At 33.8% G+C, this 57,671-nt stretch carries 56 protein-coding genes, 1 tRNA gene and 1 other RNA gene (2 of these 58 only partly in view); 6 read left to right on the top strand and 52 right to left on the bottom strand.

Features of this window, described 5'->3' with window-relative positions; translation table 11 throughout:
* On the top strand, positions 1-275 hold the 3' portion of the coding sequence (locus tag COI44_RS14260; RefSeq protein ID WP_098428555.1) for a helix-turn-helix domain-containing protein. Its footprint begins 946 nt before the window's first position; the window shows 275 of its 1,221 coding nt (coding positions 947-1,221); its start codon lies beyond the left edge, outside the window; its stop codon occupies positions 273-275.
* Between the two features lie 276 nt (positions 276-551).
* On the opposite strand, the gene COI44_RS14255 is transcribed toward COI44_RS14260, so the two are convergent.
* Positions 552-2,159: an InlB B-repeat-containing protein gene (locus COI44_RS14255; protein WP_098428554.1), complete on the bottom strand. Its 1,608-nt coding sequence runs from the start codon at positions 2,157-2,159 to the stop codon at positions 552-554.
* Positions 2,160-2,180: 21 nt separating this feature from the next.
* Between COI44_RS14255 and COI44_RS14250 the strand changes: the two genes are divergently transcribed.
* On the top strand, positions 2,181-2,843 hold the full coding sequence (locus tag COI44_RS14250) for a hypothetical protein (RefSeq protein ID WP_098428553.1): 663 nt from the start codon (positions 2,181-2,183) through the stop codon (positions 2,841-2,843).
* A 479-nt stretch (positions 2,844-3,322) separates the two neighbouring features.
* Here COI44_RS14250 and ssrA read toward each other — a convergent pair.
* From ssrA to COI44_RS14225, 4 genes are all read right to left on the bottom strand, one after another.
* Positions 3,323-3,680, bottom strand: a transfer-messenger RNA (tmRNA) gene (gene ssrA, locus COI44_RS14240).
* A gap of 213 nt (positions 3,681-3,893) precedes the next feature.
* Positions 3,894-4,361 (bottom strand): SsrA-binding protein SmpB, encoded by a 468-nt coding sequence (gene smpB / locus COI44_RS14235; RefSeq protein WP_098428551.1) that lies wholly within the window; start codon positions 4,359-4,361, stop codon positions 3,894-3,896.
* A gap of 109 nt (positions 4,362-4,470) precedes the next feature.
* Complete coding sequence (gene rnr / locus COI44_RS14230) at positions 4,471-6,930, bottom strand: ribonuclease R (RefSeq protein WP_098428550.1); 2,460 nt, start codon at positions 6,928-6,930, stop codon at positions 4,471-4,473.
* A gap of 66 nt (positions 6,931-6,996) precedes the next feature.
* On the bottom strand, positions 6,997-7,737 hold the full coding sequence (locus COI44_RS14225; RefSeq protein ID WP_098428549.1) for an alpha/beta hydrolase: 741 nt from the start codon (positions 7,735-7,737) through the stop codon (positions 6,997-6,999).
* Between the two features lie 276 nt (positions 7,738-8,013).
* Here COI44_RS14225 and COI44_RS14220 point away from each other — a divergent pair, with 276 nt between their 5' ends.
* Positions 8,014-8,505 carry a DinB family protein gene (locus COI44_RS14220; protein WP_098428548.1) on the top strand — a complete coding sequence of 164 codons (492 nt, stop codon included), beginning with the start codon at positions 8,014-8,016 and terminating at the stop codon, positions 8,503-8,505.
* Between the two features lie 138 nt (positions 8,506-8,643).
* Here COI44_RS14220 and secG read toward each other — a convergent pair whose 3' ends face one another.
* The 3 genes from secG to COI44_RS14205 form a co-directional block, all read right to left on the bottom strand.
* Complete coding sequence (secG, locus tag COI44_RS14215) at positions 8,644-8,877, bottom strand: preprotein translocase subunit SecG (protein WP_025569105.1); 234 nt, start codon at positions 8,875-8,877, stop codon at positions 8,644-8,646.
* Between the two features lie 84 nt (positions 8,878-8,961).
* Positions 8,962-9,891: an alpha/beta fold hydrolase gene (locus COI44_RS14210; RefSeq protein WP_098428547.1), complete on the bottom strand. Its 930-nt coding sequence runs from the start codon at positions 9,889-9,891 to the stop codon at positions 8,962-8,964.
* Positions 9,884-10,105, bottom strand: coding sequence for a hypothetical protein (locus COI44_RS14205; protein ID WP_098428546.1), 222 nt, complete (start codon positions 10,103-10,105; stop codon positions 9,884-9,886). Before COI44_RS14205 ends, COI44_RS14210 begins: the two co-directional genes overlap by 8 nt.
* 217 nt (positions 10,106-10,322) lie before the next feature.
* Between COI44_RS14205 and COI44_RS14200 the strand changes: the two genes are divergently transcribed.
* A complete protein-coding gene (locus COI44_RS14200; RefSeq protein WP_098428545.1) occupies positions 10,323-10,889 on the top strand; it encodes a DUF2238 domain-containing protein in 567 nt (188 codons plus the stop codon).
* 87 nt (positions 10,890-10,976) lie between these two features.
* On the opposite strand, the gene COI44_RS14195 is transcribed toward COI44_RS14200, so the two are convergent.
* The 9 genes from COI44_RS14195 to rpoN all read right to left on the bottom strand — a co-directional run bounded on the left by COI44_RS14195 (position 10,977) and on the right by rpoN (position 21,433).
* Positions 10,977-12,227, bottom strand: coding sequence for an MFS transporter (locus COI44_RS14195; RefSeq protein WP_098428544.1), 1,251 nt, complete (start codon positions 12,225-12,227; stop codon positions 10,977-10,979).
* 230 nt (positions 12,228-12,457) lie between these two features.
* Positions 12,458-13,753, bottom strand: coding sequence for a phosphopyruvate hydratase (eno, locus tag COI44_RS14190; RefSeq protein WP_098428543.1), 1,296 nt, complete (start codon positions 13,751-13,753; stop codon positions 12,458-12,460).
* A 64-nt stretch (positions 13,754-13,817) separates the two neighbouring features.
* Entirely contained in the window at positions 13,818-15,350 is a 1,533-nt protein-coding gene (gene gpmI, locus COI44_RS14185) for a 2,3-bisphosphoglycerate-independent phosphoglycerate mutase (protein WP_098428542.1), read from the bottom strand.
* On the bottom strand, positions 15,350-16,105 hold the full coding sequence (gene tpiA / locus COI44_RS14180) for a triose-phosphate isomerase (protein WP_098428541.1): 756 nt from the start codon (positions 16,103-16,105) through the stop codon (positions 15,350-15,352). Before tpiA ends, gpmI begins: the two co-directional genes overlap by 1 nt.
* A gap of 79 nt (positions 16,106-16,184) precedes the next feature.
* On the bottom strand, positions 16,185-17,366 hold the full coding sequence (locus COI44_RS14175) for a phosphoglycerate kinase (protein ID WP_098428540.1): 1,182 nt from the start codon (positions 17,364-17,366) through the stop codon (positions 16,185-16,187).
* A gap of 242 nt (positions 17,367-17,608) precedes the next feature.
* The gene (gene gap / locus COI44_RS14170; RefSeq protein ID WP_098428539.1) at positions 17,609-18,616 is read right to left on the bottom strand and encodes a type I glyceraldehyde-3-phosphate dehydrogenase; all 1,008 of its coding nucleotides are present in this window, start codon (positions 18,614-18,616) and stop codon (positions 17,609-17,611) included.
* A 41-nt stretch (positions 18,617-18,657) separates the two neighbouring features.
* The gene (locus COI44_RS14165) at positions 18,658-19,686 is read right to left on the bottom strand and encodes a sugar-binding transcriptional regulator (RefSeq protein ID WP_098428538.1); all 1,029 of its coding nucleotides are present in this window, start codon (positions 19,684-19,686) and stop codon (positions 18,658-18,660) included.
* Positions 19,687-19,878: 192 nt separating this feature from the next.
* Positions 19,879-20,118 carry a glutaredoxin family protein gene (locus COI44_RS14160; RefSeq protein ID WP_483295486.1) on the bottom strand — a complete coding sequence of 80 codons (240 nt, stop codon included), beginning with the start codon at positions 20,116-20,118 and terminating at the stop codon, positions 19,879-19,881.
* A gap of 13 nt (positions 20,119-20,131) precedes the next feature.
* On the bottom strand, positions 20,132-21,433 hold the full coding sequence (gene rpoN, locus COI44_RS14155) for an RNA polymerase factor sigma-54 (protein ID WP_098428537.1): 1,302 nt from the start codon (positions 21,431-21,433) through the stop codon (positions 20,132-20,134).
* A gap of 148 nt (positions 21,434-21,581) precedes the next feature.
* Here rpoN and COI44_RS14150 point away from each other — a divergent pair, with 148 nt between their 5' ends.
* On the top strand, positions 21,582-24,302 hold the full coding sequence (locus COI44_RS14150; protein WP_098428536.1) for a sigma-54-dependent transcriptional regulator: 2,721 nt from the start codon (positions 21,582-21,584) through the stop codon (positions 24,300-24,302).
* A 46-nt stretch (positions 24,303-24,348) separates the two neighbouring features.
* Here the strand turns inward: COI44_RS14150 and chbG are convergent, their stop codons facing one another.
* The 11 genes from chbG to COI44_RS14100 all read right to left on the bottom strand — a co-directional run bounded on the left by chbG (position 24,349) and on the right by COI44_RS14100 (position 32,418).
* On the bottom strand, positions 24,349-25,065 hold the full coding sequence (gene chbG, locus COI44_RS14145) for a chitin disaccharide deacetylase (protein WP_098428535.1): 717 nt from the start codon (positions 25,063-25,065) through the stop codon (positions 24,349-24,351).
* Positions 25,066-25,144: 79 nt separating this feature from the next.
* The gene (locus tag COI44_RS14140) at positions 25,145-26,482 is read right to left on the bottom strand and encodes a 6-phospho-beta-glucosidase (protein WP_098428534.1); all 1,338 of its coding nucleotides are present in this window, start codon (positions 26,480-26,482) and stop codon (positions 25,145-25,147) included.
* A gap of 72 nt (positions 26,483-26,554) precedes the next feature.
* On the bottom strand, positions 26,555-26,875 hold the full coding sequence (locus tag COI44_RS14135) for a PTS lactose/cellobiose transporter subunit IIA (RefSeq protein WP_098428533.1): 321 nt from the start codon (positions 26,873-26,875) through the stop codon (positions 26,555-26,557).
* A 22-nt stretch (positions 26,876-26,897) separates the two neighbouring features.
* The gene (locus COI44_RS14130; protein ID WP_098428532.1) at positions 26,898-28,253 is read right to left on the bottom strand and encodes a PTS sugar transporter subunit IIC; all 1,356 of its coding nucleotides are present in this window, start codon (positions 28,251-28,253) and stop codon (positions 26,898-26,900) included.
* A 44-nt stretch (positions 28,254-28,297) separates the two neighbouring features.
* On the bottom strand, positions 28,298-28,600 hold the full coding sequence (locus COI44_RS14125; protein ID WP_097973524.1) for a PTS sugar transporter subunit IIB: 303 nt from the start codon (positions 28,598-28,600) through the stop codon (positions 28,298-28,300).
* A 440-nt stretch (positions 28,601-29,040) separates the two neighbouring features.
* Positions 29,041-29,361: a PTS lactose/cellobiose transporter subunit IIA gene (locus COI44_RS14120; protein ID WP_098428531.1), complete on the bottom strand. Its 321-nt coding sequence runs from the start codon at positions 29,359-29,361 to the stop codon at positions 29,041-29,043.
* Positions 29,362-29,386: 25 nt separating this feature from the next.
* Complete coding sequence (locus tag COI44_RS14115; protein WP_098428530.1) at positions 29,387-30,745, bottom strand: PTS sugar transporter subunit IIC; 1,359 nt, start codon at positions 30,743-30,745, stop codon at positions 29,387-29,389.
* 43 nt (positions 30,746-30,788) lie between these two features.
* Positions 30,789-31,091: a PTS sugar transporter subunit IIB gene (locus COI44_RS14110; protein WP_098428529.1), complete on the bottom strand. Its 303-nt coding sequence runs from the start codon at positions 31,089-31,091 to the stop codon at positions 30,789-30,791.
* Between the two features lie 334 nt (positions 31,092-31,425).
* Positions 31,426-31,719, bottom strand: a complete 294-nt coding sequence (locus COI44_RS14105; protein ID WP_098428528.1) for a DUF6509 family protein — start codon at positions 31,717-31,719, stop codon at positions 31,426-31,428.
* Positions 31,720-31,989: 270 nt separating this feature from the next.
* A complete protein-coding gene (locus COI44_RS24215; RefSeq protein ID WP_179887128.1) occupies positions 31,990-32,145 on the bottom strand; it encodes a hypothetical protein in 156 nt (51 codons plus the stop codon).
* Between the two features lie 200 nt (positions 32,146-32,345).
* Positions 32,346-32,418 (bottom strand) — tRNA-Arg (locus tag COI44_RS14100).
* Between the two features lie 1,255 nt (positions 32,419-33,673).
* Here COI44_RS14100 and clpP point away from each other — a divergent pair.
* On the top strand, positions 33,674-34,267 hold the full coding sequence (gene clpP, locus COI44_RS14095; RefSeq protein ID WP_025568718.1) for an ATP-dependent Clp endopeptidase proteolytic subunit ClpP: 594 nt from the start codon (positions 33,674-33,676) through the stop codon (positions 34,265-34,267).
* Positions 34,268-34,350: 83 nt separating this feature from the next.
* Here the strand turns inward: clpP and COI44_RS14090 are convergent, their stop codons facing one another.
* From COI44_RS14090 to COI44_RS13970, 24 genes are all read right to left on the bottom strand, one after another.
* Entirely contained in the window at positions 34,351-34,608 is a 258-nt protein-coding gene (locus tag COI44_RS14090) for an HPr family phosphocarrier protein (protein WP_025568719.1), read from the bottom strand.
* 20 nt (positions 34,609-34,628) lie between these two features.
* Positions 34,629-35,579 carry a DNA-binding protein WhiA gene (gene whiA / locus COI44_RS14085; protein ID WP_098428527.1) on the bottom strand — a complete coding sequence of 317 codons (951 nt, stop codon included), beginning with the start codon at positions 35,577-35,579 and terminating at the stop codon, positions 34,629-34,631.
* Between the two features lie 39 nt (positions 35,580-35,618).
* On the bottom strand, positions 35,619-36,587 hold the full coding sequence (locus COI44_RS14080) for a gluconeogenesis factor YvcK family protein (protein WP_098428526.1): 969 nt from the start codon (positions 36,585-36,587) through the stop codon (positions 35,619-35,621).
* Positions 36,587-37,471, bottom strand: a complete 885-nt coding sequence (gene rapZ / locus COI44_RS14075; protein WP_098231993.1) for an RNase adapter RapZ — start codon at positions 37,469-37,471, stop codon at positions 36,587-36,589. Before rapZ ends, COI44_RS14080 begins: the two co-directional genes overlap by 1 nt.
* 27 nt (positions 37,472-37,498) lie before the next feature.
* Complete coding sequence (locus COI44_RS14070; RefSeq protein ID WP_056469826.1) at positions 37,499-37,957, bottom strand: NUDIX hydrolase; 459 nt, start codon at positions 37,955-37,957, stop codon at positions 37,499-37,501.
* Positions 37,958-38,445: 488 nt separating this feature from the next.
* Positions 38,446-39,393 (bottom strand): thioredoxin-disulfide reductase, encoded by a 948-nt coding sequence (gene trxB / locus COI44_RS14065; protein WP_098428525.1) that lies wholly within the window; start codon positions 39,391-39,393, stop codon positions 38,446-38,448.
* 268 nt (positions 39,394-39,661) lie between these two features.
* A complete protein-coding gene (locus COI44_RS14060) occupies positions 39,662-41,161 on the bottom strand; it encodes a tetratricopeptide repeat protein (RefSeq protein ID WP_098428524.1) in 1,500 nt (499 codons plus the stop codon).
* 174 nt (positions 41,162-41,335) lie between these two features.
* On the bottom strand, positions 41,336-41,836 hold the full coding sequence (locus COI44_RS14055; protein WP_098428523.1) for an acyltransferase: 501 nt from the start codon (positions 41,834-41,836) through the stop codon (positions 41,336-41,338).
* Complete coding sequence (gene ppaX / locus COI44_RS14050; protein ID WP_098428522.1) at positions 41,833-42,480, bottom strand: pyrophosphatase PpaX; 648 nt, start codon at positions 42,478-42,480, stop codon at positions 41,833-41,835. Before ppaX ends, COI44_RS14055 begins: the two co-directional genes overlap by 4 nt.
* Positions 42,481-42,493: 13 nt before the next feature.
* Positions 42,494-43,435 carry a nucleoside recognition domain-containing protein gene (locus tag COI44_RS14045; protein ID WP_098428521.1) on the bottom strand — a complete coding sequence of 314 codons (942 nt, stop codon included), beginning with the start codon at positions 43,433-43,435 and terminating at the stop codon, positions 42,494-42,496.
* A 27-nt stretch (positions 43,436-43,462) separates the two neighbouring features.
* A complete protein-coding gene (gene lgt / locus COI44_RS14040; protein ID WP_098428520.1) occupies positions 43,463-44,275 on the bottom strand; it encodes a prolipoprotein diacylglyceryl transferase in 813 nt (270 codons plus the stop codon).
* A gap of 21 nt (positions 44,276-44,296) precedes the next feature.
* On the bottom strand, positions 44,297-45,238 hold the full coding sequence (hprK, locus tag COI44_RS14035; protein ID WP_098232001.1) for an HPr(Ser) kinase/phosphatase: 942 nt from the start codon (positions 45,236-45,238) through the stop codon (positions 44,297-44,299).
* Positions 45,239-45,522: 284 nt separating this feature from the next.
* Positions 45,523-45,897 carry a phage holin family protein gene (locus tag COI44_RS14030; RefSeq protein WP_098428519.1) on the bottom strand — a complete coding sequence of 125 codons (375 nt, stop codon included), beginning with the start codon at positions 45,895-45,897 and terminating at the stop codon, positions 45,523-45,525.
* Entirely contained in the window at positions 45,898-46,092 is a 195-nt protein-coding gene (locus COI44_RS14025; protein ID WP_025568734.1) for a PspC domain-containing protein, read from the bottom strand. It abuts the gene before it with no gap.
* A 414-nt stretch (positions 46,093-46,506) separates the two neighbouring features.
* Positions 46,507-49,365 (bottom strand): excinuclease ABC subunit UvrA, encoded by a 2,859-nt coding sequence (gene uvrA, locus COI44_RS14020; protein WP_098428666.1) that lies wholly within the window; start codon positions 49,363-49,365, stop codon positions 46,507-46,509.
* Between the two features lie 14 nt (positions 49,366-49,379).
* Positions 49,380-51,365 carry an excinuclease ABC subunit UvrB gene (uvrB, locus tag COI44_RS14015; protein ID WP_098428518.1) on the bottom strand — a complete coding sequence of 662 codons (1,986 nt, stop codon included), beginning with the start codon at positions 51,363-51,365 and terminating at the stop codon, positions 49,380-49,382.
* Between the two features lie 586 nt (positions 51,366-51,951).
* The gene (locus COI44_RS14010) at positions 51,952-53,220 is read right to left on the bottom strand and encodes a hypothetical protein (RefSeq protein ID WP_098428517.1); all 1,269 of its coding nucleotides are present in this window, start codon (positions 53,218-53,220) and stop codon (positions 51,952-51,954) included.
* 13 nt (positions 53,221-53,233) lie between these two features.
* A complete protein-coding gene (locus tag COI44_RS14005; protein ID WP_098428516.1) occupies positions 53,234-54,076 on the bottom strand; it encodes a hypothetical protein in 843 nt (280 codons plus the stop codon).
* Positions 54,073-54,762 carry an ATP-binding cassette domain-containing protein gene (locus tag COI44_RS14000; RefSeq protein ID WP_098428515.1) on the bottom strand — a complete coding sequence of 230 codons (690 nt, stop codon included), beginning with the start codon at positions 54,760-54,762 and terminating at the stop codon, positions 54,073-54,075. Before COI44_RS14000 ends, COI44_RS14005 begins: the two co-directional genes overlap by 4 nt.
* Entirely contained in the window at positions 54,763-55,155 is a 393-nt protein-coding gene (locus COI44_RS13995; protein ID WP_098428514.1) for a GntR family transcriptional regulator, read from the bottom strand.
* Between the two features lie 420 nt (positions 55,156-55,575).
* Complete coding sequence (locus COI44_RS13985) at positions 55,576-55,872, bottom strand: DUF5345 family protein (protein ID WP_098428512.1); 297 nt, start codon at positions 55,870-55,872, stop codon at positions 55,576-55,578.
* On the bottom strand, positions 55,865-56,404 hold the full coding sequence (sigY, locus tag COI44_RS13980) for an RNA polymerase sigma factor SigY (protein ID WP_098428511.1): 540 nt from the start codon (positions 56,402-56,404) through the stop codon (positions 55,865-55,867). Before sigY ends, COI44_RS13985 begins: the two co-directional genes overlap by 8 nt.
* 152 nt (positions 56,405-56,556) lie before the next feature.
* On the bottom strand, positions 56,557-57,162 hold the full coding sequence (locus COI44_RS13975) for a flavin reductase family protein (RefSeq protein WP_098428665.1): 606 nt from the start codon (positions 57,160-57,162) through the stop codon (positions 56,557-56,559).
* Positions 57,163-57,178: 16 nt separating this feature from the next.
* On the bottom strand, positions 57,179-57,671 hold the 3' portion of the coding sequence (locus tag COI44_RS13970) for an alpha/beta hydrolase (protein ID WP_098428510.1). It continues 113 nt past the right edge of the window; only the last 493 of its 606 coding nucleotides appear in the window; its start codon lies beyond the right edge, outside the window — the gene reads right to left on this strand; the stop codon is at positions 57,179-57,181.

Raw genomic sequence — 57,671 nt, 5'->3', positions numbered from 1 at the left:
ATGAACTTGTGCATGGTGCTGAAGAAGGCCTTTTCATAGCGAAAAAGAATAATTACAGTTTATATATCCATTTATTTAAACTACTACTTTATTTATTAAAATCAAAAGAGAAAGAATATCATCATTATTTAAATAGTAAAGCTTTACCTATGTTTGAAAAAAGTGGTTTTACTTTTTTAGTAGAACGCTCTAAAAAAGAATTATTTAATTATTATAAAAAGATGAATTTAAATGAGCAGGCAATGGAGATTGCACAGTTAATTGTAAATGCTTAAGAACTTATATATTTCATAGATGTTACTATTTTCGATAGAATGCTGGTTCTCATCTTTGAGTACCAGTTTTTGATTTTTTCAGGACTAAAAAAAAGAGACAAGAATACGAAGTTTGTATTCTTGTCTTTTATTTTTTTTAGGGAAAGTTTTTAATTTGAAAAAGCTAATCTTATCGTTTACTTTCAAAAAGGGTGTTTAATCATCTTCTAAATTTCATAAGCACCCTTTTTGACTTAATTACTTAAGAATAATCTGTACTGCTTGTTATTTCATTTCTTATAGCTTGATCGACATTACGCTTGTCCACTCGCCATAGTTTTTTTTTGATCCAACCATTTTGTAAGAACGGATTTTGTAGAAGTATGTTTTACCTTTACTTAATCCTTTGTTCGTGTAATTAGTTGTTGTCACGCTAGTTAGGTGTTTATATGATCCTGTTTTTGAAGTTGCTTTAACAATTTCATATCCTGTTGTACCTAATACTTTTGACCAAGTTAATTTAACAGCATCTTTACCAGCTTTTGCTGTTGTTGCATTAGATGGTTTACCTGGAACATTTTCCCACTTTGCGTAAATAATCGTATTTGTAGTAACTCGATCTGTTGCAAAGTTCCATGCCACTTTTCCTGCACCATCTTTGTACCATCCAATGAATACAAAGCCTTTTTTAGTTGGTGCTGCTGGTTGGCTAATTGTTGCATTGTAAATTGCTGTTTTTGAAGCAACTGTACTTCCACTAGATGTGTTAAATGTTACAGTATACGTGTTAATGTTCCATTTTGCATAAAGTGTAATGTTGCTAGTTAATGTTAAAATGTTTCCTACTGGCGTATTTAACGTAGCATCTTTATACCATCCAGCGAACGTATAACCCGTTTTTGTTGGTGTTGGTAAGTTTAAGATACTATTGTAATCCGCAGTTTGAGCAGAAACTGTCGAAATTCCATTGCTCACATAGTTCACTGTATACGAATTGATTTGCCATTTCGCATATAATGTAGTGTCGCTTGTTACTTTATCCGTTGCAAAGTTCCAAGGTATTGTATTTAAAGCATCTTTGTACCAACCAACGAATGTGTAACCTGTTTTTGTTGGTGTTGGTGCAGTAATTCCTGTGTTGTAATCTGCAACTTTGTCAGCAACTTGACTACCACCATTGCTATTGAAGTGAACAGTGTAAGAATTAATACTCCACTTCGCATAAAGGATCATGTTATCAGCTACTTTGTCTGTCGCAAAGTTCCATGGTGTTTTACCTTCTGCATCTTTGTACCATCCAACAAATGTGTAACCAGTTCTTGTTGGTTTTGTTTCATCTAGTAATGAATTGTATTCAGCTTTTACTGAAACTACAAGTCCAGCATCTTGTGTGTCATAGATAACAGTATATTTTGCTGGTTTCCATTTTCCGTAAATTGTTTTTGAAGAGTAGATTGAATTTGTGAAATCCCAAGGGATTGTACAATCTTGATCTGCAAACCATGTTAATTCGTATCCGTGTATTGATGGCTCTGTTATACGACGTGTTACAATTTGGTCATTTACTTCGAATGGAGCTTTTTCACCTGTTACGATAAAGTGAATGTTATAACCATTTAAGATTTTTTGAGTAACTGATACCTCCGCATACTCTTTTGCACTAATAATGATATTGAAATCGCCTACTTTTTTGAAGACGTTTTTATCAATTGTCAGAGTGCCATTTGTTGCATCAATTTTGTACGCTGATGGATCAATGATTGATCCGCCAACTTTGATGCCTGTAATTGCATTTGCCCAAGCTTTGTCACTAAATTCTAGTGTAATATCGTTACCTAAAGCGTTATCAGTTGTATCTGTCGTTACTAATGATGTTGCTAATGCATATTTCGCATATAGCGTCATCGGCTTTGTGACAACACAATTATGAAATCTAAATTCGGAATAATTGCACTTTCTGGAACAATATTAACCTCAACAATCTCACCAACTCTTTCTCACGCAGAAGTAATACCAACACCTACTGAAGAAAACTCAACTTTTGAAAAGGCCAAAAACGAACTAGATCAAATTCAACAAGATATTACTGCAAGTATTGATGAAGGAGTAGTTGAAAGTACATTCCAAACAACAGAACCTATTGATTTAGGCGATGGAGTGAGTTTAGTATCTTCAGAACAAGTAAACTATGACGAAAACGGGAATGTGATAGGTAAGTATTCGGTAGAAGTAAAACCTAGTATTCCTAATAAAAGAGCAGTTATTAACGAGGGAGGTTATAGTTGGAAATTCTTTTCTACCAAATATTCAGATACTGTAGTCGAACACGAAGGATATGTAATTGTTAGCAGATTGCTTCCATCAGCTATACCTTTTATGCCGACTAGGTTACAACAAGCAGCTGCGGCTACATTGCTAACGTATATTCAATATTATCCTAGACCAAAATTATATTATTTTACGAATCATACCTATACAGATTCAGATAATGTTAATAATTATATAAAAACCGATACGTACACTTATTCAGATAAAGCAAGGACAAAACTTGTATCTAAAAAATCAACAATTGTTAAAAGTAAAAAATAAAAGTTGAAAAAAGAAAGTTTCAAAACTGTGAAACTTTCTTTTTTTTATATCTTTTATCAATTAATCTAAGGAAGTAATTTGCAACCATTAAGAAATTTAATAACACAGATAAATATAGGACATATCTGTGTTTTGAAACAAATACTAAAATATAATCCAAGTTAAAGGAAAGTCCCCCCATAAATAATAGAATCAGGAAATACATAAAATATCTTAGAAGATTCTCCTTAAACATACAATTATCCCTCCTTCCTAATCATTAGAATAAAACAGTTTTTCATAAACCTAATTAAAGACAATTATATATTAGTTTCTATTATTAATTGCTTTATCTTGTTTCAACTTTTTGTCTGTATAATTATTTGAATAACTATAATTATTCCTAAAATAAAAAAACCTCCTAAAACATCATAATTCAATGTTTTAAGAGGTTTACATTTTCATTTTTAGACATAAAAAAACCACCAAACAGTATGTATTGGTGGAGACGGTGGGAGTCGAACCCACGTCCAAGAATATCGGCACTTAAGCTTCTACGAGCGTAGTCACTGTATTAGAGTTTCGCATACCATTCAGCCCAATGACAGGCTTCCTGATAGCTAGTCTGGTTAATCTCTTCCTTTCCCCTCAGACGGTGAGGTCCGGCGTAGCCCACTAATGAGTGAACCCCTCTAAGCTATGCACATGGGCGATACATAGGAGGAGCCTTTAGTGCAATTAAGCAGCTAAAGAGAAATTGTTGTTTTTGCCAGTTATTGGCTTTTGCGTTTTAACGAGGCCGACCCCTCGACTCGCAACTTAAGCTCGAACTACCCCTGTCGAATCCGTAACGTCCCCATATAAAATGCTCACAAAACTTATTCAGTTCTGTTCGCTATGAGTGACTTACGAAGCATAAAGCAAAGGCTTCATAATTTATAAAAACTGCACATCGTGCAATTTATGTTGCTGATTAACTTACAAACTTATTATAGCATATCCATCACAAGTTGCAATTAACAATTGTTTCTAAAAGAATAACAGAATTCCAGCGCTTCAACATTTATCCAGTTAGGTTCTTTGTCGATCTCGGAATGCACGTTCCACTTCACGTTTTGCTTCTTTTTTCTTTAAATCATCACGTTTATCATATTGTTTCTTACCTTTACCTAATCCAAGTAATAGCTTAGCATAGCCATTTTTTAAATAGATTTTTAAAGGTACTAACGTATAACCTGTTTCCTTTGTATAACCGATTAACTTCACGATTTCTTTATTATGTAGTAATAATTTTCTAGTACGTAATGGTTCGTGATTATAACGGTTACCTTGTTCATATGGACTTATATGCATATTATGAAGCCATACTTCTCCGCCTTGAACACGTGCAAAGGAATCCTTTAAATTAGCTTTTCCAGCACGTAATGATTTTATTTCAGTACCTTGTAAAACGATACCAGTTTCATACGTTTCTTCGATAAAGTAATCATGATACGCTTTTTTATTTTGAGCAATTACTTTCCCTTCACCTCTTGGCATAAATAACACCTCTCTATCTTTACTTATTTTACCATATATTTGGACGATATAAAAATAGACAATAAAGCAAAGCAGTGAACAAGTGATTTGTCCACTGCATGTTTTTTACCTATCGTTTCTTATTACCTTTTGCTACTTTTTCGTAAAAAGGTTTGTTCTTTTTGCTCTTGCTTTTGCTTTTCGTTGGATTAAAACGATCATCGCGTTTATTTCTCGATGATTTACCTCCACGTGCGCTATCTCTCTCGTCATTTCTAGGTGAACTATCTCCTTGGGAACTATCTCCACGTCTTCCACGAGAACGGCTACTGCGAGAGCTATCTCCATTTCGATCTGAAGCTGAAGAACCTCTTCCGCGTCCACCTCGTCCTCTACCACTACCAGAGCCACCGCCAAGATTAACCGGTCCTCTACCGCCGCTTCTACGAGGTTTGTTTGATTTCATGCCAACAATTTCAAAATCAATTGCTCGTTCTTCTTTATTAACATTAACTACTCGAACTGATACTTCATCACCGATTCTGAAGATTTTCCCTGTTCTTTCACCAATCATTGCGTACGTACGCTCGTCATAGTTATAGAAGTCATCTGATAAATCGGCAACTCGAACTAATCCTTCAATTGTATTTGGCAGTTCAATAAACATACCAAAATTTGTTACAGAGCTGATAATACCTTCATACTCTTCACCAATTTTATCAAGCATGTACTCTGCTTTTTTCAAATCATCAGTTTCTCTTTCTGCTTCAACAGAGCGACGCTCCATATTGGATGCATGTTCAGCGATTGCAGGTAATTTATCATCCCATTCACGTTTTGTCTCATTATCCATTTTTCCTTCGATTAAATATTTACGAATTAATCGATGAACAATTAAATCTGGATATCGACGAATCGGTGATGTGAAATGAGTATAATACTCCGCTGCTAATCCGAAATGGCCAAGATTATCTGCCTCGTATTTCGCTTGTTTCATTGAACGAAGCATAACTGTTGAAATAACAGTCTCCTCTGGTTGCCCATGAACCATATCTAGAACCTGTTGCAAAGCTCTCGGGTGAATTTCATTTCCAGCACCTTTTACTGTATAACCAAATGATGCAATAAAATCAAAGAATCGTTGTAACTTTTCTTCTTTTGGATCCTCGTGTACACGATACATAAATGGTACATTTAGCCAATGGAAATGCTCAGCAACTGTTTCATTCGCTACTAGCATAAATTCTTCAATTAGTTTTTCTGCAGTTGAGCGCTCACGAATAACGACATCAGTTGGATGACCATCTTCGTCAACTAATACTTTTGATTCTTTAAAATCAAAATCGATTGCTCCACGAGTCATGCGTCTATTACGTAAAATTTTCGCTAACTTAGCCATTTCCTCAAACATTGGGACTAATGGTTCGTAACGTTCACGTAATTCAGCATCTTGCTCATCTAATAGTTTATTTACATCACTATATGTCATTCGTTCAGTTGTTTTAATGATACTTTCAAAAATTTCATGCTTAACAACTTCACCTTTTTGGTCAATCTCCATTTCACATGAAAGTGTAAATCGATTTACTTTTGGATTTAATGAACAAATTCCATTAGACAAACGATGCGGAATCATCGGTATAACTCGGTCAACTAAGTAAATACTTGTTCCACGATCATGTGCTTCTTGGTCAATCGGTGAGCTATCCGTCACATAGTATGAAACGTCTGCAATATGTACCCCTAACTTATAATGACCATTTTCAAGCGCTGTTACTGTAACGGCATCATCTAAGTCCTTTGCATCTGCCCCATCTATCGTTACAATTTGTTCATCACGAAGATCGCGACGAGTGCCAATAGCTGATTCATCAATCTCATCTGGTACAGCATTCGCTTGATCCATTACTTCCTTAGGAAATTCTTGAGGTAAATCAAACTTATGAATAACCGAGAGAATATCAACACCAGGATCATTTTTATGTCCTAGTACTTGGACTACAATACCCTCAGCACTTTTGCCATTCTCAGGAAACTGAGTAAGTTCTACAACAACTTTATGACCTTCTACAGCTCCTTGAGAATTGCTCTTTGTAATAAAAATATCGCTTCCGAATCGCTTATCATCAGGAACAACGAAACCGAAACTTTTCTGAGCCTGGTATGTACCTACCATTTTCGTTTGACCACGTTCAACAATTTTTACGATTGTACCTTCTCTACGTGCATCACTTTTTTCTTTTGTAATACGAGCTAAAACGATGTCTCCATGTAAAGCACCATTTAAATCTGACGGTGAAATAAATACATCTTCTGCCCCTGCTTCTTCTGGAATGACAAACGCAAAGCCTTTAGCATGGCCAGTTAATTTACCTCTTACTAAATTAGATTGATCAGGTAAACTGTATTTATTGTTTCGAGAACGTACAATATAACCCTCATCTTCTAAAATAACGAGCGTTTTTACTACTTCTCGAAAGTCACTTGCATCAGTCAACTCCATAGCCTCTTCAATCCCTTGGATATTTAAAGGCTTATAATCTTCACTTTTCATCAATTCCAATAATTTTTCTTTCCATTGTTTATTCATACTTTTCCCTCCTTTTTCTAACTGTTAAAGGGTATTTAATTTAAGTTTGTCCAGAAAGGTTTCATTCTACCATTCCAATTCATTAAGAAATGCTAGAACATCTTCATGTAACATGTCTTTTTCCTGTCCAAGCGTAATAACATGTGTTGAATTTTCGTACCACTTTAATTTTTTCTGATCAGATTGCACTTCATTATAAATAATATTTGCGCTGTCTGTATTAATCATCTCGTCTACAGTAGATTGTACGACAAACGTTGGTGCATATACTGTATCAACATTTTCACGCACTTCTTTAATTAAACCTTGAAGAGCTTTTAATGTATTCATCGGAGTTTTTTTAAACTCTTCCATTTCTACTTCAATTTGTTCAGGAGATTTCCCTTCACGTTTCTTAAACTCTCTTGTATAAGCTAAGACACCTTCATACATAATTTCTTCACTTTTTATGTACATTGGCGAACACATTGTGACAATACCATTCAATGGAACAGTATAACCTAGCTTTAGTGCAAATACTCCTCCTAAAGATAGACCTACCGCTGCAATTTTTTGATGTCCTTTATCCTTTAGAAGTTGATAAGCTTCCTTTACATCCATCCACCAGTCCTCAGGTCCAGTATGAACAAGCTCATCTGGTGGTACACCATGTCCTTTATAGTGCGGTGCATGACAAGTATAACCTTGTTTTTCTAAAAAACGGCCAAGCATTCGAACATCCGCAGAATGTCCTGTAAATCCATGTAATAATAAAACTGCTCGATCTCCACCTTCAAACGTAAATGGCTTCGGCATTGTTACTCTCATATATACTCACTCCAAAACTTTTCTATCCATTTTTCTTTCGTTACTCTTATATTATCTATAAATGATTTTGTTTATTTAAATTAATAATCGATATCTTCAATATAAATAATTAATAATAATATTTAACTAATTTTACGTAAAGAAATTGTTCTTTTATTTTACCTTTCAATTGAAGAATTTACCAATAAACAGTTTTTTTAATTAACTAGTTATGATTTAATGAAAGGTGTGGTAATAATAATGTTGGTCATTTAACCAACAAAAGGAGGATACGTTATGTTTAATAATGTTGAAGAATTTATTACTGAATGGAAAGTGGAAGAAGCAAGCACAATCAAATTACTAAATGCTATGACAGATGAATCACTAGATCAATCAATTGGTGAAGATTTTAGCTCTTTGGGAGAATTAGCTTGGCATATAACTACAGCAATTAAAGCGATCATTTCACAATCAGGATTGCAATTCGAAGCATCTATGAGCAAGGAAGAGATGCCTGCAACTGCAAAGGAAATTACTGAAAAATACGCAGAAGCTAGTAAAGCTATGATTGAAGCAGCACAAAAAGAATGGAAAGAAAAAGATTTAAATCAAATCATTAACGCTTTTGGATTCCTTGAAATGCCTATCCATGCATTACTTCGCATGGCCATTTCACATCAAACGCATCACCGTGGCCAAATGACTGTATTAATGCGTCAAGCTGGACTAGCTATTCCAGGAATGTACGGTCCAAGTAAAGAAGAATGGGCTGCAATGAAAGGTTAATATTTAAGATATTGTCTACATACTAAAATACAGCCAAAAAACTGGCTGTATTTTTTTTAATCATTAAGAAAAATATCTTCCTATCCAAGAGAAATGTTTTAGCAAAATAAAAAGCCACCCTTTTAGGTAGCTTGTTTATTACAGTTTAAAATATGTTACAGCAATCGTTAGAATGAAGAATAAAACTGCTACAACAACTGTTATTCTTTGTAAAACTAGTTCAAAACCACGAGCTTTTTGCTTGCCAAACAGTTGCTCAGCACCACCAGATATCGCTCCTGATAGGCCGTTACTTTTACTAGATTGAAGTAAAACTAAAACAATCATAAGTACTGAAACAATAATTAAAAGTACAGATAAAAACGTATGCATTTCTTCACCTCCACAGTAAAGTACTGTTACTTCCTATTCTACTATGAAGAATACTATACTTCAATATGAGAGTACAACACTTATTTAATGAATTAAGATTGTTTCTTCTATCCAAGTTTTTACATCTTGATGAACTTCATCTTTATTTGTTTCATGAAGCATCTCATGACGACCTTCTTCATATAATTTCAACTTTACATTTGTACAACCAATGTTTTTATACAGCTCATAAACCTTCTTTACACCTTCACCATTTTGACCAACTGGATCTTTATCTCCAGAAAAAATATAAATTGGCAATGAAGTTGGTGTTTTCTTTATTTCCTCTTTACGATGTATAACTCCAATCCCTTTCAACAGTTCGCGATAATAACTTGAAGAACAAATAAATCCACAAAATGGATCTTTTATATAACGATCAATTTCAGCTTCATCTCTTGTTAACCAATCATATTTTGTTTTAGGAAACTTAAAATGATTATTGAAGTTTCCAAAAGTTAAAAAGTCTAAAATTTTACTTCTCTTATTGGCACCAATCAAAAATGCCTCTGCACTTGAAATAAAGACGCCTAATTTTCTAAGTATTCCTGGATCGTATCCGGTTCCAGAAATAATTAGCCCATCGTATAGTCCTCCATTTAATTGAACTACTCGTCTGCTCAAATAAGATCCCATACTATGTCCAAATAGAATTAAAGGAATATCTTTTATTTCTTTTCTAATCATCTTACTTATAAAAATGATATCTTTAGCAACTTCATCCCAGCCAATTTCTTCACCAAAAAAACCTAAATCATCTTCAAGCGCAGCTGTTTTCCCGTGTCCTCTTTGATCATGAATAAAGACTGCAAACTGATTATGAACTAAATATTCAATAAACTTATCATAAGCTCCACCATGCTCTGCCATTCCATGTACAATTTGAATCACAGCAATTGGTTCAGCAGGAATATATTTTCGCAAATAGATTTTTGTTCGATCCTTCGCCGAAATTAATCCTTCCCAATTATTCATTTTTATGCCCCTTCATCTCATATGTTGTAAAAGATACTAATAAGAAAAAACAAGTGAAATAGATTATTTCTAATCGTATGTATTTAAATGTAAATTCATCACCTAATAATCTCCAAAAAACAATTACTATTGAAACAATTACAATAATAAATGGAAGTAAATATGTTTTTATAGTATACCAAATATAATCTTTTAAGTATGCGAAAAAGTTCATAATTATCCTCCCAACTAATTGCAACTCATATCCATAATTCAATACTAATCCAAATTTCCTAATTCTATAGGTTAATTTTTAACAATTTTTCATCAATTTGATGAATATTTTGTGTCAAATTTAAGCTCATTTTTAGGATTTTAGACTAAGCATGTTTTGAAGTTTTGTATTGATGTATGAATTGAGATAAAAAAACAGAATGAATGGGGGATTCGAAATGAAAAGAAGCATACAAACAATTTTAAGTATTGTCTTTGCAATTGTAATGCTTGTGTTGTTCGTCATTTTCTTCATGAAAGACGATTCTTATCGGTATCCAATCGCACTAGGTGGCTTTGTTTGTGCACTCGTGCCACTCATATTAGATAAGTTTTTTAAAATTCGATTTGCATTTCCTTTTATTCTCTCTTATTTTACTTTTTTAATAGGGTCCCTATGTCTTGGTTCAATGCTTAGATTTTATAGCTTAGGCTGGTGGGATACATTTTTACATTTTCTAAGTGGTACGCTAGTCGCGTTTTTAGCAGTTGATTTAATGGGGAAACTGACAACCAAACAGTCTCGAAGTGAAATGTCCGCTGGATTCATTTTTCTATTTGTATTTTCATTTGGAGTATTTTGTGGGGCCTTATGGGAAATTTGGGAATTCAGTAGCGACCAATTTTTCGGAACTAATACTCAAGGCGGCGGTAATTTTGATACTATGACAGATCTAATCGCAGACTCAATTGGAGCACTCATTATCGCAATTGGGTTTGCTAGAAGATCGAAAAAAAATAATTAAAAGTATATTAATAGATAATAAGAAACTAAAGTATAAAAAACCTGATTACTCTATATGAATAATCAGGTTTCATATTTTAAATAAAATTTATGACTTCACTTCTACTACGACATTCTTCATAATCTTGAACATTGGTAGCATAATGATGATTCCAATAATGAATAATAATGCTGAAACTTGATAAATAGAGACTAAAGAAAAATGCTCCTTTAAAATCCCTGCCAAGCTCATTGTAATGACCATAGCTCCCATAAATAATGGTGTTAATATACCGTTTACCCTGCCTACAAACTTTTCATCAGTATTTTTTAAAATGATTGTATTAATACCAATGTGCAATGCAGGCATAAATAGTCCGATAAAGAATTCAGCAACAAGCGTTAGCCAGAACATCTCAGACCAACCAATTACAAATATTCCAATCGCATTGACCGCCATGCCGATTAATAATAATACATGCGGTGCCAACTTATTCGATATGACCATTATTAGGCCACCACCTATAATCATAGCCGCTCCATTTGCAGCGAATATCCATTGTAAATATTCCTTATCTAATCCTAGTCGTTCAGTTACTAAAAAAATAGCTAGAGGATGAATAAGACCTATACCTAATCCTGCCGCTGCAAACACTCCACCTAAATAGACGAGAATTTTTCGAGACCAAACGTATTGGAATCCTAACTTCATCTCTTCCAATAACGATGTTGTATGATCTGCCTTTGCTTCTTCTTCATCTTTAGGTAATCTTGTTAATACTAAAGCTGACATAAGAAAAGCAATACCTACAATTCCCATCGAAACATGCATACCAGCTTGTTGAAATACGAATGTACCTAGTACTGGACCTAAAATCATAAACACTGCCATCATCGTTTGAAAGATAGACATACCTGCTTGCATTTGCTCACCTGGTACATGAACTTTAAATAATTTCATATTGGAAGGCTGAGAAAACTGAGACAAGATTGCTGAAACTAATGTAGCAAAAAACACAAACTTCCAAGTTCCATATAATAGTGCTAACAAAATAACAAATATCGATACAGCACTTAAAAGATCGCACCATATCATTGTACGCTTTGGTTTCCAACGATCGGCAAACGTTCCACCGATAAAAGAAAAAATAAAAATCGGCGCAAATTCAGCAACTGAAATCAGTGATACGGCTGTTGCATCACCATTCGTCTTTTCCACAACAAATAATAAGATTGCAAAATTACGAATCCAAATACCAACTTGAATAAACAAACCCGCTGAAAGAATTGTCCGGATAAAAGGATTTTTTAACAAAGAAGCCATTGAAGGATTTGAAGCTGTTGGAGTAGATGTAGACATTTTTTCCCCTCTCTTATTTTTAATTCATTCCAAATTCATCTCAATTAAACAAAAGAACTAATGTTCGTGTATTCTTATTTTAACATTAGGATTCTTTAATAATCAATCCCAATTATTACTAAACGAAAACATTTTAAGCAATAAAAAAAAGAGAAGGTGACGATCCTTCTCTTTTTAACGTGTCTATAATGGATTATGTTTTTTTGTTAATGCACTTAGTTTTGATTAAATTATTTTCTTAAGTTGTAGAAAGATTTTAATCCTTGGTATACTGCGCTTTCGCCTAACTCGTCTTGAATACGTAATAATTGGTTGTATTTAGCGATACGGTCTGTACGAGAAGCAGAACCTGTTTTAATTTGACCAGCATTTGTAGCAACTGCGATATCAGCGATTGTGCTATCTTCAGTTTCACCAGAACGGTGAGAAACTACTGCAGTGTAACCTGCACGTTTAGCCATTTCGATTGCATCGAAAGTTTCAGTTAATGTACCGATTTGGTTAACTTTGATAAGGATTGAGTTTGCGATACCTTTTTCAATGCCTTCAGCTAATTTTTTAGTGTTTGTAACGAATAAATCGTCACCTACTAATTGTACTCGGCTACCTAAACGTTCTGTTAATAATTTGTGACCATCCCAGTCATTTTCATCTAAACCATCTTCAATTGAAAGGATTGGGAAATCATTGCAAAGTTGCTCGTAGAAATCAACCATTTCAGCTGAAGATACACCAGTGCGTCCTTCACCCGCAAGATCGTATTTACCAGTTTCTTTGTTAAAGAATTCAGAAGAAGCAACGTCCATTCCTAAGAATACTTGCTCTCCAGCTTTATAACCAGCTTTATCAATTGCTTCCATGATTACTTCTAAAGCTTCACGGTTTGAACCAAGGTTTGGAGCGAATCCACCTTCGTCACCTACAGCTGTGTTTAAACCTTTGTCATGTAATACAGCTTTAAGGTTGTGGAAAATTTCAGTACCCATACGAATTGCTTCTTTAAAGCTTTCAGCACCTACAGGTAAGATCATGAATTCTTGGAAGTCTACGTTATTATCAGCATGAGAACCACCGTTGATGATGTTCATCATTGGAACTGGTAATTGTTTCGCATTAAATCCACCAAGGTATTGGTATAATGGTAAACCTAATTCATCAGCTGCTGCACGAGCTACTGCCATAGATACACCTAGGATTGCGTTAGCACCTAATTTACCTTTGTTTTCAGTACCATCTAGCTCAATCATACGACGGTCGATTGAAACTTGATCAGTTACTTCGAATCCAACGATTTCTTCAGCTAAAATATCATTAACGTTAGCTACAGCTTTCTCAACACCTTTACCAAGGTAACGAGATTTGTCTCCATCACGTAATTCAACAGCTTCATATTCACCAGTAGAAGCACCACTTGGTACTAGTGCACGGCCAAAGCCACCATCTTCTGTATAAACTTCTACTTCAACAGTAGGGTTACCACGAGAATCTAATACTTCGCGAGCATAAACATCAATAATCATTGACATAATAAAATCTCTCCTTTTGTTGCGTTATACGCATAATTAAAAACTTTTTATATTAACTGTTCACTTATTTAATAAGTGATTTACCAGTCATTTCTTTTGGTTGTTCTACTTTTAATAAATCAAGAACAGTTGGAGCTAAATCACCTAAAATACCATCTTCACGTAACGTAATACCTTCTTCAGTAACAATAACTGGTACAGGATTAGTCGTGTGAGCTGTCATAGGTTCACCCTCAGGTGTAATTTCCTCATCAGCATTTCCATGGTCAGCAGTAATGATTGCTTTTCCGCCTTTAGCAAGAATTGCATCAACTACTTCTCCTAAACATTCGTCAACTGCTTCAATTGCTTTAATTGTCGGCTCAAGTTTTCCTGAATGTCCTACCATATCTGGATTTGCAAAGTTTAAGATGATTACATCATGCTTGTCTGCAGCAATCTCTTTAAGTAATGCATCTTTTACTTCATAAGCACTCATTTCAGGTTGCAGATCGTATGTTGCAACTTTTGGCGAGTTAATCAAAATACGTTCTTCACCTGGGAACTCTGCTTCACGGCCTCCACTAAAGAAAAATGTAACGTGTGGATACTTTTCCGTTTCAGCAATTCTTAATTGATTTAAATTATTTTGAGCAAGAACTTCACCTAAAGTGTTATCTAGGTTTGTTGGTTTAAATGCAACATAACCTTGTACTGTTTCACTAAAATGTGTTAAACAAACGAAATGAACATTTTTCGGGAACTTACTTCCACGATCAAAGTCACGGAAATCATCGTTTGTAAATACATTTGAAATTTGAATTGCACGGTCAGGTCTGAAGTTATAGAAGATAATTGAATCATCATCACTTATTGTTGCAACTGGTGTTCCATTTTCTTTTACCATTACAGAAGGTAAAACGAATTCATCATGGATACCGTTCGCATATGAATCTTCAATTAATTCATACGGACTTGTATAAGTTGGTCCTTCTCCATAAACCATTGCACAATAGCATTTTTCTACTCGATCCCAACGTTTGTCACGGTCCATGGAATAATAACGGCCAGAAATTGTTGCAAATTCTCCGACACCATATTCTTTAAACTTTGCTTCAGTTTGATCGATATATTTTTTAGCTGTAGTTGGACCAACATCTCGTCCATCAAGGAAAGCATGTAAATATACTTTTTTCAAACCTTCTTCAGCAGCTAATTTTAATAAAGCAAACATGTGATTAATATGGCTGTGAATACCACCATCAGACAGTAGACCGAAAATATGTAATGCTTTATCTTTTTCTTTTGCACTTTTAATTGCATCGATGAATGTATCATTTTTTTCGAATTCGCCTTCACGAATTGCCTTATTTACACGCGTTAAGCTTTGATAAACAATTCGTCCCGCTCCGATATTCAAATGACCAACTTCAGAATTACCCATTTGTCCTTCAGGTAAACCTACTGCTTCACCGCTAGCAGTTAATTGTGCGTGAGGATATTTATTCCAATATCTATCATAATTTGGTTTCTTCGCTTGTGCAACAGCATTTCCAAATGTTTCATCGCGCAAACCAAATCCATCTAGGATAATTAACGCTACTGGTTGTTTACTCATTACTTAACAGCCTCCAATAATGCAAGGAAAGAAGCTGGTTCTAAACTTGCTCCACCTACTAACGCACCGTCAATATCAGGTTGAGCCATATATTCTTTAATGTTTTCAGGTTTTACACTGCCACCATATTGAACACGTACAGATTCTGCAACAGTTTCATCATAAAGACTTGCTACAACATCACGAACAAATTTACATGAATCTTGTGCATCTTTTTCTGTAGCAGATTTACCTGTTCCAATTGCCCAAATTGGTTCATATGCAATTACTAAATTCTTTACTTGCTCATCTGTAAGACCTGCAAGATCAGCAGTTAATTGAGTACGAATAACTTCCTCAAATTTACCGCCTTCACGTTCTTCAAGCGTTTCGCCACAGCAAAGAATTGGAGTAAGACCATGCTCGAAAGCTTTTTTTGTTTTACTATTAATAAACTCATCTGTTTCGCCATAATATTCACGACGCTCAGAATGTCCGATAATCGCATAAGTTACGCCTAAATCTTTAAGTGCTACTGGGCTAATTTCTCCAGTATAAGCTCCACTATCTTGATTACTTACATTTTGAGAACCAATTTTTAATTCAGTTCCTTTTACACCGTATAACATAGGTGCAATAAATAATGCAGGCGCACAAACTGCTGAATCTACTGTATCAGATGATGGAATGCTATTTTTTACTTCCTCAACGAATGTCATTGCTTCGTTAAGCGTCTTATTCATTTTCCAGTTACCTGCGATAATTGGTTTACGCATGAGAAACACCTTCCTAACAATTGGTAAGACATAAAATCTTACTCTATTTCTATTACTAAATATTGTAAAGCTATTAGACTTATTTATCGTTTAATAATGCAACTCCAGGAAGTTCTTTACCTTCCATAAATTCTAATGAAGCACCGCCACCAGTAGAAATATGGCTCATTTTATCTGCTAGGCCGAATTTTTCAGCAGCAGCAGCTGAGTCTCCTCCACCGATAATTGAATAAGCATCTGAATCTGCTAATGCTTGCGCTACTCCTTTAGTACCTTGTGCAAATTTATCGATTTCAAATACACCCATAGGTCCATTCCAAATGACTAATTTAGAGCTTTTAATGACATCTGCATAAAGAGCAGTTGTTTTTGGTCCAATATCAAGAGCTTGCCAATCTGAAGGAATGCTATCAATATCAACTTCCTGAGTATTAGCATCTTCACCGAATTTGTCAGCTATAATTGCATCAATTGGCATATAGAATTTAACGCCTTTCGCTTCGGCTTTTTGGATAAATTCATTTGCTAAATCAATTTTATCCTCTTCTAAAAGAGATTGACCGATTTCATAGCCTTTAGCTTTTAAGAATGTATAAGCTAGTCCGCCACCAATAATTAAGTTATCTACTTTTTCTAATAAGTTTTCAATTACGCCAATTTTATCTCGAACTTTCGCTCCACCGATAATAGCTGTAAATGGGCGCTCTGGATTAGAAAGTGCTTTACCTAAAACATTAATTTCTTTTTCCATTAAGAAACCTGCTACAGCTGGGATATGTTTAGCAATACCAGCAGTTGTAGCATGTGCACGGTGTGCAGCACCAAAAGCATCGTTTACATATACATCAGCTAATGAAGCAAATTCTTTTGCTAGAGCTTCATCATTTTTCTCTTCGCCTGGGTAGAAACGAACGTTTTCTAATAATAAAACATCGCCTTCGTTCATTTTGCTGATTTCTTCTTGAACTTTAGGTCCATATGCTTCATCAGCTTTAATAACGTTTTTACCTAATTTTTCACTTAAACGTGTAGCAACAGCATTTAAACGCATGTCTTCATTTACTTGTCCTTTTGGACGTCCTAAGTGAGATGCTAAAATAACTTTTGCTCCGTTTTCTATTAAATACTGAATCGTAGGAAGAGCAGCACGAATACGGGTATCATCTGTTACTTCACCATTTGCCATTGGTACGTTAAAATCTACACGGCAAAATACGCGTTTTCCTTTTACATCAATGTCATGTAATGACTTTTTGTTCATAGTAGGTGCCTCCAGTACTGTTTTTATTCATCCATATTCAATTCCACTGGTCGATCCGTCTCATACAAAGTCGTATCTATTCTGTGATATTGTCACCGCAATTTTAACAGATTATGTACACCAATTGGAATTTATTTCTAGAGTATTTTTTAATATTGTGTTGGATTAGTGACAAAAGAGGATTTTTTCAAACAAAAGAGGGGAGGAAAATCCCCTCGCCCTCATATTAATTTATATTAAAATTATAGACCTTTTGAAGCGATGTGAGCTACTAAGTCAACTACACGAGTTGAGTAACCAGTTTCATTATCGTACCAAGAAAGGATTTTAACCATATTACCTTCCATAGTCATTGTAGATAATGCATCGATTGTAGATGAGTTTGTGCAACCGTTATAGTCGATTGATACTAATGGCTCTTCAGAGTATCCTAAGATACCTTTTAATTCGCCTTCAGAAGCAGCTTTAAATGCAGCATTTACTTCTTCAGCAGTAACTTCAGCATTTAATTCTACTACTAAGTCAACTAAAGATACGTTAGCAGTTGGTACACGTACAGCACCACCGTTTAATTTACCTTTTAATTGAGGTAATACTAATGAAACTGCTTTAGCAGCACCAGTAGTTGTTGGAATCATGCTCATTGCAGCAGCACGTGCACGACGTAAATCTTTGTGTGGTAAATCTAAAATTTGTTGGTCATTTGTGTAAGAGTGAACAGTTGTCATCATACCACGTTTGATACCGAATTTTTCGTCTAATACTTTAGCAAATGGAGCTAAACAGTTAGTTGTACAAGAAGCATTAGAAATTACATTGTGGCTAGCTGCATCGTATTTGTCATCATTTACACCCATTACGATCGTGATATCTTCATTAGAAGCTGGTGCAGAGATAATTACTTTTTTAACTGATCCACCTAAGTGTTTTTCAGCATCTTTTTTATCTGTGAAACGACCAGTAGATTCTACTACAACTTCTACTCCGTAATCGCTCCAAGGTAAAACTGCTGGGTCACGCTCAGCAATTACTTTAATTTCGCTTCCGTTAACAACGATTGAATCGCCATTAACTGTTACTTCAGCGTTTACTGAACCGTGAACTGAATCATATTTTAATAAGTGAGCTAAAGTTTTAGCGTCTGTTAAGTCATTGATTGCTACAACCTCTACGTTTGGGTTGTTTAAAGCTGCGCGGAAAACCATACGTCCGATACGTCCAAATCCATTAATACCAATTTTAGTTGCCATTTTTAATTTCCTCCTTTTAATAGGTAGAAGCTTATTTTATTTTAAAGGGTACATCCTTTAATTAACTCTTTTGCTGCTCCTTCGTCAGTGACGAGGATGTTTACATGACCTTTCTTTAAGAAAGAAGCCATTGCTTTTGCTTTAGAAGATCCTCCAGCTACTCCCAGTACATAAGGTATATTCTCCAATTCATTCAGTTGTAAACCAATAGTTCTTACCCTGTATACAACTTCACCATTTTCATTAAAGTAATAGCCAAATGCCTCTCCTACAGCTTCAGATTCAGTTAAGATTTCTAACTGTTCTGATGAAGATTGTCTTCGTTTTGCCATCGTAAATGCATCTCCAATGCCGTGTACGACAATTGAAGAAGATCGAATTAAATTTAGAACCTCTTTTACTCTTGGTTCTTCCATCATAGTTACATAGGCCTCTTCACTAAGTTCATCTGGCAAGTGAAGTAATCGATAATTACCTTTTGCCATTTCAGCCATTTTTGCACAAATCGTATTTGCTTGATTTCTTACTTCTTCACCTAAACCGCCTCGCGCTGGTACAAATAAGGTATTTAGATCTTTAGAGTCATCATTCATCATTTCAGCTACAGCAGCTAAAGTGGAACCACCAGTAACAGCAACAATATTATTTGTTTCTAGCCTTTGGTTTATACAGCCAACAGCTGCTCGACCCATCTCTTTTTTTACCCAGTCCAGCTCATCACTATCGCCTGAAACAACGATTACTTCTTTAAGATTAAATGTTTCCTTAAGCAAGTCTTCGATATTTTTCAAACCGAATAGTTCACGCATTGGTTCTTCTAGGTCTAGAAGTAAACTTAGTCCTTCATCCGTTAATGTCATGCCAGAAGATGCGACATTAATCAGTCTTTGCTCTTTTAATAAAGCAACTTCTGATCTAAGTACTCTTTCTGTTAATCCTACGCTAGTAGACAAATTCCTTCGACCAATCGGCTGCATAATTCGTATATATTGTAGGATTTGAAATCTCTTTTGGATAACCGGTATTAGATCAGGTAATAATTTTTGTTGTAGCTTTAAAATATGGTTCATTTTCATCTCCTCTTTCACAGAGTATTCACTCGGGTCTAATTATGTCCCACTATGACATATTATGTCCCACTTGTTTTAAAAAAATTACAGCGTTTTGCAACGTTGTTTTTTTGAACAAGATTTACTCCAGAAGTGAAATAACCCTGCTACATTTATATTGTAACAGGGTCATTCATTTCTTTCAACTGATAACTACCCATTTATGGCATTTAATATGTCAATCTTATGAATTTTTCCGTATGCAACAGTTTCCCCATTAATTTGAATAACAGGAATCATTAGTTGATATTCCTCTAATAATGCATCATCAGAATAAATATCAATTTCATTTACTTGGATTTCATATTCAGATTGGACCAAACGAATTGCATCTTTTGCTTCTTCGCATAATCCACAATTCTCTTTTGTAAGTAAAGTTAACTTAATCGACATTCCATTCTCCTTTTTAACTAAAGCGCTTTCGTTTTGATGAACCAGGAATTCTAAGGATATCTCTATATTTAGCTACAGTTCTTCTAGAGATTTCCACTCCATGTTTTTCAGCTAATAATTCAACTAGCTTTTGATCTGATAATGGTTTTTCTTTGTTTTCTTCATCTACTAGCTGCTTTATGAATACCTGTACACTCGTTGATGCAAGCTCCTCGCCGTCCACACTTACACCTTGATGGAAGAATTTCTTCATTTCATATAAACCAAACGGTGTCTGTACATATTTGTTTTTACAAGTACGACTAATTGTCGATTCATGTAATGAAAGTTCTTCCGCTATCTCTTTTAAAGTAAGAGTTTTTAAATTTGCAGGACCTTTTTCAAAAAAAGCAATTTGCTTTCGAAGAATACAATTCATTACTGCCAACATCGTTGATTTTCGTTCTTCCAAGCTTTTCATTAACCAGTTAACTTGTGTATTTTTATCCTTTAAATAAGTTGAAACTTCCTTCTCATGTTGACCATTTAATATTGAAGAATATTCATTAAGTATTTTTAAACGCGGCATAATTTTATCATTAATTAGAACAACAAATTCCCCGCCTATTTTTTCAACTGTTAAATCAGGAGCTACATAATTTACTTGGTCTTGGAAATAATTTAAACCTGGCCTTGGTTGCAAGGTTAAAATTAAGTCAATTTCTCTTTGTAAATCAGGTAAGCTAATCTTAAGTTTCTTCGCTATTTCTTTCCAGTTTTTATTAACAAATAGATCAAAATAATCTTTAATGACCTGTTTTGCAATTGTTGTATCAGCTTCAAGGCCATTTAGTTGAATCAATAAGCACTCTTTAACCGATCTTGCTCCAACTCCTGAGGGTTCAAAACGTTGAAGTGTATCAATGCAGATTTGTAATTGGACGAAAGAAATATTTAATTCATGTATAAGCTCTTCATCTGATTCCATCAAAAATCCATTTTTATCTAAGTTATAAATTAAATATTTTATAATTTTATATTCCTCATTATCAATTTTCAACTCATTTAACTGACTAACAAGTTCTTCTTGTAATGTTTCTGTTCTTAGAGTATATAACTCCATTCCTTGTCCGCTGGAAGTAGTTTGTTGTTTGATTTTTGAAGAAGTGTAATCGTTATAAGGAGTTTCGACTTCAATTAAGGGATTTTCTAATGATTGCTCAAATAAAAAATCAGTAAGTTCTTGGGCATTAAATTGAAGCATTGTAATGGCTTGTCGTAGTTCCTGAGTCATTGCAAGTTTCAATGATTGTTTTTGCATTAAATTCATTTCCATACTACTTCACTCCCTTATTACTATTTTACTCGATATTTAACTTTTTCATAGTACTTGACGAATTGTTATACTAATTTAAATATAGTGAAAACGTTTACTTTTTCCTGTATAGTTAAAGTATACAACTCTTTATGATGGGTGGGCCATTATGAACAGAAAAAACCAGATTTATGAAGTTTTTCTTCAAAGTAAGGAGCAAGGTTTTTCCGCTATTGAGATTGCTCAAAAGCTCGGTTTAGATAGAGCAAACGTTAGCAGTGATTTAAATAAATTAGTCAAAGAAAATTTATTAATTAAAACAAATTCTAGACCGGTTGTATTTAAACTTCAGTCTGATAGTATACAACAACTGAATAAATCTCAAAACAATCCAGCAAGTTCAAACTATCAATATGAATATTTTTATGAAGAGAATATTAGTCTAAGACCTGCCATCGAAAAAGCAAGATCAGCTATTCTCTATCCACCAAATGGTATGCATACGTTAATACTCGGTGAGACAGGTGTTGGTAAATCTGCTTTTGCTAAAAGAATGCATGATTACGCAATTCGTTCGAATGTTTTAGAAAAGGATTCTCCATTCATTATTTTTAATTGCGCGGACTATGCAAATAATCCACAACTATTATTAGGTCAGCTATTCGGTGTAAGAAAAGGTGCTTATACAGGTGCAACAGAACAAAAAGGCTTACTTGAAAAAGCAAATAATGGAATATTATTTTTAGACGAGGTTCATCGTCTTACTCCAGAAGGTCAAGAAATGTTATTTACGTTCATTGATTATAAGTTGTATAGAAGACTAGGAGAGACAGAAAACGAACGAACATCGAATGTTTTAATCATTTCAGCAACAACAGAGGATCCCGGGTCCACTTTATTATCTACATTTACTCGCCGGATCCCTATGGTCATTACATTGCCGGCTCTTCGTGATCGAACATATGAAGAGAGATTGACTCTGATTAAACGATTTTTCACGGAAGAAAGTGTTCGTCTAGGAAAAGAAATCGTTGTCAGTGCAAATACAATTCGCTCTTTTCTATTTTATCCGTGTAAAAACAATATCGGACAACTTAAAGCTGATATTCAATTAGCTTGCGCAAAGGCTTACGCAGATTTTATTACTCATAAACATGACAAAATACGAATTTATAGCACAGATTTGAACTGGTATGTGAAGGAAGGCTTATTCATTGAAAAAAAGGTGAAACATGCAGTCACACTTTTAAACGAGCATTTTGAATTTTCACCAACAAAGGGTATAACAAGTAACCAACAATTGGATCATTCTGCAGATACAATTTATGACCGAATTGATACGAAATATGAAGAACTAAAACAACGTGGTGTTGCTCAGGACGAGTTATCTTTACTAATGGAGAACGATATCGAAAGTTATTTTACGCATTATTTAACTTCTATTAATCGCAAACTATCTAGTAAAGAAAATATCCAAAAAATAATCAAGCCTGAAATCGTTACACTAAGTGAAAAGGTACTAAAACTAGCAGAAGAAAAATTAAGTAAGAGATTTAATGAAAAAATACTTGTTGCACTTAGCTTACATATACAAACCCTATTACAACGTATTCAGTCAAACAAGAAAATTTATCATCCAAATATAACGCAAATCCGAGATCAATATAAGAAAGAGTTTTCCGTTTCAATTGAATGTGTAAAAATGATTGAAGATTTTTCAAACGTTTCAATCCCATTTGATGAAGTAGCATTTATAACGATGTTTTTTGTATATGGAAACGAAGATTTTAAAGTGACTAGTTCTAATGTAAAAGTAATTGTATTAGCTCACGGTAATGGTATTGCTAGAGAAATGGCAAATGTAACAAATGAACTGTTAGAAAACGAAGAAGTTATTGGAATCGATATGCCATTAAGTGAACCACCACAAGATTTTTTAATTGGAGTAAAAGATTATATTAAATCTTTAGGTAAATTAAATGGAATTCTACTTTGTATCGATATGGGGTCACTATCTTATATCGGCGACATAATTGAAGCCGAATTTTCAATTCCAGTACGCGTGATTCAAATGGTAAGTACTGCACATGTAATCGAAGCCTCAAGAAAAGCGACACTCGGTTATAATTTAGACGAGCTTTATCAGGATGTACGAAACTTAACTACTTTCTTCATCAATTCTCATTCGAATAAAACGAAACAACCTGAATTTAATCGTTCTGTCATTTTAACTGCATGTTTGACTGGTCAGGGAAGTGCAATAGCCATTAAAAATATACTAGCGAATAACTTGGTCTATGATAAAGAGATGCTAGAAATCGTGCCAATTAGCCTTTTAAATAAAGACGAATTACAAAAAATGTTAAATGATATATCAAAAGAACGAAGTATCGTTTGTATTGTTTCGAATTTTGATATAAATGTTCCATTTAATACGTTTCATTTACAGGATGTATTAAATATGAAGGCTACAAAGACAATACAAGAATTGATCACTTATGAAGAAACGTATTTAAAAATGGCTGAAACATTACAAGAGACTATTTCTTTAAAGGATGCTAAAAAAGTAATTAGTGTGATTAGACGTGCCTTGAACGATATACAAGTCCAAACAGACAAATTTTTCAAAAATGAGGATTTAATGGGAATTGTTATTCATATGAGTTGCATGATCGACCGAATTCAAAACTCACAGCCTCTAATCCCATTTAAAAATAAAGAAGATAAAATAAATAGTGACTATATGCTATATTTAAAAATCAAAAAAATAATGCAACAAATTGAGGATGCTTGTGACATTATCATACCTGATGATGAAATATGTTACTTAATGGAATTTTATTCTAGAAATGATATTAGCAGATTAGATGAAGAATTTTATATAAAATAAGAAAAAGCCAGTTACTTCGATGAAGAAACTGGTTTTTTTCACTATATTAATACTTTACTAGCTCTACTCCCTCAGGAAGTTTTGAGTTCGTTAAGATATCTAGTTCTGTTAATCTCTCAAAGCAATATGATGTACCATTTTTTAAATGATTATCTACTAATGCAGGATGTACCATAACCTCTACTGACTCAACATTATTATTTATTCTGTCTTCTATTGTCTCAAAATAGTTTATTGGAATATCACTACCATAAAAATCGGTTAATAATTGATCCGTAAAAGGTTCGATTCCGTCTATTTGACTCTTTGGAGAAATTCGGACAGGGAGATCATACTTTTTAGATAATTTTGCAATGACTGGGTGTAGAATTGGGATCATGTGTACATGGTGATGACTATCTAGATGTGAAGGATTTAATCCATAAGAAAGAAACTTTTGAATTTGAGCATCCCATTCCTTTACAACTTCTTCAACATTAATAACTGGATTATCATACCAATAACTATTTTTAAGAAAAGCCCCATTTTGATCTACGATTGTTTGTAGACCTGTTAATAAAGGTTTGCCCGCAGTTAATACAAGATGTACACCTAATCCTAATGTAGGATGTAATTTTGCTAATTCAATTCCATGCTCCACAGCATACATATTCATCATCATAGTCGCGGAGTTCACTATTCCATTCAAATGTGATTCAATGATGCCATAATTTACACCTTTTGAATATCCGAAATCATCTGCATTTACAATAAGCTTCGTCATCATTCATTCCCCTTTTTTCTTTTAGTATGATTAAAAGGGATGCACTCTTTCATTCGAGCTACATCCCTCTTTTTATTCGTTAATTTGCTGCTACTTTTTCGTTTTTGAAGAATTGAGGTAAATGCTCTTTGTGAGCCTCTAACATTTCATCTAGAATTTGTTTTGCTAAATGATCAGATCCAACTAGTGGGTTGATACACATAGCAAGTAATGCTGTTTTATAATCACCAGTTACTCCAGCTTCCGCAGCAACACGTTCGAATGATTTAATTTGTTGTACTAAACCGCGTACTGCAACCGGCAAGTCACCCATCGTAATTGGTTTCGGACCATCTTTTGTAATAAGTGCACTTACTTCAACAGCACAATCATCTGGAATTGATGCAATGGCACCATTATTCATTGTGTTAACAGGTTGGATATCACCTTTATTGTTATATAGAGATGAAATTAATCGGCATGCAGCATCACTATAATAAGCTCCGCCGCGTTTTTCTAATTGTGGTGGCTTAATATTTAAATTAGGATCTTTATATAATTCGAATAATGATTCTTCTAATTTTTTTACAACCTCAGCACGCGTACCATCTTTTTTCGCTGCATCAAGCTCTTCCTCTAGCATTACTTTCGTTTGATAGTAGTAACGATGATACGGACATGGAATCACTCCAAGTGCTTCTATAAAATCAGGATTCCAATCCATTGCCTTAATATTTTGCATCGTCATACTTTCAGCAGGGCGTGCAAACTCACTTACAACACGACTTGTTACATTTTCTCCATCTAATAATACTTTCGTTCCGTAAACCATATGATTTAATCCCATAAAATCAATATGCACACGCTCAGCTTCTACCCCTAGACCTTTTGCAATGTTCATGTGAATGTGAATTGGTACATTACATAAACCAACTACTTTACGGAAATTTGTATATCTTAAAATCGCTTCTGTTAAAATACCCGTAGGATTCGTAAAGTTTACTAGCCAAGCATTTGGACAAAGCTCTTCAATATCCTTAACGATATCTAAAATAACCGGAATTGTACGAAGTGCTTTAAACAGACCACCTGGACCATTTGTTTCTTGACCAATTACCCCATATTTTAAAGGAATACGCTCATCCTTCATACGAGCTTCAAGTAAGCCTACACGAAATTGTGTCGTAACAAAATCAGCATCTTTAAGAGCAGCACGACGATCAAGTGTTAAATGAATTTCCATTGGTACTCCTGCTTTTTCTACCATTCTTTTCGCAAGATTCCCAACGATTTCAAGTTTCTCTCTACCTTCTTCAATGTCCACTAGCCAAAGCTCTCTTACAGGTAGTTCATCATAACGTTTAATAAATCCTTCAACTAATTCTGGAGTATAACTTGAACCGCCACCAATTGTTGCTATTTTAATACCGTTTCTCATTTTCTTCACTCCTTCTATATGATAGGAGAAAAGTAGCCCGGTCATTCTATGAAACTACTTTTCTCTTTTTTCTTATTTATTTAATTTTTCATGTAAGAAAATTATTTCTGATACTAAATCTCTCATCGTTAATGCATTCATTAAATGATCTTGAGCATGAATTAATAAGATACTTAATTCAACATTCTCTCCACGCGCTTCACCTTGAATTAATGAAGTTTGTGCCTGATGCGCAAGATTCAATTCTTTCTTTGCTTCTTCAATCTTACTATTTGCTTCTTCTAAATTACCCGCTCGAGCAGCCTGCATACCTTCCATTAATGAGCTTTTTGCGTTTCCTGCGTGTAAGATTAATTGGAATGCTGTTTGCTCGATTGTCGTTAAAGTACTCATTTCGTATCCTCCTCAAACTACATTACATTGCAGCACTTTGATTATTTGCTGCTTCTCTCATTTTTTTAGATTCCATTCGTCTTTGTAATGCAACGAAAGGTAAATAGATGACCACTGAGATAACTAAGTTAAATGCCGCTAAGGCTGCACCTGTCCAATGTCCTCCTGTAATCAACCACCCACCTAAAATTGGTGGTGTTACCCATGGAATATTCGTAGTTACTGGGTGAACCATACCTAAAGAAATCGCTAAATATGAAATAACTGTTAAGATAATTGGTGTACCAATGAATGGAATTAACCACATTGGATTTAACACGATTGGTAATCCGAAAAGAACTGGTTCATTAATTTGGAATAAACCTGGTGCCCCACCTAATCCAATCATTTGTTTATTACGTTTTCGATTAATTAATATCATTGAAATGATTAACCCTAACGTAGCACCTGATCCACCTAAGAATACAAATGCATCAAAGAACTGGCCTGCCATTACATTGTATTCACTCCACTTTGTAACACCTTTTGCTGCTAAATCAATATTTTCATTTCCTAAAGCTGTAAATAATGGTGTCGTAATTCCACCCAGTATATTCGGTCCATGTAAGCCAAGCATCCAGAAGAAATGAATAAAGAATGCTATACCGATTGCAAACGGTAAAGAGTCTGCAGCATTCGTTAATGGCTTAACAAGCACTGAGCTTAACCAATCATTAAAATATACGCCATCCGATAAATATAATCTGAATAGTAATCCAACAATCGCGACCACAAAGATTGTCAACATACCAGGTAATAGCTTTGCAAATGCTTTTGAAACTGCTGGTGGTACACCATCTGGTAATTTAATAACTAATTGCTTTACTCTTGATAAGCGAACAAAAATTTCTGTTGCAATAATGGCAACGATTATTCCGGTAAAAAGTGCAGTTGAATTAGTATAAGTAGAGTTCACTAACCCCCAAACACTACCAGTAGCCGTTTTTCCATTTTCTAATGTAACCGTTACAGTGTTTAATGATTGTGGCACTAGTACAAAATATGACGCTAATGCGACAAGCATTGCTTCAAATCCTTCATCACCATAAGAACGAGCTAATTTATAAGCAATCCCTACAACTGCAAATACAGTCATAAACGCAAATGTTCCCCACCAAATATCACTGCCAAGTGTTTTCCAATTCACTCCAAAAAGAGCTTCCATCATTTTGTCGTAACCTTTGATCGCTCCACCTAAATTATTAAATAAAACTGCAAACGAGCCGACCATTGTAATGGCAATCATCCCGATCAACGCATCGCGTATTGCTAATAAATGACGTTGGTTACCGAACTTTGCTGCAGCTGGCATTATATATCTATCTACAAAATTCATCATTTTTTAAGACTCCCTTTTGTTTAAAATGTATGCAACGTACATGACTATTTTTTTAAACTAAGTGCCAATTCTAAAACAGCTTCACCATTCATAAGTCCATAATGTACTGGATTGATTACATCAACTGGTATCCCTTTTGGCTCGGCAACTTTTTTCATCTCAGCAGCTAAATAACGTACTTGTGGTCCTAATAAAAGAACATCTGCTTTATCTAAATTTTCCTTTGCAGCATCACCTGAAACTGCCCAAATTTTCACTTCAATCCCCTTTGCTTTCGCTGCATCCTCCATTTTAGTTACTAGTAAACTAGTAGACATTCCTGCTGAACAAGCTAATAAAATATTCATTGTTATTCCTCCAGTTTTAGAATTAGTGTAGCGCTTACAGGTTTGTTTAAAAGTAAGAAACAGTTCCTTGTAGCATCTACAAATTAAATTATTTTGTACACTCTTTATATAGCAAATGGCGTGCCAACTTTTTCTGACATTCTCAAAAAAATGTAATTTACACAATGAAACCTTGTCCTATAAGGACTCATCGTCATGAAATCTTTTTTTGTTTTAAAAGGAAAGTAACTTAAAACAGCTAGTGTGTTAAATCTAGTTTGTTAATCTTCTGAAATTGTTTTAGTGTGTTATTATCCTGTTAGTGTGTCGCGATTTAAGTACACTAAATTATAGTGTTTTAAAACACTTTTCGATTCTTACTTAAATTATACAATTTGTTCTATGTAATCTATGAAAAAAAGTGATGTAGAATTAGTCTACACCACTTTTTTTATCAATTATTAAAGTGAAATTTTTTCATGCAAATAAATAATTTCCTCTACTAAATCTCTTGTTGTAAGAGTGTTCATTAAATGATCCTGTGCATGTACTAAAAGAATATTAATATTGTATTGTTGCCCACTAGCTTCGCTTTGTATAAGTGAAGTTTGTGAATGATGGGCCAATCTAAGTTCCGCATTCGCCTCGGTTACTTTTCTACGAGCTTCCTCGAACTCTCCATCACGAGCTTGATACATTGCTTCCATTAATAAACTCTTAGCATTACCGGAATGCAATATAAGCTGAAATGCAATTTGTTCATTATTTGTGTCGGTAGGCATTTGAACTCTTCTCCTTCACATTCTATTATACATTTAATGAATTACTACTTGTCGTTGTTTCAGTTGACTTTCTAGCTTCCATTCTTTCTGCTACTATAACGAATGGTAAGTAAATAACGATTGAAATCACTACGTTAACAAGCGATAAAACTGCACCGCTCCAGTGTCCACCTGTTGCTAAATAGCCACCTATAACTGGTGGAGTTACCCAAGGGATTGTAGAAACAACTGGAAAAACAATATGTGATTGAACAGCTAAATAAGAAATAATGGTTAAAATAATTGGAGTACAGATAAATGGTATTAACCAGACTGGGTTTAACACGATTGGTAAACCGAAAATAATTGGTTCATTAATATTAAATAATCCTGGTGGTGTTCCTAAAGCAATCATCTGTTTATGACGTTTACGGTTAACTAAGAACATTGCAATGAGTAAACCGATTGTAGTACCTGATCCACCCATATATACGAATGCGTCTAAGAATGGGCCTGCTAAAACAGAATACTTATCTAGATCTGTTACACCTTTTGCATATAAATCGATGTTATGGTTACCTAGAGTTGTTAATAAAGGAGTTGTAATACCCCCTAAAATATTTGGACCATGTAATCCAAGCGCCCAGAAGAAATGGACAAAAAATGCAATCGCAACTGCAAATCCTAATGAATCTGCTGCATCAGTTAATGGTTTTACAAGGACTGAATTTAACCAATCATTAAAGAATACGCCATTCGAAATATATAATCTGAACAATAAGCCAACTAATGCAACGATAAAAATTGTTAACATACCTGGTAATAACTTTGCAAATGCTTTTGATACTGCTGGTGGAACGCCATCTGGTAATTTAATAACTAATTGTTTCACTCTAGCTAAACGTACAAAAATTTCAGTTGCAATAATCGCAACGATAATTCCTGTAAATAAAGCCGTTGAGTTTAATGAATTCCAACTAATAAATCCCCAAGTTCCGCCTGTAGCTGTCTTACCACCATTTAACGTAACAGATACTGCAGCTAATGATTGTGGAACAAGTACAAAGTAACACGCTAAAGCAACAAGCATTGCTTCAAAACCTTCATCACCATAAGAACGAGCTAATCTATGCGCGATCCCTACTACGGCAAATACTGTCATAAATGCAAATGTTCCCCACCAAATATCACTGCCTAGTGTTTTCCAGTTTGCACCAAAGACTGTTTCCATCATTTTATCGTAGCCGTGGATTGCTCCACCTAAGTTATTAATAAGTACAGCAAAAGCTCCAATCATCGTAATGGCAATCATTCCAATTAACGCATCACGAATCGCTAACAAATGACGTTGATTACCAAACTTCGCTGCGGCAGGCATTATATACTTCTCAGCAAAACGCATCATTCAAATACACCTTCTTTTCTCTCTAGATTTTTACTTCCCCGTTTTATTTTTTCAAATTTAAAGCCATTTCTAGTACAGCTTCACCATTCATCAATCCATAATGCACCGGATTAATCGTATCTACTGGTATCCCTTTAGGCTCAGCTAGTTTCTTCATTTCTGAGACTAGATAACGAACCTGAGGACCAAGAAGTAATACATCCGCTTTGACTAAATTTTCTTTTGCCTCATCACCAGCAACAGCCCATATTGTTGCCTGAATTCCTTTGGCCTTAGCTGCTTGTTCCATTTTTGTAACTAGTAGACTAGTCGACATCCCTGCAGAACATACCAATAAGATATTCATCCTACACCTCCTCAATTTTTCTTGTCGATGAAACGCTTACATTTTTACAAATAATGACAAAAGAATTACGCGTTACAAGGACAAGTTGTGTAATCAATTTAAATATTGCAAATTCTGTGCCAATATTCTAAAAAATCTATCTATTTAAAAACACAACAAAAAAACCTTGATAAATCAAGGTTTTCAAAACGTAACATTTATTCAAAATATTAGTGTTTTATAAGTGTGTACACACAATTGGTACTGTGTTTACAATTACTCAATAGTGTGTTGAGAAATACCCAAAATAGGATATCTCCTAAGCTGAAGTGTGTCATTCAATAACACATTAATATTAAGCTTCAACTGTTAAATGAGTTTTACAAAACTCGAATACTTCTTTTTCTTCATCTTCTTCCAAATCAAAATCTAAATACTGATTTGATTCAGCTTCATACAAGTCATATTTAATTAATTTCGACACGTCACCATTTACTCCAAAAAGAGCTTTTATGTATATACCTTTTTCATTATATAATTCATCATCCTCTGGTACATTGATATAAAGTATAAACTCATATCGATCCCCTTCAATGATACCAAATGGATCTTTTATTTCTTCTACAGTGTATTCTGTAATCGTTAACACAAAAACATTCCCTTCAATTATAATATGTACTATTATACACAAAGAAATGAACAAAAAGAAAGACGCCTGCCGCAGCAGACGTCTTGATGCGTTTGAGGCGAGAGACCGGGCGGCCACATCCGCGCGTTTAGCTTGCGCATATCTCTCGTCTTACTCAAATTAGCTCATCGCAAAGAGTAATATATCATATATTTAAGAAAAAGGATAGAGGAAAAAAATAGAAGGAGTAAAAAGAGCAGATAAATTTTATATCTTTGTACATTTTCTAGTTTAGAAACAGAATTTAATGATTTTTAAGTCGATGCAGTATTTTTTCTTTTTAGATGTTGAGTACAGTTTATAGGTTTCATTAAATTTTAATTCTCTTTCTATTTCATCTTTATTGATTTGTGCCATTTCTTCAAGAAACCAAGAATTCATATCCATTTGAATGACCTCCCTTTATTTACTTTAATTATATGATTTTAAGTTAAGGGAAACCATTCTTCATTGGACGGAGTTTTAGTACATCTTTAGTTGTAGGGTAAAAGTAGGATTTAGGGCTGATCTTCAGGGTTAACAGAGAAAATAAAAACCGAGCGATATTTCTGTTGATTAACAGATCTTATCACTCGGTTTATTTTTAGCGCGCTCGACAGGATTCGAACCTGCGACACACGGTACCGGAAACCGATGCTCTATCCACTGAGCTACGAACGCATTTTATATAAAGGTAAAATAAGTTTACTCTGTCCCACCCTTGCCTCAGTATGTAATTGCAAGTAGCGGCTCGGCAAGTGCGCTCGAAGTAGTTTCATGGGTGCATAATCATTCGTGCTCTATCCACTGAGCTACGAACGCATGTTATATAAAGGTAAAATAAGTTTAGCGTAATTGTCGCCCCAATCTCAGGAGGTAAATGCAAGGAGCAGCTCGATTGGTGCGCTGATGTTTCGCTATGTAGCTTATTCGTAAGTTTATAAGAAAATCTTATGTTTTATTATATCGTTAGAATGTTCTGACCGCAATGATTTAGGTTTCTTTTTGAGTATGAAAAAGAAGAAGATAACTTTGTAATGGTATGTGTGCATTTTCCTTCGTTGCCTTTGCCTTCATATATATCCGTAGCGTTTTTTCATTCCACTACTTGATCTGGTTATTTACGAATAATTTAGTTTTAATTTATATACTTTTTTAAACTAAAGGAGAAAAAAATAGGAGCTATTAATTTATTAAATTTAGTAATTATAATCGGAATTTTAAGTGCTATTGTTTATTTANNTTTATTTATTTATTTATTTATTAAATTAATAAGAAAAATTAAACAAAAATTCAATTTAAATAAATAAATATAATTTCACGGCGTCTTCTGTATATAATAGACGTTATGTTTCAACAATCCTATTACCAACACACTATAGTAATTGTTTTTTCAGAAGTTAAAACATATTTAGAGCAATTTTTTTAGATAAATAATTTCTAGTGGAAATCCACCTCACTAAACTCCTTTACGAAAACTTGGTAATTAAATTGACTAGGCTGCTTTTAAATAGTGTGACGTCCTCTGTATAAGGGGACGTTATTTACTTTTTACTCCTTCTTTTTCTTCCATTCTCATTCATTTCCAAACAATATCCGCTCCCGAAACATAATGTCTACTGTGACTACATTGTTGGTGTAATCTGGAATGATACGAAATGGTTCTACGTTCTAACCACTAGCCGAAAATATGATCCAATCATTTAGTTATTAGTTTTTTAACTTATCAAAAGAAAAACTACATAAAGTTACGTTTAATAATAGGAAAAGTCGTTAATGATGTTGAAGTATTAGATAAATAGATATGTTATAAAAGGTCAATATTTTTTAGTTTAAATAATACATTAAATATATCATCTCTTTTATTTGACCTTTTCTGACCTTAAAGGTATTATTGTATTAATCATTCATTTGTTTTAAACAAGGAGGAGAAAAAATGAATTTAATTCCTACAGTTATTGAACAAACAAGTCGTGGTGAGCGTGCGTATGATATATACTCTCGTCTATTAAAAGACCGCATCATCATGTTAGGTAGCGCAATCGATGATAACGTAGCTAACTCAATTGTTTCACAACTTTTATTTTTAGCAGCAGAAGATCCAGATAAGGATATTTCATTATACATAAATAGTCCAGGAGGAAGTATTACTGCTGGTATGGCTATTTATGATACGATGAACTTTATTAAGCCTCAAGTATCTACAATTTGTATTGGTATGGCGGCTTCAATGGGTGCTTTCTTATTATCTGCTGGGGAAAAAGGAAAGAGATATGCTCTTCCAAATGCAGAAGTTATGATTCACCAACCATTAGGTGGTGCTCAAGGTCAAGCTACTGAAATCGAGATTGCAGCTAAGCGAATCTTGTTCTTACGTGATAAATTAAACAAAATTCTTGCAGATCGTACTGGTCAACCATTAGATACGATTGAGCGTGATACAGAGCGCGATAACTTTATGACTGCAGACCGTGCATTAGAATACGGATTAATTGATAAAGTAATTTCTAATACTGCAGCTATTAAATAATAATAAAAAACTAGCCGTAATTTTTCGGCTAGTTTTTTTTATAGAAAAAAATTGGACATCCAACTTGTGAATGTCCAATTACATCAAATTTCTTCTCCAATAAAGTCCATTACTGCTTCCATCGCTTCAACTTCATCGTCGCCAGTAACAGTAATTACTATTTCTTCTCCATGAGGAACAGCAAGACTCATAACCCCCATAATACTCTTAACGTTTACTTGTTTACCTTTGTAAGCTAATAATACTTCTGAACGAAATCTCGTAGCAACTTGAACAAATTGTGCTGCTGGACGAGCCTGTATTCCAGTTTCTAATAGTACTCTCCCTTTTTTCTCAATCATTTTTTCTTCCCTCTTAACTTTTATTTTATTTTTATTGGTTCTCCCGCTCTTAGTTTATCAGCTATTTCATCAATTTTACGTAGTCGATGATTGATTCCTGATTTACTAATTGCGCCACTAGATACCATTTCACCTAACTCTTTTAATGTTACATCCTCATACGCTACTCGAAGTTCTGCAATTTCACGTAGCTTAGGCGGTAATATATCTAAACCAACTGAGCTTTGGATATAACGTATATTTTCAATTTGTCTGAAGGCTGCACTGATCGTTTTATTTAAGTTCGCAGTTTCACAATTAACTAGACGATTAACACTGTTTCTCATATCTCTTACAATGCGAATATCTTCAAACCTTAATAAAGCCGAATGTGCACCAACAACGTTTAAAAACTCAGTAATTTTTTCTGCTTCCTTTAAGTACGTAATATAGCCTTTACGTCTCTCCAGTGTTTTAGCATTTAATCCGAATTCATTCATTAGACGACAAATTTCTTCTGTATGCTCTTTATATAGTGAAAAAATTTCTAAATGATATGAAGATGTCTCTGGATTATTTACCGAACCACCAGCTAGAAAAGCACCTCTTAAATACGAGCGTTTACAACATTTCTTCGCAATTAGCTCTTTCGCTATTTCATTCGTAAAGGTAAATCCTTCACCAGTTATATAAAGATCATTTAAAATATGTTTCGCTTCTTCTTTTATTCGAACAATATATACATTGTTCTTTTTAAGACGCATTTTTTTACGAACGAGTAATTCAACGCCCACATCATAAACACGTTTAATTAATACATATATTCTTCTAGCAATTGCTGCATTTTCAGTAACTACATCTACAATAAATTGGCGATTCGCAATTGATAATGAACCATTCATTCTAATTAAAGAGGATAGCTCAGATTTTGAACAACAATCTTTGATCTCAATCGTTGTTAATTCTTTTTTCGTTTCTGATGCAAAGGACATTTGAATCACCCCCTCCTTCTAGCTCTATATATTTTTTCATTATTCTTTTATTTTTGTCGGAATTAGATCACATAAGATTTCAGCCAACTTTACTGTATCATGCCTAATCACATTATCATCATATTTAACGATCGACTTATGAACAATTTCTAGATTTAAAGATTCAAGCTCATTTATATCTAGTTTTACTTGTTGAGCATGTTCTTCCTTATAAAGTTCTAAAATATTTTTAGGCATTGTGCCTTCATTTACTATAATTGTATCAATAAAACTTGAATCTAAATGCTGGTATAGAGCCCTTACATGATCACTAGCTGTATAATACAAAGTTTCACCCGCTTGAGTCATCACATTACATACATATACTTTTTTAGCTTTTGAATTTACAACAGCCTTCCCAATTTTAGTAACTAATAGGTTAGGAAGGATACTCGTATATAAACTACCCGGTCCAATTACAATTAAGTCAGCACGATTTATTTCATCAAGCGCCTCTTTTAAAGGTTCAACATTTCCAGGTGCTAAAAATACTCTTTTAATCTTCTTACCGGAATAAGGAATTTTTGATTCACCTGAAACAATTGTACCATCTTCTAATTCAGCTTTTAATACGACACTTTGATTAGCTGCTGGTATAACTTTCCCTCTAACATTTAATACCCTTCTCATTTCAATGATTGCACGGTAAAAATCACCTGTAATCGCAGTCATTGCACTTAGCATTAAATTACCTAGAGAATGTCCAGAAAGGTCTCCAGATGTTGCAAATCGATGCTGGAATAATTCTTCCAACATCGGTTCCACATCTGATAACGCGGCAAGTACATTTCGTACATCACCAGGCGGTGGAATTTTTAACTCGTCACGTAATCGTCCAGAGCTACCACCATCATCTGCGACTGTAACGATAGCGGTAATATCAACGGGATGTTTTTTCAACCCACGAACTAAAACAGATAGTCCCGTTCCGCCTCCAATTATTACTATTTTTGACCGTTGACTATCCATTACTTATGACTCCTTTTTTCAACGTCACGATGACTAACATTCGTATCATATTGATCCTTATAGTAGTTAGCTAAATACTCCGCTAAAGTAACAGAGCGATGCTGTCCACCCGTACATCCGATCGCAATGATTAGTTGTCGTTTACCTTCTCTTTTATATTGAGGTAACATAAAACTAATTAAATCAATTAATTTCAGCATAAATTCAGTTGTCTCATTAAATTTAAGAACATAAGAGGAAACTTCTTCATCTAAGCCAGTTAATGGACGCATTGATTCAATATAAAATGGGTTTGGTAAAAATCGTACGTCAAATACTAAATCCGCATCAATTGGTATTCCGTACTTAAAACCAAATGACTGAATATTTACTGAAAAACCTTCTTGTTCATTTTCTCTAAATTGTTCAATTATTTTTTCTCGTAATATTTTAGGTTTTAAATCTGAAGTATCATAAATTAATTGTGCACGCCCTTTTACCTCGGCTAAAAGAGTACGTTCCAACTCAATTCCTTTTAATGGAGAGCCCGTTGGAGAAAGTGGATGTGAGCGACGAGTTTCTTTGTAGCGAGTAACAAGTGCAGCATTCGTTGCATCTAAAAATAAAATTTGAGGGATGATTGAAGGAGTAGACATTAATTGATCTAACGAATTCCCTAACTGATCAAAAAATTCTCTTCCTCGTAAATCCATAACAAGAGCAACTTTATCTGTTGTATTGTGATCCGGGTCCTTTAATAGCTCTACAAATTTTGGAAGTAGAGCAGGAGGAAGATTATCGACACAGAAATAACCGATATCTTCTAACGCTTGAACAACGACAGTCTTTCCAGCACCTGACATTCCAGTTATAATAACCATTTTTACATGTGATCTTGTAGGCATTTAACTCAACCCTTTCTAAAATTTTGGTTAACTAGGATTTAAACGATATCTTAATAATTCAAAATCCGGTGTATATACAAAGGTACCATGTAAAATTTCTTTACCCTTTAGTAAATAATCAATAATATGATAGTCACCTGCTGCCATAGGAAGATTTTTCACTTCATCTATTGCATGCCAGCGAAGAATTCCTTCTTCACACTCATCTTGATTTTCACCGTCAAACTCGGTAGCCAAAAATGAAAACATCATCCATTCATTCACTACCTTAGCATCTTCTTCTATAATAATTGTAAAAACACCTTTTAATTTTGGATTTTTTAAGTAAACACCTGTTTCTTCACGATATTCACGAACAACTGCTTCTCTAATGTTTTCACCTGGCTCCATCTTACCGCCGGGTGCAACCCACCAGTTTCTTCTAGGTTTTTGTAGCAAGAGGATATTATTTTCATTTACCAAAACACAATGTGTAACTCTTTGCATTTCTTATACCTCACTTACAATTTGGACTTGCAGTTGGTTGAAACTGCCCAATCTATATTATACCGTTAAACTAGTCAGACAACAACTTGTTAAGAGTGGGAATTAGGGTAGAAAGGTCCTGGCTAAAGGAGAAAAGATTTTGTGGGTTCGAACTACGGTTGGGGAACAAAATCGAACACTTTCGGAGACAAATAAAGAATACTCACTGTTTTACGAGCTTTAAAACGAAGACTAAAGGCGTAGTTGCACTTATACTAATTGCTACTACGTCAGATCCTCCTTCGTCGCTGCAAATTTATACTTTAATGCACAAAAAAAGGGAACATGGACAAGCGCATATCCATGTTCCTATATATATTAGGGGGCTCTCTGGTTATTGTCTATATTACAGTAACTATATTTCAGGAGAGTTACACCCTAATTACATATAAATTTCAGAATATTACAATTTCGTTCACAATTCTAAAACTTAATTTTATTAATCAAGATTAGTTAGTTTTAGATAATTCTTCTTTTAATTCTTCAATATAATGTTGTACTGCTTGAGCAGCGATACTTCCGTCTCCAGTAGCTGTTACAACTTGACGTAAAGTTTTTTCACGAACATCACCAGCAGCAAAAACACCTGGTACTCTTGTTTCCATTACATCATTTGTTTCGATATATCCATTTTCATTTGTAATACCTAAACTTAAGAATGGTTTTGTTAATGGCAGCATGCCAATATAGATAAATACGCCATCTGTTTTAAATTCAGATTCTTCACCATTTTGAGTATCTACAAGCGTTACGCTACTTACTTTACCATCAGTTCCGTTAACTTCTTTAATTGTTGAATTCCAAATAAATGAAATCTTTTCATTTGCAAATGCACGGTCTTGAAGAATTTTTTGAGCTCGTAATTGATCTCTACGGTGAACGATTGTAACTTTTGAAGCATAGCGAGTTAAATATACGCCTTCTTCTACTGCTGAATCTCCGCCACCTATAACTACTAATTCTTTATCCTTAAAGAATGCTCCATCACAAACTGCACAGTAAGATACACCACGTCCACCTAGCTCTTGCTCACCTGGAACACCTATTTTTTTGTATTCTGCACCAGTTGAAATAATAATTGCGCGTGCTTTGTATTCTTTTTTACCAGCAATGATTGTTTTATATTCTTTACCGTCGATAATTTCTTTAATGTCACCATATGCGTATTCAGCACCAAATTTTTTCGCATGATCAAACATTTTATTTGATAAATCTGGTCCTAAAATACTATCAAAACCTGGGTAGTTTTCAATTTCTTCAGTATTTGCCATCTGTCCACCTGGAATACCACGTTCCATCATTAATGTAGAAAGATTTGCACGAGATGTATATACAGCTGCAGTCATCCCTGCAGGACCAGCTCCAATGATAATAACATCATAAATTTTTTCTTCCATTTCTTAATCACTCCTTGTACTTAAATGGCTAATTGCCCTACTTCATTAACTATCACTATCCTAATACGCGATGACATAAAACAACAAATCATATGCTCATGATAAAGAAAACTCTTCGACTGACGAGCCTTTTAGGAGAAGTCAAAGGCGTAGTTGCACTTATACTTAATTCCTAGTATTGGCTACCACATCGAGTACAAATCCTTGCTGCCAATTTATACTCACCTTAATGAGAAATAAAGAAAGCTTGCATTAACACCATCTGGTATTAAAACAAGCTTCGAATGGCGCTAATGCCTTTATTTAATAAATAGGTAGAGATATTATAGTTTGCTGCAATTTTCTTTTGTGATACACGTTTTACTTCATTTTCAACAAGATAATGTGTAGCAGCTAATAAAACATCTTCACTTACAGGTAATTCTTTATATTTTAAAGTAAGCTCACAAATAGCGAAAAACCATAATTGAAGATGATTACGTAGTATTATATAATCTTCTTCCCAAGTTGTTTGTACTTTCTTCGCGCCGTTAATCGCAATATTCAATGACGGATGAGGCTCTAGATAACACATATTATTTAGAAGTACTTGTTCTAATTGTTCATCGAGACCAATATTTTCTAATGGATTTAAATCTTGAAGGATTGAACTAAATTTTTGTTCATAATAATACTCCTTCATAAAATAGATTAATCCCCATCTCTCACTATTCGAATTGGAGTATTTTGCTTGGTACTCTGTTTCAGCCATTAATTGCTCGATTTCATTCGATGAATGTTTTTTTTCAGCCCATGGAGCCAATTCCTCATGATCATCAAATTCACTTGTCATTTCAAAATTCCAAATACGCTCCGCCGTTTCAATTCTTCCAGATTGATAAGCTGCATCACAGAACATATAATAAAACTGTATTTCACGATCTGGTCGTTCCATGTAAAGTAGATTAAATAACTTATAAGCTTCTTCATACTTCTTGAATTGATAGAAAAGTACACCCAGCTTGTGACGGTGCTCTTCAGAGATTGGAACAATATTTGATAAGCCTTCAAGATATTGTAGAGCAATTTCTTGTTCATTTAATATTCTTTTTAGCATTGTTAAATGAATTAAAGCTGATAAATTACCTGGATTTTGTTCTAAAACATATTGTAATACTCTTTCAGATTCCTCAGGATTACCTAAATGAAGCTCTACTAAAGCTAAGTTATTATAAGCTGGCCAAAATTCTTGATACTTATCAACAATATTAAGTAAAGTTGTTTTAGCAGATTTCCAATCATGATTTGCCAAATAGCTTGTAACCCGCTCTTGAAGCACTAATAAATCATCATTGATACTTAAATCATCATCTTCTTCACTATGAATAATATCTAAATAGTCTTCTAGTTCTTCTAATTGCTCTTCATCCGTGCCAATTTCTAAATACTTTTGAGCATACAAATTGGCTTTTTGGAATAATCCTAATTCAAAAAATGCAAATGCTAATAAATAATATACATCCTCATTTGTTGGAAATTTATCTAAAATATATTCTAAAATTGTTATTGTAGTTTGATATTGATGTAATGATAAAAGCTTTCTAGAAATATCTATAAGAACTGTTTGATTTTCTTCATTTTCAGCAGCTTTTTTCAAATAATAAATCGCTTGCTCAGAATCGTTACTATTATAAGCTTTCATCCCTTTTTCGTAGAAGTAATCTTTAGGTAACGAGAACGAAACGACATTATGAAATTGATTTGTTTGATTCCCCAAATTTTCAGACATTCGATCCTCCAGTTTTTCAAGCTTATCACAGTATATCACATAAAAAGAGGAAATAGTCGCCGTCCAAATTATAAGAATTTTAAACGAACGTACAATTTCCACATTATCTAAATAAGTTGTCAAAGTATTATTTTAACCGAAACAAAAAATATTGAAAACCACTTTTTTAAGAGTTTAAATAGTAGTTTCAGATTGAGGTAATGAAATAATAACCATAGGATTACCTCCAACAAATGCACCAGCTGGAACATCCTTGTTGACAAGTGTTGCAGCTGAAACTTTCGCTTCATCACCAATTGTGATACCTGGGAGGATTGTTGTGTTTGCACCAACTAACACATTATTACCAATAATAACTTCTCCTAATCGATATTCATTAATTAAATATTCATGCGCCAAGATTGTTGTATTATAGCCGATAATCGAATTCCTACCAACTGAAATTAATTCTGGAAACATTAAATCAGGCGTTACTTTAAAAGCAAAGGATGTATACTCTCCTACTTTCATTCCAATGAGATTCCTATACATCCAGTTTTTCAGTCTAAAGAAAGGGATATAACGAGCTATTTCAATGACAATAGTATTTCGAAATGTCTTCCAAAATGAAACAGTCTTGTAGACTTGCCAAAGTGAATTTTCACCTTCAATTAGGTAGCGTTTCGTTTTTCTCAATTCTCATCAATTCCTAAAATTGGTAAGAGATCACTCATCTTCTCAAGCATAAAATCAGGTTTAAATGTAGCTAAAAATTCTTTACCTTTTAGCGACCAAGCAACACCTGCTGTTTTCGTTCCAGCATTTTGACCACCTTCAATATCATGGTAATTATCGCCCACCATTATACTCTCTTCAGGAATAGAATTTAATTTTTTTAAAGCTAATTGAATCGGTTCTGGATGTGGCTTTGCATTTTGCACGTCATCAATTGTGATAACAGTATCAAAGAATTGCTTTAATCGACTAAAACTTAAGCCCATTTCAACAACATTTCGTGCCTTTGTTGTTACAATCCCAATTTTATAGCCTGATTTGTGTAAAGTTTCAATCGTCTCATAAACCGTTTCATACTCCTCAACAAACTCATCATGCATCTCCATATTAAAACTGCGATATTCCGAGATTAACTCTTCAACTCTTTCTTTATCTACCGTAGAGAATGATTCAGTTAAAGTTGGACCCATAAAAGGTATAACATGTTCACGTTTATATTGTTCAGGATAATATTTATTCAAAGTATGCAAGAATGAAGCAATAATTAATTCATTTGTATTGATTAAAGTACCATCTAAATCAAATAGGATCGTATTTATTTTCATGAGAATTTCCTTTCTATTTCACTTCAGCTTTTAAACTTGATTCAGTTTTCCTACCTACTCTTCCTACGATTCTTGCAACTATACAAGTAACAACTAACGCGACAAAGAATCGAATTAAAAATAAGTATAAAACTGGAATCCCTAAAGGAATAAAGAGAAGTGTATCTTCTACTACAGCATGACAAGCTACTAAAAATAAGAAAACGAGGTATAAATCACGTTTCGAAACACCATCTTCTTTAACGGCTTGAATCATAACACCTGCTCCAAAAGCTAATCCAAAAAACAATCCCGCAGCTAATGTAACTCCAGCTTTTGCTTCAACACCGATTAATTTAGTAAATGGAGATAGTGCTTTTGTTATATAGTTCATCCACCCAAAATCTTTTGCAATTTGAATAACTAGCATTAATGGAAAAACAATTTTAATAAGGTTTAAAATTCCCATTAATGACGAGATGATGGCATTATAAACGATCTCCCATCCTGACTGGTTAATGCTTTCTGCAACAGCAATGCCTTTATGAACAATTTCTGTTCCACCAGACCAAAAGAAATGGATACAAATAGCAGATATAATTGCAAATCCAATCCTTACTAAAACAACAAAAGATGCTCGAACTCCTACAGCAGTAGCTACTGTCGTTTCAACAAATAGATTATGAGAAAAACTTAACATAACTGCAAGGATCAATGCCTCCTTAACAGTTAAATCCATCGGTAGCATTGCTCCAAGGGCTGCATATAGATTTAAAACATTTCCTAAAACTAATACTAATGCTGCATCTCCCTTTAAACCAATAAAACTCATTAGTGGTTCAAGAAGATTAACAAACCAGTCCATGAGTGCAGTTTCTTTAATAATCGTTAAAATGAAAGAAATAGGGAAAATTATTTTCCCTATTTTCCAAGAAGTTTGTAAACCAACTAGTAACCCTCTCTTTAAAGTTTCCAACGTGCTCCCCACTCCTGTTTTACAAACTTATGCGTCTAAATAACGCTCATTCGATAACCCTTTAACTCTACGATAAACAAGAATGATAATAGATAGTATGATAATTACGACTGAAATAAATTGAGCCATTCTAATTGTACTTGTTAACATTAAACTATCTGTTCTTAGTCCTTCAATAAAGAAACGGCCAACTGAGTACCAAATTAAATAAGTTAAAAACATTTCACCGCGTCTAAGATTCACTCTTCTTAAAATTAGTAAGAAAATAATCCCTAATAAACTCCATAATGATTCATATAAAAATGTTGGATGATAATACGTTCCATCGATATACATTTGGTTAATGATCCAAGTAGGTAAATGAAGACTTTCTAAAAATGATCTAGTTACCGGTCCACCATGAGCCTCTTGGTTCATGAAGTTTCCCCAACGTCCAAGCATTTGGCCTACTAAAATACTTGGTGCTGCGATATCTGCAAGCTTCCAAAATGAAATGTCTCTTTTCTTTGCAAAGAAGTAACTAGCAATAAATGCTCCAATTAAACCACCGTGAATAGCTAATCCACCATGCCAAATAGCCGGTATTTCACTAACATGCTTAGAATAGTAGCTCCACTCAAAGAGCACATAATAAATTCTAGCTCCTATAATTGCTGATGGTAGAGCTACTAAAATAAGATCCAAAAATGTATCATCAGGTATTCCACGTCGTTTACTTTCACGAATTGCCAACCACAAACCTAACACAACACCTAAACCGATCAATACCCCATACCACTTTATTGACAGAGGACCTAAGTGTAAAAATACTTTATCTAATGGCTGAATATTTGATTCCATTTCAATTTCCCCACTTTTTCATTAAATTAAATCACTAACATTATTACCGCCTTGAATTACTTTCTCTAAACGATCTGCAAATTGCTGAGCAGCATTTACACCCATATTTTTCAAACGGAAATTCATCGCTGCTACTTCAATAATAACAGCTAAATTTCGACCTGGTCGAACAGGCAAAGTGATTTTCGAAATATCTGTATCTAATATTTTAAGTTTTTCATCGTCTAAGCCAACTCGGTCGTAAACCTTTTGGGAGTCCCAAGTCTCTAAATCAATATTCAACGTAATGCGTTTGTAATTACGAACAGATCCTGCTCCGAAAAGAGTCATTACATTAATAATTCCTAATCCACGAATTTCTAATAAATGTTCAATTAATTCTGGCGATGAACCGATCAGCGTGTCCTCATCAGTTTGACGAATCTCTACTGAATCATCTGCTACTAATCGATGACCACGTTTCACTAACTCTAGAGCCGTTTCACTTTTACCTACTCCACTTTTTCCAGTAATTAATACACCGACTCCATAAATATCAACTAGCACACCGTGTAACGCTGTAGTTGGAGCAAGTTTAGCCTCTAAATAACTCGTAAGTCTACTATACATTTTAGTTGTCTTACTGTTTGAGAGTAAAATAGGTACGCCAGTTTCTTCACCTGCTTCGATTAATTCGGATGGAATTTCTAAACCACGTGTCACGATAATACAAGGCGTATCATCTGCACAAAGCTTTCTTAATCGATTATGTTTTTCTTCGTCAGTTAAGCTATGATAAAAAGTTAATTCTGTTTTCCCTAATATTTGTACTCGATCAGATGGATAGTATGTAAAAAAACCAGCAACCTCTATACCTGGGCGAGATAAGTCAGTCGTGTTAATCGAACGATTCAAACCAGCACTTCCACTAATGACCTCTAATTTAAAATACTCAACTAAATTCTTTGTACGTAATTTAGCCATACAAGCCTCCTAAGGATTAATAATTATGTATTATCTCTCATATTGTACCATTTTTAAACTTTGTGGGAAAATGTCGACAAGTCAGTAACTGCGCTAAAACGATTAAAAATCATTAATGTAAAAGTGAATTTATCACGATATTTAGTAACTTCAATCAGTTTTAGCATTTAATGATAATCAGTTAAGTAACAACGGAGTTCACAAAATGTTCGAAAATCCCATTAATATAAAAAACAAAAAAAGAGACTCTCAAAAGTACTTTAACTTAAGAGACGCCTCTTTTTCTACCGATGACTATGCTTTTTTTTGTCCTTTGAACCAAACACAAAATATTGAATTAACATACTGAATGTACTAATTAGAATCGATGCGATAATAGCAGTGCCAAAACCATTTACTCGTAAGGAATCCCCTAATAAATAATCAGTAATTTCAAGCGTAAATGCATTAATAATAAACAAGAATAATCCCATTGTAAAAATGGTTACAGGTAAAGTGATTAAAATTAAGACTGGGCGAATAATTGTATTTAAGATCGATAACACCAACGCAGCAATGATAGCCGTTGGAATATTTTTTACATAAAAATCTGGTTGCAGAAATCCTGCTACTACAATAAAAACTAAGCTATTAATAGCTAATGAAAATAACCATCTCATTTATTTCACGTCACCTTCTTCTGGAACAACAAATATCCAAATTAAATACACAAATAGAAGTGCTCCAAATCCTACGAAGAATAATATAACAAACAGTAAACGGATTAATGTACTGTCCAAATTAAAATACTTACCCAATCCACCACAAACACCCGCAAGCATAGAATCTTTAGAAGATCGATATAGTTTTTTCACAAAAATCTCCTCTCTATCGATACGCCCTCATTTTTTTATCATTACTAATTTTTCTATTTCATTATTTATTCTATGTTAAAACATTAAAGAAATGTGGACTACTTTTCAAGTAAAAGGAACTATGAATGACATAAAGTCCTAAAAACAAACACTACGAAAAAGAGGTTGTCTCAATTTCTTACACTGTAAAAAAACCATATCAATAAATTACCAAATTTTCTTAAAGGAGCCCGCGTGGTTGATTTCCACTACAGAACGATTTATATACCAACATTCTGACAAAGAAAAAGAAGAATAGTTGATTTCCGTTCCAGTATGCTCCCTTTCCAGCTAATTCAACTGGAGTTGAGCACCTTTTCGTTTCAATCAACTACTCTATCACACCAATATTTAATCACAATACACTTATAAAAATTAAGATTCCATTAATGCTAATCTTTTTTCCATTCTAGCTTTGTCACGTTCTAATACAGCTTTTAAATACTTACCTGTATGAGATGCTTCAACTTTACATAGTTTCTCTGGTGTACCAGTTGCTACGATCGTACCACCTTTGTCTCCACCTTCTGGTCCTAAATCGATTAGATGGTCGGCTGCTTTAATAACGTCTAAGTTATGTTCAATTACAAGTACAGTATCTCCATTATCTACTAGTCTTTGTAAAACAACTAATAATCGTGCAATATCATCAACATGAAGCCCTGTAGTAGGTTCATCTAATATATATAAAGTTCTTCCATTCGTACGTTTATGAAGCTCGGAAGCTAGTTTTACTCGTTGTGCTTCTCCACCAGATAAAGTCGTAGCAGGTTGACCTAATGTAATATAACCTAAACCTACATCATATAACGTTTGAAGTTTACGTTTAATCTTAGGAATATTTTCAAAGAAAGATACTGCATACTCAACTGTCATATCTAATACTTCAGAGATCGATTTATCTTTATACTTAACTTCTAAAGTTTCTCGGTTATATCGTTTACCATGACAAACTTCACATGGTACATAAACATCTGGTAAGAAATGCATTTCGATTTTAATGATTCCATCGCCTCGACATGCTTCACATCTACCGCCTTTAACGTTGAAGCTAAAACGACCTTTCTTATAACCGCGAACTTTTGACTCATTCGTAGCGGCATATACATCTCGAATATCATCAAATACACCAGTATAAGTAGCTGGATTTGAACGAGGAGTACGACCAATTGGTGATTGATCAATATCGATAACCTTCTCCAATTGTTCAATCCCTTTTATTTCTTTATGCTCCCCTGGACGTACTTTCGAACCATTTAATTTTTGAGCTAATGATTTATATAAAATCTCATTAATTAAAGTACTTTTCCCTGATCCTGATACACCTGTTACTGCAACAAATGTACCTAATGGGAATGAAGTTGATACATTTTTTAAATTGTTTTCTTTTGCTCCAACAATTTTAATTTCACGTCCATCGCCTTTTCTACGCTCAAGCGGTACAGGAATAAACTTCTCACCTAATAAGTACTTCCCTGTTAATGAATTTTGATCATTCATTACTTCATTTGGCGTTCCTTGTGAAATGACCTGTCCACCATGAATACCAGCTCCTGGTCCGATATCAATTAAATAATCTGCCGCTAGCATCGTATCTTCATCATGTTCTACAACAATTAATGTATTTCCGATGTCTCTCATATTTAACAATGTTGAGATTAAACGATCATTATCACGTTGGTGTAATCCAATTGATGGCTCATCCAAAATATATAATACACCAGTTAATCTCGAACCAATTTGAGTCGCTAAACGAATCCTTTGAGCTTCTCCACCAGATAATGTCCCTGCAGCTCGGTTCAATGTTAAATAATCTAAACCTACATTTACTAAAAAGCCTAAACGTTCTCTAATTTCTCGAAGGATTAGATTTGCAATTTTTTCTTGTTTTGGCGTTAAATCAAGCGATCCAAAGAAATCAAATGCTTCTTTAACTGACATTTTTGTTACTTCACCGACATGCAAGCCACCAATAAATACAGCCAGTGCCTCTTTTCTTAGACGATGCCCTTTACAAGTTGGACAATGTTGTTGAGCCATGTATTTTTCCATTTGCTCACGAATAAAATCTGAAGATGTTTCTTTAAAACGTCTTTCTACATTAGAAATAACACCTTCAAATTCAATCATCGCTTCACGTACGTGACCTTGCTCGTTATCATATTTAAAATAGATTTGTTCTCCATTACTACCATAAAGAATTTTATCTTGTAGATCTTTTGGTATGTCCTTAAATGGAATATTCATATCAATTCCGTAATGATTACATACACTTTCTAGTAATTGAGGATAATACATTGAGCTAATTGATTCCCACGGTGCGATAGCATTTTCTTTAAGAGTTAATTCATCATTTGGGATTACTAAGTCTATATCCACTTCTAATTTCGTTCCTAATCCATCACATGAATGACAAGCACCAAACGGGCTGTTAAACGAAAACATACGTGGTTCTAATTCCCCAATTGAGAAACCACACAGTGGACAGGCATGATGTTCACTAAATAGTAATTCTTCTTCACCTATTACATCAATGATAACTCGACCTTCTCCTAGTTTTAATGCTGTTTCAAGAGAATCAGCTAGTCGTGATGCTACACCATCTTTTACAACAATACGGTCAATTACAACTTCAATTGAATGCTTCTTATTTTTCTCTAATTCTATTTCATCAGATACATCAAATAACTCACCGTCAACACGAACACGAACGAACCCTTGTTTTTTAATTTCTTCAAATACTTTTACATGTGTCCCTTTACGACCAGATACCACAGGAGCAAGCACTTGAATTTTCGTTCGTTCAGGATACTCCATTACACGATCTACCATTTGTTCAACTGTTTGAGAAGAAATTTCGGTACCATGATTTGGACAAATTGGAGTTCCAATACGTGCATAAAGAAGTCGCAAATAGTCGTAAATCTCTGTTACAGTACCTACTGTCGAACGAGGATTTCGGCTAGTCGTTTTTTGATCAATTGAAATCGCAGGTGAAAGTCCTTCGATTGAATCAACATCAGGTTTATCCATTTGACCTAAAAATTGACGAGCATACGCAGATAATGATTCTACATATCTGCGTTGGCCTTCTGCATAAATCGTATCAAATGCTAGAGATGACTTACCTGATCCCGATAATCCAGTTACAACTACTAATTGATTACGAGGAATCGTAACATCAATATTTTTTAAGTTATGCGCTCTGGCCCCTTTAATAATTATTTCATTCATACTTTTCAAGTTCTTCACCTCTCAGACTTCAATTCTAATATTAAGTCACGAAGTTCTGTTGCTCGTTCAAAATCAAGCGCCTTCGCTGCGTCCTTCATTTCCATTTCAATTGATTGAATAAATAAATGACGTTCTTTTTTATTCATTTTCTTATATTTAGCACTAATACCGTTTTCATAAACTTCTTCTTCTTCAGCTACAGAAGTAGCTCGAATCACATCACGTACTTGCTTAATAATCGTTTTAGGAGTGATTCCATGTTTTTTGTTATATTCTTCCTGAATCTCACGACGACGTTTTGTTTCATTAATCGCAATATCCATCGAATTCGTCATTTTATCAGCATACATAATAACATGACCATTTGAATTCCTTGCAGCTCGACCAATTGTTTGGATTAATGAACGTTCAGATCGTAAAAATCCTTCTTTATCTGCATCTAAAATTACAACTAATGAAACTTCAGGAATATCTATACCTTCACGTAAAAGGTTAATACCAATTAACACATCATATTTACCTAAACGAAGATCACGAATAATTTCGATTCGTTCAAGCGTTTTAATTTCAGAATGTAAATAGTTAACCTTAATTCCTATTTCTTTCAAATAATCCGTTAAATCTTCAGACATTTTCTTTGTTAGAGTAGTAATTAGTACTCTCTCATTTTTAGCAATGCGATTACGAAGTTCATCGATCAGATCGTCAATTTGACCTTCAATCGGACGAACATCTATCGTCGGATCTAGTAGACCTGTTGGACGAATAATTTGCTCTACTTTCTCTGGGCACAGCTCTAGTTCATATGGTCCAGGTGTAGCAGTTACGTATATAGTTTGTTGAACTTTTTCCACAAACTCTGCAAATTTTAAAGGTCGATTATCCAATGCTGAAGGCAGACGGAATCCATGATCTACTAATACTTGCTTTCGAGCTTGGTCACCGTTAAACATTCCTCGAATTTGCGGAACCGTAACATGTGACTCGTCAATCACCATTAAGAAATCTTCTGGAAAATAGTCTAATAATGTATAAGGCGTAGAACCTGGTGGTCTCAGCGTCAGATGACGGGAATAGTTTTCAATTCCTGAACAAAATCCCATCTCGTTCATCATTTCTAAATCATATCTAGTTCGCTGCTCAAGCCTTTGAGCTTCTAATAACTTACCGTTATCTCTCATTTCCTTTAATCGTTCTTCTAACTCAACTTCAATATTTTTAATGGCGATTTTCATTTTTTCTTCACGTGTAACGAAGTGGGAAGCTGGGAAAATTGCAACGTGTTCACGGTCACCTAAAATTTCACCTGTTAATGCGTCCACTTCTCTAATTCTCTCAATTTCATCACCAAAAAATTCCACACGAATACAGTGCTCATCACGTGATGCTGGGAATATTTCAACAACATCACCACGAACTCGGAATGTACCACGTGAGAAGTCAATATCATTACGTGCATACTGAATATCTACTAGTTTATGTAATAGTTCATCTCGACTAATTTCCATTCCAATACGAAGAGAACAAACTAATTCACGATATTCTTCAGGAGAACCTAAACCGTAAATACAAGAAACACTCGCTACAATAATGACATCCTTACGTTCAAAAAGGGAGGAAGTCGCAGAGTGACGTAATTTATCAATTTCATCATTAATACTTGAATCTTTTTCAATATAAGTATCCGTTTGAGGTACGTAAGCTTCTGGCTGAAAATAATCATAGTAACTAACGAAATACTCAACTGCATTATTTGGAAAAAAATCTTTTAATTCGCTATATAATTGCCCTGCTAATGTTTTATTGTGAGCAAATACTAATGTTGGTTTTCCTACTTCTTTAATTACATTTGAAATGGTAAACGTTTTTCCCGTACCTGTTGCACCTAATAAAACTTGATGCTCTTTACCATTTTTAATACCATCAACTAACTGCTTAATCGCATTTGGCTGATCGCCTTGAGGTGAATAATTAGAAACTACCTCGAATTCCTGCTCCATCTTCCCCGCCTCCATTTCCAAAACATACCTATCCTTCTATTTTACCACAAAATTTCAAAAATCAATCAAAAACAGAACAAACGTACCTTTAAAAATAATCATCTTTACATATTATCGATGTTTAAGTACGAATTCAAGTAATTAAACTAGAACGTATATTCCTTAATTGAAGGATAAGGTAAATAAAAAAGAACAGGAATAAAGAGGAAAAGTAGATTGGACTGCAAATAAAATCCGGAAATTTGCAAATAAAATAAGCAAATCTGCAATTAAAAATTGAGAATCGCAAATAAAATTAAGTATTACCTATACCAGTAAGGGTATCAAGAGCTAATAATTGTACAATAACAGTAACTTTGAAATGAAAAACTACGAAATATGCTCTAATACATACTAAATCGTCCAAAAATCATCTAATAAGCATAAAAAATGAACGATTTAATTTATTACAGAAGAAATGTAAATTGAAATACCCCACTATTCGAATTAAAATCCAATATTTTAGCGAAAAAGAGGCGCCTCCTAGTCAATTTATCTGACTTTTGAGACAACCTCTAACCAATCTCTTATCTTTTTCCTGCCCTACTTATTCAACCTGAAAATCATATACTTGTAATTTTTTTAATGCTTTACCAGCATTGCCTTTACTATTCTTTACTTCTATCTTACCTTCGAAAACACTTTGTCCATTTGCTAAGTCAGTAATACTGAATTCTTTATTGCTCTTATCTGGACCTTCTACATTATTCGTAATTGCGTACAGTTTTCCGTCAATAATTTTATAATTTGAAAGATTATTACCCTTAATTTTAGAAGTAAGTACTGGTACACCTTCAACTTTTTTATTGTTAAGGTTATACTTTAATACTGAAAGATCTTTATCACCGTTCCTTATAAAATACAAGTTATCTTTATCAATGATTACATTACTCTGCTTCAATTGTTCTTTTTGTTCATTCGATAAATTTAAAGGTTCTTCTTTATCAGTTTCTAAATTAAATACGAATACTTCATTACTAATTTCTTCAGTTGTTGTTTCTCCATTCGTTTGAACCGTATCCTTTAGTTTTGCCTTTTTATAAACACTAAATTTAGAAGGAATCGTTTGATCTGATTCTGATATCGTATTTTGTAATTCAGTATGAGTGTGTGTCTTTTGGTCATTGGATGATTTATTAATCACTTTACGATCAACAATTTTCTTTTGGTTTACATTAATTCGATACATAACTAGTTCAGTTTCATCGACATTTACATCTGAATTTGTATTATTTTCTATCGTTTTATTTTGATAAGTAGTGACAATTAAATCCTTACCAATTAATTGTACATCCTCTACATCAATATATGAGTAGTTTTCTTCACCTGGGATATTAATATTAAATTTATAACGATCTTTATTTTGAAGATCAAGACCATCTATATACATTTTAAAATGATTATTTTTATGATCATACGTACCACCAAGTTTTCCACCTTTTACATCAGCATGCCATGCAAAATCTTTATCGATATAAAATTGAGAAGAAGAAATTTTTCCGCGCATAAAGTTTCTTTCTTTCTTTTTTAAATCATTTAATTTCTTTAAATCATAGTATTCACTATCAAGTTCACTAAGCATTGAATTACTGTCTTTATATTCACTTCCATCAGTAGTAATACTTAAACCTCTACCACCTTCTTGACCATATCCAGCGCTAATAGATAAATTTTTAACGTATTTCGAATCTCCATTTTCAGTCTTTAAGTAAAATTTAGGTAACTTACTTTCCGACATAGCTACCTTCGTAAAAAACGTACCTATACTGATTGTCGTGACAACGGCTATTACTGCCAAATTACGATATCGCTTCATTCTAAACTCCTCCTTACACCGATACTTTGTTTTTTAATAAATATTTACTAAATAAGATTGAACCTGTAATAATGATTGCCAAAAGACCTATTTCCATATAAATGACTTCGCTTGGATAAAATGAGAAATCATTTCCAAAAACGTAAGATTGAATAATCTCTGGTATAAGAATTAAAACTACAATCGCCATAGCGTATAAGATTCCAAATATTATACCTTTCCAACGATAGCTACGTTCTAATAGAATGAATGTGAAAAGAGTAAATACTAAGCCCATTCCAATAAGATATCTAAAAATAAAATCTACAAAATTACTTGGTAAAATCATTTGAAAAATAGTAGGACCCATAACAAGATCAACTGTATTCATTTTTCCTAAAAGTTCGCTTGGCACGATTTGTTGAAATACATTTATTTCAATTGGTAAAAGTATTAGTTGAAAAGCCAGTAAACTCAACACCATAATTAAGATCGTAGTCGCTTTAGCAAAGTAAATTGTCATTCTTGAAGTTGGTAGCATAAATAAACGGTAAATAAACGTATTTTTTCCGAAATAATCTCTATACCAAATGATAAAAATATAGAACATCATTAAAGCGATACTAATCACAATTGGACCAATAAATAATGCATGATTAGCAACGTGGTTAAAGCTTAGCAATCCATTTGATGCAATAAATTCCTTCGTTGCTTTCATAGAACTTGCGTAATTTGCATCATTCGCCAATTTCATATAAGAAGACTTTACTACAAATAAACTCACAAACTGCGATATAGCTACTATAATAAGTAACCCTATATATAATTTAAAAAATCGATTAACTTCAAAATTAACTAGTTTTAAATATCGTTTCAAGATTCATACACCTCTCTCATTACGTCCATCACTGATTTGCCTTCTTCTAATCGAATTTCTTCTGTATAAAACTCTTTCAGAATTTCACCGTTATCTAATAAAACGACCTTATCGATTAAATGCTCGATATCACTAATTTCATGCGTAGTTATAATCACGCCTCGATCCTCAATTAAGTGACTCGTAAACACTTTTGCAATTTGTTCTCTACTAAACATATCGATACCAGAAAAAGGTTCATCCATCAGAACATAATCTACATCTAGTCCTAAACCCAAAAGTAAATTTGCTTTTGCAGCATTCCCTTTTGAAAGCTCACCTAGTTTCTCGTCTTCCTTTAAACGGAAAAATCCAAGTAATTCTTTTGCACGCTCTGGATTCCAATTCACATAAAAATCCTTCATAAACTGCATTGCTTCTCCAACTGTAAAACTAGGTAGCATTGTAAGTGTGTCTGGAATAAACGTGATATTTTCGTACATTGTATGATTCATTTTCTTATCATCTATTAATATTTCACCGCGATCGATTGGCGTAATCCCCATAATTGCCTTCATCGTAGTAGACTTACCAACACCATTTATACCAATTAAACAAGTGATTTCTCCTTTATTTGCTGTGAAAGAAATATCACGTAAAACATTTTTACGGCCATATTTTTTTGAAACATTCTTTACTTGTATCATTTAAGCCTCTCCTTTCTTTTCTTCTTTTATCTTTTGTTCATAATTTTTTTTAACCATAGTAAGTAACTCTTCTACAGGAACATTTATAACTTTAATTGAATCGACAAATTCATTTACAGCTTCCATAATCAATTCATTTCGTACACCATTTAACACTTTTATATCAGTGGTAATCTTACTAGGGAAATTTCGTTCAGTCGTAATCAATCCTTGTTCCTCCATTTCCTTGTATGCTTTTTGTACAGTATTTGGATTTATATTAAATTGAACAGCTAATTCTCTTCTTGATGGTATTTCTTGACCAGCTTCTAATAGTCTTTTGGCAATTTGTTGTTTAAAATGCCTAACGACCTGTAAATAAACGGGTTCACGGTTATTCACTATAAATTCCATCAATCCACCTCCTCGTTCTATATACGATTTTTGTAGTACGTGTGTGTACTACTTAGTTCATACACTTAGTGCATAACGATGTGTATTACTTAATTAATACACCTTATACGTGTACTATACATGTAGTACACCGAAATTGTCAAACACAAATTTAAAAATACTAGACTAAATTTGAAATGAACTGTTCCAATTAGTCTAGTATTTTTACACTATCCTTAATTTAGTTTTTTTCGATCTTTTCGAACAACTAAAAAGTAAAAGAAGACACTAGGCCAAGGGAATTGAATCATTCCTAACAGCCCCCATAACCAGGCTGAACGATTTCTCTTTTTAGCTTTTGTAAAAAGTGTGATACTTTGAGTTATTAAAATTATAAAGACTAAAACTAATATGATAATATTTTCTGTTGTCCATTCCACTTTAGATCAACTCACTTTCAATTTTCTTTTTATCTCGTTTAAAAATAATCGGTAGTGCAATAAAGCCTAAACCTTGAATCATAACAATGCTTACTGGTGCCTCTAAAGCAACAAGAAGTGTTCCGATGAATAGACTGCATGCTACACAGATAAATACGATTAGTTCTTTAAGAAAAATGGTCTTCTTTTTTTCCTGGTGTATTTTAATTTTTTCTGTAATCTCATTGATTGAAGGTTCGTTAATATTCGTTATTTCATCAAACTGCTTAAATGCTGAAACAATTTCTTCTTTATCCATCTTGCATTAACTCCTTTCTTAATTCCTTCATCCCATTATGAATTCTTGATTTAACCGTTCCTTCTCGAATTCCCATCATATTTCCAATTTCTTCGTTCGTATAGCCGTAGTAATGCTTTAATAATATGGCCGCTCGCACTTCCGATTTAAGCTTTTCAAAACCCTCCATAATATCACTCCACTCAAACCCTTTATAAGCCAACTGCCAATTTAAGGAACGTGATAATTCTACAGACTCATTTTTTTGCCAAAACCATTCACGCTTTTTCTTTCTTTGTTGATCTAAATAAAGTCTAGTAGCGATTGTAATTAACCAAGTTGAAAATTTTGATTGACCATTGTATTTCTTTATATTGTCAAAACCTTTCAACATCGTATCCTGCACTAAATCTTCTGCAGTTTGTTGATTTAACGTCATCTTCAATACGTATCTATATAAAAAGGAATAATGGATTTGGAAAAGTTTGGCAAATGCATCTTGGTCACCTTGCTGAGCATATTTTATAATTTCTAATTCATCTAAATCTGCCATTTCTTCCTCCTTCCTAGCTAACTTATTCAATATTTATTTAGTTTTCATTTGTTATACGAATAGGTTCTACAAATCGTTCATTTTTCTTTAAATTTTTTTCAAAAAAAAAGAATGAAGGGCAAATTTCACTTTACCCTTCACTCTTACTAAACTTATTTAGGACGATCAATCGTAAACATTTCCCCAACTTTAGCATAGTCATTCCCTGCTAAACGACTAACTGCTTTTAAGCCATCTGCATCGATCCGTCCATTTTCATAAATTTCATCTTCTATATGAAAATAAACAACCTTGCCTATTAATAAGTCACAAGCCTCATTATCTTTACCTAATGGAATCGCCTGTTCTAAAATACATTCCATACGAATTTTTGACTCCTTCACTCCTGGAACTGAAATCATTACACTTTCTACAGGTGTTAAGCCGGCTAATTCAACTTCACTTTCAGTAGGTGACAATGCAGCTGCTGTTTTATTAATTGCTTCAACATTTGATTCATCAACAATATGGACAACGAACTCTTTTTTCTCAATCGCATTTCTAGCTGTATCTTTTTGTTTACCGTTTTGTCGCTGAACTGATACAGATATCATAGGTGGATTAGACGTTACGATGTTGAAATAGCTAAATGGTGCTCCATTTAAGACATTCTCATTTGATTCAGTTGTAACAAAAGCAATTGGCCTTGGAATAATCCCACCAATTAAGAACTTATAATTATCACGATCACTTAAATCTGATGGAGAAAAAGATTTCATCATTATTGCTTGCTCCTTAAAAGTTATTTTCGTACCAAACTGTTGCTGCTTCAATTTCCGATCTTGTTAGGCTATGCCCCATGTTTTCCCAATGAGTAACGACTTTTGCACCGGCACCCTCTAATAATGATGCTAATTCTTCTGTTTCTTGTGGTAAACAGATTGGATCATTTTTGCCTGCACCAATGAAGACTGATACATCTTTCATATTTGGTAATTCTAGATCACGAATCGGTACCATTGGATGCAATAGCATTGCTCCTTTAAATACATTTTCATAATGGAACAGTAGACTTCCAGCAATGTTTGCACCGTTTGAATAACCAATTGCGATCATATTGTTTGGATCAAATCCATGTTCTTTGGATGCCGATTCAATAAACTCTTTTAATTCTTTTGTACGGAAAACTAAATCTTCCATATCAAATACGCCTTCAGCTAATCGTTTAAAAAAACGTGGCATTCCATTTTCACTCACATTTCCTCTTACAGATAATACAGAAGCTTCA

The sequence above is a fragment of the Bacillus sp. AFS088145 genome (assembly GCF_002564465.1).
In the GTDB taxonomy this organism is placed as follows: domain Bacteria; phylum Bacillota; class Bacilli; order Bacillales; family Bacillaceae_G; genus Gottfriedia.
Note: the sequence above shows the minus strand (reverse complement) of the source record. Positions and strands in the feature narration are given on the sequence as shown.

Bases quoted from the DNA above. Each gene is read 5' to 3' on its own strand.
- COI44_RS14220 (WP_098428548.1), top strand. From the start codon at position 8,014: ATGTTTAATAATGTTGAAGAATTTATTACTGAATGGAAAGTGGAAGAA.
- COI44_RS14010 (WP_098428517.1), bottom strand. From the start codon at position 53,220: ATGAAGCGATATCGTAATTTGGCAGTAATAGCCGTTGTCACGACAATC.
- COI44_RS14225 (WP_098428549.1), bottom strand. From the start codon at position 7,737: ATGAGAGTAACAATGCCGAAGCCATTTACGTTTGAAGGTGGAGATCGA.
- COI44_RS13985 (WP_098428512.1), bottom strand. From the start codon at position 55,872: ATGGATAAAGAAGAAATTGTTTCAGCATTTAAGCAGTTTGATGAAATA.
- smpB (WP_098428551.1), bottom strand. From the start codon at position 4,361: ATGCCAAGAGGTGAAGGGAAAGTAATTGCTCAAAATAAAAAAGCGTAT.
- COI44_RS14175 (WP_098428540.1), bottom strand. From the start codon at position 17,366: ATGAACAAAAAGTCATTACATGACATTGATGTAAAAGGAAAACGCGTA.
- hprK (WP_098232001.1), bottom strand. From the start codon at position 45,238: ATGGCTAAATTACGTACAAAGAATTTAGTTGAGTATTTTAAATTAGAG.
- clpP (WP_025568718.1), top strand. From the start codon at position 33,674: ATGAATTTAATTCCTACAGTTATTGAACAAACAAGTCGTGGTGAGCGT.
- COI44_RS13975 (WP_098428665.1), bottom strand. From the start codon at position 57,162: ATGAAATCTTTTTCTCCATCAGATTTAAGTGATCGTGATAATTATAAG.
- COI44_RS24215 (WP_179887128.1), bottom strand. From the start codon at position 32,145: ATGGATATGAATTCTTGGTTTCTTGAAGAAATGGCACAAATCAATAAA.
- sigY (WP_098428511.1), bottom strand. From the start codon at position 56,404: ATGGCAGATTTAGATGAATTAGAAATTATAAAATATGCTCAGCAAGGT.
- tpiA (WP_098428541.1), bottom strand. From the start codon at position 16,105: ATGCGTAAACCAATTATCGCAGGTAACTGGAAAATGAATAAGACGCTT.
- uvrB (WP_098428518.1), bottom strand. From the start codon at position 51,365: ATGGAGCAGGAATTCGAGGTAGTTTCTAATTATTCACCTCAAGGCGAT.
- COI44_RS14210 (WP_098428547.1), bottom strand. From the start codon at position 9,891: ATGAATAATTGGGAAGGATTAATTTCGGCGAAGGATCGAACAAAAATC.
- COI44_RS14250 (WP_098428553.1), top strand. From the start codon at position 2,181: ATGAAATCTAAATTCGGAATAATTGCACTTTCTGGAACAATATTAACC.
- COI44_RS14115 (WP_098428530.1), bottom strand. From the start codon at position 30,745: ATGATGCGTTTTGCTGAGAAGTATATAATGCCTGCCGCAGCGAAGTTT.
- rapZ (WP_098231993.1), bottom strand. From the start codon at position 37,471: ATGCCTACAAGATCACATGTAAAAATGGTTATTATAACTGGAATGTCA.
- secG (WP_025569105.1), bottom strand. From the start codon at position 8,877: ATGCATACGTTTTTATCTGTACTTTTAATTATTGTTTCAGTACTTATG.
- COI44_RS14160 (WP_483295486.1), bottom strand. From the start codon at position 20,118: ATGTCGATTAAGTTAACTTTACTTACAAAAGAGAATTGTGGATTATGC.
- COI44_RS14125 (WP_097973524.1), bottom strand. From the start codon at position 28,600: ATGAATATTTTATTAGCTTGTTCAGCAGGAATGTCTACTAGTTTACTA.
- COI44_RS14080 (WP_098428526.1), bottom strand. From the start codon at position 36,587: ATGGATAGTCAACGGTCAAAAATAGTAATAATTGGAGGCGGAACGGGA.
- COI44_RS14140 (WP_098428534.1), bottom strand. From the start codon at position 26,482: ATGAGAAACGGTATTAAAATAGCAACAATTGGTGGCGGTTCAAGTTAT.
- COI44_RS14150 (WP_098428536.1), top strand. From the start codon at position 21,582: ATGAACAGAAAAAACCAGATTTATGAAGTTTTTCTTCAAAGTAAGGAG.
- COI44_RS14090 (WP_025568719.1), bottom strand. From the start codon at position 34,608: ATGATTGAGAAAAAAGGGAGAGTACTATTAGAAACTGGAATACAGGCT.
- COI44_RS14130 (WP_098428532.1), bottom strand. From the start codon at position 28,253: ATGATGAATTTTGTAGATAGATATATAATGCCAGCTGCAGCAAAGTTC.
- whiA (WP_098428527.1), bottom strand. From the start codon at position 35,579: ATGTCCTTTGCATCAGAAACGAAAAAAGAATTAACAACGATTGAGATC.
- rpoN (WP_098428537.1), bottom strand. From the start codon at position 21,433: ATGGAAATGAATTTAATGCAAAAACAATCATTGAAACTTGCAATGACT.
- COI44_RS14060 (WP_098428524.1), bottom strand. From the start codon at position 41,161: ATGTCTGAAAATTTGGGGAATCAAACAAATCAATTTCATAATGTCGTT.
- lgt (WP_098428520.1), bottom strand. From the start codon at position 44,275: ATGGAATCAAATATTCAGCCATTAGATAAAGTATTTTTACACTTAGGT.
- COI44_RS14195 (WP_098428544.1), bottom strand. From the start codon at position 12,227: ATGTCTACATCTACTCCAACAGCTTCAAATCCTTCAATGGCTTCTTTG.
- COI44_RS14120 (WP_098428531.1), bottom strand. From the start codon at position 29,361: ATGCCTACCGACACAAATAATGAACAAATTGCATTTCAGCTTATATTG.
- COI44_RS14165 (WP_098428538.1), bottom strand. From the start codon at position 19,686: ATGAACCATATTTTAAAGCTACAACAAAAATTATTACCTGATCTAATA.
- gap (WP_098428539.1), bottom strand. From the start codon at position 18,616: ATGGCAACTAAAATTGGTATTAATGGATTTGGACGTATCGGACGTATG.
- COI44_RS14200 (WP_098428545.1), top strand. From the start codon at position 10,323: ATGAAAAGAAGCATACAAACAATTTTAAGTATTGTCTTTGCAATTGTA.
- eno (WP_098428543.1), bottom strand. From the start codon at position 13,753: ATGTCAATGATTATTGATGTTTATGCTCGCGAAGTATTAGATTCTCGT.
- ppaX (WP_098428522.1), bottom strand. From the start codon at position 42,480: ATGAAAATAAATACGATCCTATTTGATTTAGATGGTACTTTAATCAAT.
- COI44_RS14110 (WP_098428529.1), bottom strand. From the start codon at position 31,091: ATGAATATCTTATTGGTATGTTCTGCAGGGATGTCGACTAGTCTACTA.
- COI44_RS14070 (WP_056469826.1), bottom strand. From the start codon at position 37,957: ATGCAAAGAGTTACACATTGTGTTTTGGTAAATGAAAATAATATCCTC.
- uvrA (WP_098428666.1), bottom strand. From the start codon at position 49,365: ATGAATGAAATAATTATTAAAGGGGCCAGAGCGCATAACTTAAAAAAT.
- chbG (WP_098428535.1), bottom strand. From the start codon at position 25,065: ATGACGAAGCTTATTGTAAATGCAGATGATTTCGGATATTCAAAAGGT.
- COI44_RS14030 (WP_098428519.1), bottom strand. From the start codon at position 45,897: ATGAGATGGTTATTTTCATTAGCTATTAATAGCTTAGTTTTTATTGTA.
- rnr (WP_098428550.1), bottom strand. From the start codon at position 6,930: ATGAATAAACAATGGAAAGAAAAATTATTGGAATTGATGAAAAGTGAA.
- trxB (WP_098428525.1), bottom strand. From the start codon at position 39,393: ATGGAAGAAAAAATTTATGATGTTATTATCATTGGAGCTGGTCCTGCA.
- COI44_RS13995 (WP_098428514.1), bottom strand. From the start codon at position 55,155: ATGGAATTTATAGTGAATAACCGTGAACCCGTTTATTTACAGGTCGTT.
- COI44_RS14205 (WP_098428546.1), bottom strand. From the start codon at position 10,105: ATGAACTTTTTCGCATACTTAAAAGATTATATTTGGTATACTATAAAA.
- COI44_RS14255 (WP_098428554.1), bottom strand. From the start codon at position 2,159: ATGACGCTATATGCGAAATATGCATTAGCAACATCATTAGTAACGACA.
- gpmI (WP_098428542.1), bottom strand. From the start codon at position 15,350: ATGAGTAAACAACCAGTAGCGTTAATTATCCTAGATGGATTTGGTTTG.
- COI44_RS14135 (WP_098428533.1), bottom strand. From the start codon at position 26,875: ATGAGTACTTTAACGACAATCGAGCAAACAGCATTCCAATTAATCTTA.
- COI44_RS14000 (WP_098428515.1), bottom strand. From the start codon at position 54,762: ATGATACAAGTAAAGAATGTTTCAAAAAAATATGGCCGTAAAAATGTT.